Below are 56,970 nucleotides of genomic sequence, written 5' to 3' on the forward strand. Positions count from 1 at the left end.
GACCGGGACCGGGACCGGGACCGGGACCGGGACCGGGACCGGGACCGGGACCGGGACCGGGAACCCTGACGGGAAGGCCATTTCCGCGTGACCCGAGGTGACTCGACAACCCGTAGTACTACCCCTCGTGGTGCGGGAGCTAGGCTTGTTCCCGTGAAGGGTCTGGGCGAGCTGGAACGCAGCATCATGGACATCATCTGGGCGCAGTCATCTCCGGTGACGGCGCGCGAGGTCGGGCGTCTCATCGCCGACCGCGACCTCGCGCCCACCACCGTGATGACCGTCCTCGACCGACTGACCCGCAAGGGCTTCCTCGTGCGCACCCGTTCCGGGCGCGCCTGGCGCTACGAACCGGCGGAGAGCCGCGACGCGTACGTCGCGGAGCTTATGCTTGAGGCGTTGGACATGACCGGAGACCGGTCCGCCGCGCTCACCAGGTTCGCCCAGGCCGTTTCCGGCAGCGAGGCGGAGATCCTGCTCAGAGCCCTTTCGGAGCTGGAGGACGAGTGATAACCGCTGCAGCCCTGGCGATACTCGCCGTGGTCTGCGCGGTCGGAGCCTGGCGGTTCACCCACGCGCGGTGGACCTACCGCGCCCCCCATGTGGCCATCGTCCTGTGGCAGGCGCTCGGGGTGACCTGGGGCCTGGCGGGGACGGGCGCCCTGCTGGCCTACGCCCTGGAGCCCTACCGGCAGGGAGTGCTGCACGGCCTCCTCTCCTTCGTCCGCTCGGCCTTCGACGGCGGCTACGACGCCCCCGGCCCCTACGACGTGCCGAGGATCCTCGCCCTCATCACGGGGCTGACCGCGCTGGCCGTGCTGGTCGTCGTGCTGCTCACCGCGGCCTCCCAGACGCTCCGCGCCCGGCGCCGCCACCGCGTCCTGCTGGCGCTCGTCTCCCATGACGATCCCGGCGTCCCAGGGGTGCGGGTCCTCGACCACCCCGGCGCCACCGCCTACTGCGTGCCCGGCCTGCGTTCCCAGGTCGTCGTCAGCGCCGGCACCCTGAAGCTGCTGTCCCCCGACGAGCTGACCGCGGTGCTCGCCCACGAGAGCGCGCACGTCCGCGAGCGCCACGACCTGGTGCTGCTGCCGTTCGCCGCCCTGCACCGGGCGCTTCCCTGGTCCCGGCTGGTCAGGCGGATACAGAGCGAGGTCGGGCTGCTGGTGGAGATGGCCGCCGACGACGCCGCCCGCCGCTACTGCTCTCCCCGCCGCCTGGCCACGGCCCTGCTGCGCTTCGGCACGGCCGGCAGCGTCCCGGCCCCGCAGGGCACGCTCGGCGCGGCGGGCACCTGCGACGCGGTGATGGCCCGGGTGCAGCGCCTGGTCACCCCGGCTCCGGACCTGCCCCGGCGGATCCGCTACGCCATCGTCGCCTTCTCGGTCACGCTGACCTCCTCGGCCCCGCTGCTCTGGCTCCTCCCGCACTGACCGCGCCGGGCCCCGTTTGCTGGTGTTAGCCACTGTGTTTGCATTTGCAAGCAGTGTGATGCACACTGGAGGCATGGCATTACCGAAGGTCGGTTCGATCGGCGAGTACATCCGGGAGCAGCGCACGCAGGCGAAGATCTCTCTGCGCCAGCTGGCCGCCTCGGCTGGGGTCTCCAACCCCTACCTCAGCCAGATCGAGCGGGGCCTGCGCAAGCCCAGCGCGGAGATCCTCAACCAGATCGCCAAGGGCCTGCAGATCTCCTCCCAGGCACTTTACGTTCAGGCCGGCCTCATCGAGGACCGCGTGCCCGACAGTGACGTGCTGACCGCCATAAGAGCCGATCACAGCATCACCGAGCGGCAACGCCAGGTGCTGATCGACATCTATGAGTCGTTTCGCAAGGAGAACCGGGCGGAGGCGCCGGCCGAGGGAGCGCGTGCCGAGCGGGACGCGCACCCGGCGGCGGAGCCTCCGGGGGGCGCCGCGGACTCCTCGCCCGACGGCACGCCCTCGCCGGAGGACCGCGTGACCACTCCCTCTCCGGGAGGTCCCGCGACCGCCCCCTCGCCGGGGGAGCGCCCGGCCACGCCGGAGAACGGCGGGTCTCCGAAGGCGGCGGCGAAACCCAGGACATCGAACCGGAAAACCAGGAGGACCGATCAATGACGTTCACCACCGAGGTCAAGAAGCTGGCCGACTCCAAGCCGTTCTACGCCGTGGCGGGCGCGGGCGACTTCGCGGTCGAGAAGCTCCGCGAGCTCCCCGACCAGTTGCAGCGGCTCCAGGGTCGCCGCGAGGAGATCCGCGAGGCCGCCAAGGACCTGCCCGACCGGGCCAAGACGTTCGCCGGCAAGGCCGAGGTCTACGCCAAGGACTTCCCGGAGAAGGCCCGCGTCTACGCCGACCAGTTCACCAGCATGGCGACCGGCCTCTACGAGGAGTTCGCCACCCGGGGCCGCAAGGTCGTCTCCCGGACGACCGGCGAGGCCGCGCTGGAGCTGGAGGAGGTCTCCGAGGCCGCCGAGCCGGCGATCGCCGCGTCGGCCACCAACGCCTCGCCCAGGAAGACCACCCGCACCACCAAGCCGAACAACGCCGCGCGCTCCTGACGCCGGCACCGCGCCCGCCCCGCGTCCCCGCCCGCTCCTCGCGGCGGGGACGCGGGGCGGGCGCCTCTGTCCATGCGCCTCTGTTCGCGTGCCGCACGCGCGTTCCGGCGGCACTAGTCTGAGAGACACCAGCGAGGCGAGCGTTTAGGAGAGGCGATGTTTCAGATCCACGGCGTGCTGGACCTGATCTTCTGGGTGCTTTCCATCGCCGCGTTCGCCATGTCGGCCTGGGCCCTCTTCCACGCCGTACGGACGTCGGCGCAGGCGTTCGCGGTCGCCGGCAAGAAGAGCAAGAAGTTCTGGCTGATCGTGCTGGGCCTGGCCGCCCTCTTCTCGTTCGCCTCGGCGGTGGGCTACTTCGGGATCGGCCTCGGCCAGCTCAACATCTTCGCCATCGCCGCGGTGATCGCGGCCGGCATCTACCTCGCCGACGTGAAGCCCGCCGTCGGCGAGGTCGGCCGGGGCGGCAACTCGGGCCCCTACGGCCCCTGGTGACCCGGGTGCGCGTCGCCGGGCTCGCCGGCGACGCGACCGGGGCCCCGCGGCCCCCGGCCGTGCGCCCGCGTCGCCGGCCCCGCCGGCGCGACCCGGGCCCGCGGCCCCTGGTGATCCCTGTCCCCAACCCCTGACCGCTCTTGGCCGTAACCCCCTTGTCCGGCGGGCGGCGTGCCCGGTAGACATTCCGGATGATGTTCGCCGACAAACCCACCCTGCCCGGGGACCGCGTGACGCTCCGCCCCGTCGGGCCCGAGCACGTCGAAGGGCTGTGGGAGCTGGTCAACGATCCGGAGACCCGCCGGCTGACCGGCTCGCACGCGACGCCCAACCACGAGGCGACGAAGCGCTGGTACGCCACCCGCGGTGAGCACGACGACCGGCTGGACCTGGCGATCTGCGCCAACGACCAGGACGGCGCCTACGTCGGGGAGGTCGTCCTCAACGACCTCGACACCGACAACCTCTCCTGCAACCTGCGCATCGCCCTGATCGGGCCCAAGGTGTTCGGCAGGGGATACGGCGGCGAGGCGATCCGGCTGGTGCTCGGCCACGCCTTCACCACCACGCCGCTCCACAGGATCCATCTGGAGGTCTTCGCCTTCAACGAGCGGGCCCTGCACGTGTACGAGAAGGCCGGGTTCGTCCAGGAGGGCGTGCACCGCGACGCCCTGCGCTGGGACGGGGGGTGGCATGACTCGATCGCCATGGCGGCACTCGCCCCTGACTGGCGAGTCAGGGAAGATTGACATACATGTAGTGATTTTTTGGAAACATCTTTTGACACTTCCGAAACAATGCTACGTTCACTGGGAGCGCTCCCACCTGTGCGGAACCTTGGTGTGGAGGAAGTTATGTCGGATCTACCCACACTTGCCCAGGTCGCGGCTGAAGCGGGGGTCTCCCCCGCCACGGCGTCCCGGGTACTCACCGGATCGGTGCGGGTCAGCACGTCGACCCGCAGGCAGGTGCACGACGCGATCTCACGTCTCGGTTACGTACGGCACCGCGCCCCCCGGGGCGGAGCCGGACGCCGGTGCGACCACATGGTGGCCGTGGTGCTCTGCGAACCGGTGCATCGTCTGTTCACCGAGCCGTTCTACGCCAGACTGATCACCGCGGCGGAGGAGGTGCTCACCCGCCACGGCGTCCCCCTCGCGATGATGACGGCCACCGCCGCCACCTCGACCATCGCCACCCCGCCGCTGGTCTCGGGCGGCGTCGACGGCGTCCTCCTCATCGGCGCGAGGGAACGGCACCCGCTCGCGGTCACCCTGGCGGCCTCCGGAGTACCGGTGCGGTGCCTGGGCAAGCCGCCGGAGGGCATCGAACTCCCGCACGTCGACATGGACAACCGCGACGGCGGACGGCAGGCCGCCGAGCACCTGCTGCTCGGCGGGCGCAAGTCCATCGCCGTCATCGCGGGCCCGCCCGGCCTTCCGGCGGCACGGGACCGGCTCGACGGCTTCCTGCAGACACTCGCCCTCGCCGGGATGACCGGGGTGCCGGTGGCCTACGGCGACTTCAGCCACAACTCGGGCGTGCACGGCACACAGTGGCTGCTGCGCCGGATGCCGAATGTGGACGCGGTGTTCGCGGCCTCCGACGTGATGGCCGCCGCGGCCGTCCAGACGCTCCGGCGGGCCGGACGAAGGGTGCCCGACGACGTGGCCGTGATCGGCTTCGACGACGCCCCCATCGCCCGGCGGACCTCTCCCCCGCTGACCACCGTGCGCCAGCCCGTGGAGGAGTTCGCCGCCCTGGCCGCCCGCCTGCTGCTGCTGGCCATGTCGTCGCCGGCCACGGCCGGCGGTGCGGGCAACAACCCGGTCCTGCCCACCGAGCTGGTGGTCCGTGAGTCCGCCTGAGCCCGTCGGACTCCGGGCGGGAGACGTCCTCGCCCGTCGCTACGACCTGGTGGAGCCGATCGCGGCCGGTGGCATGAGCGTCATCTGGCGCGCCTTCGACCGGTCCCTGCAGCGGCAGGTGGCGGTCAAGGTGCTGGACGGCGAGATCGGCTCCGACCGGGGAGACCGGGAGCTGATCCGCCGGGAGGCCCGCGCCACCGCGCGTCTCATCCACCCGGACGCGATCGAGGTGTACGACTACGGCGAGACGGTCACCACCCGGGGCCGTCTCGCCGCCTACGTGGTCATGCGCCTGCTGGAGGGCCGGCCGCTGGCCGACCGGATCGCCGAGGGGCCGCTGCCGTGGCGGGAGGCGGCGGCCATCGCCGCCCGGCTGGCCGCCGTGCTGGCCACCGCCCATGCCCGCGGCATCGTCCACCGCGACGTGACCGCCGAGAACGTGCTGCTGACCGCGGACGGCGCGAAGCTGCTCGACTTCGGCATCGCCGCGTTCATCGGCGAGGACGACGACGACCACACCTCCGACTACGGCACCCCTCCCTACGTCGCGCCGGAACGGCTGACCGGCACGACGGCCGACCCGGCCGGCGACGTGTACGCGCTCGGCGTGCTGCTGTTCGAGATGCTCACCGGCGGCCCGCCGTACCCGGAGCGGACCTGGGAGGAGATCGAGAACGCGAGACGGGAGGGACCCCCGCCGGAGGTCCGGGCGCCGGGCCTGCCGCCCGAGGTCGCCGCGCTCTGCCGGAGCTGCCTGTCGGCCGATCCGGCGAAGCGGCCGAAGGCGCGCGAGGTGGCCGACCGGCTCGCCAGGCTGCCGTCCACGATCCGCACGACGGCGCGGACCGTGATCGTGCGATGGACGCTGGTGGCGGCCGCGGTGCTGCTGGCGGCGGGCGCGCTGACGTGGCACCAGATGTTCGGCCCGGGAAGCCAGCGGCACGGACCGGGCACGGCGCTCGGACCCGCCACCCGGCCCGCCCCGTCCGCGACCCCGCGTCTCGGCGCCTCTCCCACCCCGGGCCGGGCCCGTTCCCCCGACCCCTCCTCCCCTGTCTCTCCAGACCGGTCCGCGGGCTCCCCTGACCAGCCCGCGGACCTTTCCACGCCGTCCGCGGACCCCCCTGACCGGTCCGCGGACGGCGGGGACGGACCCGTCGGCTCCCCCGAGCGATCCTCGGGGGAGCCGCAGCATGCGGACCGGAAGGCCCACGCGCGGCGGTCGCCGCCGGACCGCGGGTCGCTGGAGACCGCCCCCGTGGCGGAGGTGTCGCGACTGCCGGACCTGGAAGGGAGCGTGCGCGGCTTCAACGCGCTGCTCGCCGAGGGGGAGAGCAGGGGCGGCATACGTCCGGACGTGGCGCTGGACCTGCGCCAGGTGCTGGACAACGTCGTCTGCTGCTCCGGTGAGCTCACCGCGGTCCGGGAGAAGATCGACACCCGGTACCGGGAGGGCGCCCTGTCGGACGAGTTCCGCGACGCGCTGAAGGCCCAGCTCCGGTACGTGGCACTGGCGCTGGTCGGCTGACCGGCCGATCGCGCCCCGCCGGTGACCGCCCGGGGCGCGGCTCCGGCCCGTGACGTCCGGCACGGGCGCCGCCACCGGCCGCGCCCCGCCGTACCGGGGGCGCGGACCGGCGCCGCGGGCATCGGGACCGGCCCGCACCGCGTCCCGCGGGGCGCCGCCGGTGAAACTTTCACGGAACCGGAGGGAAGGCGGGAGGCGTACGGGGCCGGGACGGCGCAGGTCACACGGTCCGCGGGGGAGACGGAGCCGGTGGCGGGCGGTTGACGCGCGTCCGCCGGGCGTCCAAGCATGACGACGCGACCGGCCGCACCCTCCACCCTCCCTCGCGGGGATCCCCCCGCGAGCAGATCCGTCCTCGACTCCTCGAAGGGCACCCGATGAGAGTCCTGCGTGTTCGCAGGTGGATGGCGGCGCTGGCGGCGCTCGTCGTCACCTCGGCGCTGGCGGTCGCGTTCGTCTCCTCCCCCGCAGGCGCGGCGGGCGGCACCGGCACCGGCTACCTGCACACCTCCGGCAACAAGATCGTCGACAGTACGGGGGCGACCGTCCGGCTGACCGGCATCAACTGGTTCGGCATGGAGACCGACAACAGGACCTTCCACGGCCTGTGGTCGAGCAACCCGTGGCGGAGCCAGATCGACAAGATGGCCTCGCTCGGCTACAACACCCTGCGTGTGCCGTTCTCCAACGACGCGCTCAAGGCCGGTGCGACGGCCACCGGCATCAACGACTTCGTCAACCCCGACCTGGTCGGGAACAGCCCGCTGCAGATCCTCGACAAGGTCATCGCCTACGCGGGCGGCAAGGGCATGCGGGTCATCCTCGACCGGCACCGCCCGACCTCCGCCGGGCAGTCGGCCCTGTGGTACGTCTCCGCGACGCCGGAGAGCACGTGGATCGACGACTGGAAGACGCTCGCCCGGCGCTACGCGGGCAACACCACGGTGATCGGCGCCGACCTGCACAACGAGCCCCACGCCGAGGGCACCAACCCGGCGGCCACCGGGTCCTGCTGGGGCTGCGGCGACCCCGCGCGCGACTGGCGGCTGGCCGCCGAGCGGGCGGGCAACGCGGTCCTGTCGGTCAACCCCGACTGGCTGATCTTCGTCGAGGGCGTGAGCTGTCCGAGCGGCGGCATGTCCAACATCTGGGACAACGACCCGAGCAACGACGAGGACTGCGGCTGGTGGGGCGGCAACCTGTCCAAGGCCGGGCAGTTCCCGGTACGGCTCAGCGTGCCGAACCGGCTGGTCTACTCGCCGCACGAGTACGCCACGTCCGTCTACCACCAGGCGTGGTTCGACGACCCGTCCTACCCGGCGAACATGCCCGCGATCTGGGACAGGTACTGGGGCTACCTCTACAGGCAGAACATCGCGCCGATCATGATGGGCGAGTTCGGCACCACCCTGCAGTCCCCGATCGACAAGGTCTGGCTCCAGGAGCTGATGAAGTACACCGGGACCGGGGTGAACGGCATGTCGTTCACCTACTGGTCGTGGAACCCCAACTCCGGTGACACCGGGGGCATCCTCAAGGACGACTGGACCACGGTCGACCAGGCCAAGCAGTCCATCCTCCAGCCGTACCTGATCCCGCCGTCGGGCGGGACCCCGGGGCCCTCCCCGTCCGGCGACCCCACCGCCACCCCGACGGCCACCCCCACGGGGAACCCGTCCTCGTGCACCTCGTCGTACAAGCTCGTCAACTCCTGGCAGGGCGGCTTCCAGGGCGAGCTGACCATCAAGAACTCCGGCGGTTCGGCGCTGAACGGCTGGAAGGCCACCTGGACGATGCCCTCGGGCGTGACGCTCGCCAGCGCGTGGAACGCCGTCGTCACGGCCTCCGGCACGACCTGGACGGCGCAGGGCCCCGACTGGGCGCGGAACCTGGGCGCCGGGCAGTCGGTCACCGTCGGCTTCACCGCCAACGGCACGGCGGGCCAGCCGTCCGGCGTCACCTGCTCCGGTTCCTGATCCCTTTCCGGAGACACCGGGCCCCGGGGGCGGCTTCCCGGGGCCCGGTGTCCCGTCCTTCCCCCGGCGACCGGGCCTCCGCGGGCCGGCCGTGTCCCGGGGGGCCGGACGCCCGGCCTTCCGGCTTCCCCGCCTCTCCGGCTCCCGGGCCCCGGTTTCCCCGGCCCTCCGGCTCCCGGCTCTCCGCCCCCTGGTTTCCCCGGCCTCTCCGGCTTTCTCGGCCCCCGGCCCGCGTGCTCCCTCCGAGCCCGCGGGCCGGCTCCGTCCCGGAGGAACGAACCCCGTCGGCCGCCTCGGGCGCATGAAAGTTTCACCCGGCGGGAAATTCCCCGCAGGGATCTCAGCAGCCTGACGGCCCGCGGCGTGAAACACGGGTGTAACCCGGAATCCATCCCATTGACATCCGGACACCCAGCCTCAAAAAATCCCTTTTGGGAGCGCTCCCACCCCCCTTTCCCCCGGCTCCAACCGGTGCGTGACCGCAACCAGCGGTTTTGCGCCGACCCACCCCCTGGAGGACCTTCCCGATGCCTCAATCCCCGCATAGAACGGGAGCGCTCCCACGCTTCCGGAGACGGATCGCCGGGCTGGCGCTGCTCAGCGTGGCGGCCGGGATGACCACCGCGCTGGCCGCCGCGCCCGCGCAGGCGGCCGTCGCCTGTGAGGTCACCTACACCACCAACGACTGGCAGGGCGGCTTCACCGCCAGTATAACGATCAAGAACCTCGGTGACGCGCTGAACGGCTGGACTCTCGGGTTCGCCTTCCCGAACGCCGCGCAGAAGATCCAGCAGGGCTGGAGCGCCACCTGGTCGCAGAGCGGCCAGAACGTCACCGCGAAGAACCTCGACTGGAACGGCGGCCTCGCCACCGGAGCCTCGACCAACATCGGCTTCAACGGCACCTGGTCCGGGTCCAACCCCAAGCCGACCAGCTTCTCGATCAACGGCGCCACCTGCGGCGGTTCCGGCCCCGTCAACCAGGCGCCCACCGCGAAGGTCACCAAGCCGGTCGCGGGCGCCAGCTTCACCGCGCCCGCCACGGTGGACATCACCGCCGACGCGGCCGACTCCGACGGCACGGTCTCCAAGGTCGAGTTCTACAACGGCAACACCCTGCTGGGCACCGACACGACCGCGCCGTACGCCTACAGCTGGACCGGCGTGGCGGCGGGCGACTACTCGATCACCGCGAAGGCGACCGACGACAAGGGCGCCTCCGGCACCTCCGATCCCGTAGGGATCAGCGTGCGGGCCGACAGCGCCCCCGCGGTCGTCCTGAGCCCGGCGACCCTCGCCGTCCCCGAGGGCGGCAGCGCGAACCTGTCGGTCAAGCTCTCCAAGGCCCCGGCCTCGAACGTCACCGTGACGACCACCAGGACCAGCGGCGACACCGACCTGACGGTCGCCTCCGGCGGGACGCTCACCTTCACCCCGGCCAACTGGAACACCGCCCAGACGGTGAAGATCGCCGCAGCCGAGGACGCCGACAAGACCTCCGGCACCGCCGAGTTCACCTCGACCGCCGCCGGCCACACCTCGGCCAAGGCGACCGTCACCGAGGTGGACAACGACACCGCCGGCGGCGACAACGAGTACATCCAGCGCTTCACCACGATGTACAACAAGCTCAAGGACCCGGCCAACGGCTACTTCTCGCCGGAGGGCGTGCCATACCACTCGGTGGAGACCTTCATGGTCGAGGCGCCCGACCACGGGCACGAGACCACCTCCGAGGCCTACAGCTACTACCTGTGGCTGGAGGCCGCCTACGGCAGGGTGACCGGCGACTGGACCAAGTTCAACGCCGCCTGGGCCTCGATGGAGAAGTACATCATCCCCGCCACCGCGGACCAGCCGACCAACTCCTTCTACAACCCGTCCAAGCCCGCCACCTACGCCGGCGAGTGGGACGACATCAAGCAGTACCCGTCCAAGCTGGACAACGGTGTGAGCGTCGGCGTCGACCCGCTCGCGAACGAGCTGAAGAGCGCCTACGGCACCAGCGACATCTACGGCATGCACTGGCTGCTGGACGTCGACAACACCTACGGCTTCGGCCGCTGCGGTGACGGCACCACCAAGCCCGCCTACATCAACACCTACCAGCGCGGCCCGGAGGAGTCGGTCTTCGAGACCATCCCGCAGCCGTCCTGCGACACCTTCAAGCACGGCGGCAAGAACGGCTTCCTCGACCTGTTCACCGGGGACAGCAGCTACGCCAAGCAGTGGAAGTACACCAACGCCCCCGACGCCGACGCCCGCGCCGTCCAGGTCGCCTACTGGGCGCACACCTGGGCCAAGGAGCAGGGCAAGGAGTCGCAGGTCGCCGGCTCGGTCACCAAGGCCGCGAAGATGGGTGACTACCTGCGCTACGCGATGTACGACAAGTACTTCAAGAAGCAGGGCTGCACCAGCACCTCCTGCGCGGCCGGCACCGGCAAGGACAGCTCCGCGTACCTGCTGAGCTGGTACTACGCCTGGGGCGGCGCGCTCGACACCTCCGCCGGCTGGGCCTGGCGGATCGGCTCCAGCCACAACCACTCCGGCTACCAGAACCCGATGGCCGCCTGGGCCCTGTCCAGCGTGGACGCCCTCAAGCCCAAGGGTGCGACCGCCGTACAGGACTGGACCACCAGCACCAAGCGGCAGATGGAGTTCTACCGCTGGCTGCAGTCGACCGAGGGCGCGATCGCCGGTGGCGCCACCAACAGCTGGCAGGGCCACTACGCCGCCCCGCCGTCGACCCTGCCGACCTTCTACGGCATGGCCTACGACTGGCAGCCGGTCTACCACGACCCGCCGTCCAACCAGTGGTTCGGCTTCCAGGCCTGGTCCATGGAGCGCGTCGCGGAGCTGTACTACGCGACCGGCAACGCCGACGCCAAGCTCGTCCTGGACAAGTGGGTCAAGTGGGCGACCGACAACACCACGATCAACGCCGACGGGACCTACCAGATCCCCTCGACCCTGGTGTGGACCGGCCAGCCGGAGACCTGGGACCCGAACAACCCGCGTGACAACACCAAGCTGCACGTCAGCATCCGCGACTACACCTCGGACGTCGGCGTGGCCGGCTCCTACGCCAAGGTGCTGATGTACTACGCGGCCAAGGCGGGCGACACCAAGGCCCAGGGCGTCGCCAAGGCGCTGCTCGACGGCATGTGGAAGAACGACCAGGACGCCAAGGGCGTCTCCACCCCGGAGACCAAGGCCGACTACAGCCGCCTCAACGACCCGGTCTACGTCCCGGCCGGCTGGACCGGCAAGATGCCGAACGGCGACGTGATCGACTCCAACTCCACCTTCATGTCGATCCGGTCCTTCTACAAGAACGACCCGAGCTGGCCGAAGGTGGACGCCTTCCTGAAGGGCACCGGCCCCGCGCCGACCTTCAACTACCACCGGTTCTGGGCCCAGGTCGACGTGGCCGTCGCCCTGGCGGAGTACGGCCGGCTCTTCGGCTGACCTCCCTGAGGGAGCGGGCCGGCGCCCCGGCCGGTCCGCTCCCCGCCCCGACGGAGTACGGCCGGCTCCCGGCCGGCCGTACTCCCCATAGACCTCGGGGCGTGACGGCACCCCTGACCTGCTGTCACGCCCCGAGCACCATCCATCGGCGGACGCGCCGCACCCCTCCCCCGCTCCCCCGCCCGGCCGCGTCCCACCCGACACCGGCCCGCCGTACCCCCGGCGCCGGCCGGCCCGCGGCCCCGTCTCATCCGCAAGCACCGTCTCGTCTCCCGAGAGGCACCCCCCGATGAGGAAACATCTGGCGGCACTCGGCCTGGCGGCCGTGGTCGCCGTCCCGCTGCCCGCCGTGGTCCAGGCGGCGCCGGCGAGCGCCGCCCCGGCGTTCGCCTACGGCGACGCCCTGCAGAAGTCCATCTGGTTCTACGAGGCCCAGCAATCCGGCAAGCTGCCGAGCTGGAACCGCGTCGGCTGGCGCGGCGACTCGGCCCTCAACGACGGCAAGGACGCCGGGCTCGACCTGACCGGCGGCTGGTACGACGCCGGCGACCACGTCAAGTTCGGCCTGCCCATGGCGGCCAGCACGACGATGCTGGCCTGGGGGGCGGTGGAGTACCGCGACGCCTACGACTCCTCCGGGCAGCTCACCCACCTGCTGAACAACCTGAAGTTCGTCAACGACTACTTCATCAAGGCCCACCCGTCGCCGAACGTGCTCTACGGGCAGGTCGGCAACGGCGGCAAGGACCACGCCTGGTGGGGTCCGGCCGAGGCGATGCAGATGGAGCGGCCCGCCTACAAGATCGACGCCTCCTGCGGCGGATCCGACCTCGCCGGGGAGACCGCGGCCGCGATGGCCGCCTCCTCGATGGTCTTCCGCCCGACGAACCCGTCCTACGCCGACACGCTGCTGACGCACGCCAAGCAGCTGTACACCTTCGCCGACACCGTGCGGAAGAAGTACAGCGACTGCATCTCCGACGCCCAGGGCTACTACAACTCCTGGAGCGGCTACAACGACGAGCTGGTCTGGGGCGCCATCTGGCTGTACCGGGCCACCAAGGACGCCTCCTACCTCGCCAAGGCCGAGTCCTACTACGACAACCTCGGTACCGAGCCGCAGTCCACCACCAGGTCGTACAAGTGGACGATCGCCTGGGACGACAAGTCGTACGGCGCCTACGTGCTGCTGAACAAGCTGACCGGCAAGCAGCGCTACCTCGACGACGCCAACCGCTGGCTCGACTACTGGACGGTCGGCGTCAACGGCCAGCGGGTGAAGTACTCGCCGGGCGGCCAGGCCGTACTCGACCGGTGGGGATCGCTGCGCTACGCCGCCAACACCTCGTTCGCGGCGCTGGTCCACGCCGACACGATCACCGACCCGACCCGCAAGGCGCGCTACCACGACTTCGCCAAGCGCCAGATCGACTACGCGCTCGGCGACAACCCGCGCAACTCCTCCTACGTGATCGGTTTCGGCAACAACCCGCCGAAGAACCCGCACCACCGCACCGCGCACGGCTCGTGGACCGACCAGATGACCAACCCGGTCGAGACCCGCCACACCCTGTACGGCGCGCTCGTCGGCGGCCCGCCCGACCCCGACGACGCCTACAGCGACAAGCGCGACGACTACGTGATGAACGAGGTCGCCACCGACTACAACGCCGGCTTCACCAGCGCGCTCGCCCGCCTGTACTCCGAGTACGGCGGAGCCCCGTCGGCCGGCTTCCCCAAGGCCGAGACGCCCGACGGCCCGGAGATGTTCGTGGAGGCCGGGGTGAACGCCTCCGGCACGACGTTCACCGAGATCAAGGCCATCGTCAGGAACCAGTCCGCCTGGCCGGCCCGCGTCCTGGACAACGGCTCGTTCCGCTACTACTTCACCCTCGACGGCGACACCACCGCGAGCCAGGTCACGGTCACCTCGGCCTACAACCAGTGCAAGGCGCCCACCGGGCCGACCCTGCTGTCGGGGAAGACCTACTACGTCACCGTGGACTGCTCGGGCACCTCGATCGCCCCGGCGGGCCAGTCGCAGCACCGGCGCGAGGTGCAGTTCCGCATCGCCAGTACCGGCACGTGGGACCCGTCCAACGACTGGTCGTACAAGAACATCCCGACCACCCCGGGCGCCACCCCGGTCCGCACGTCGAACATCACCCTGTACGCGGGGACGGCCAAGGTGTGGGGCGACCCGCCCGGTGACGAGCCGCCGCCGGTGCCGGACACGACCGCGCCGACCGCGCCGGGCAAGCCCGCCGTCTCCGCCGTCACCTCCTCCGGGGCGGCGCTGACCTGGACCGCCGCGACCGACAACGTCGGCGTCACCGGCTACGACGTCTACTCCGGCACCACCAAACTCGGCTCGGCCACCGGAACCACCCTCACCCTCACCCTCACCGGCCTGACCCCGAACACCGCCTACACCGTCCACGTCGTCGCCCGCGACGCCGCCGGAAACGTCTCCCCGGCGTCCGCCACCACGTCGTTCACCACGACGGCGCCCCCGGCCGGCGGCTGCACCGCCGCCTACAAGGTCACCAGTTCCTGGGGCGGCGGCTTCCAGGCCGACGTGACGGTCAAGAACGAGGGCGCCTCGGCCATCAGCGGCTGGACCCTGAACTGGAAGTTCGCGAACGGCCAGACGATCACCCAGCTCTGGAACGGCTCCCACACCCAGAGCGGGGCGGACGTGACCGTCAGGAACATCTCCTGGAACGGCAACCTGGCGCCCGGCGCCACGGCCGCCTTCGGGTTCACCGGAACCCAGAACGGCACCAACGCGGTCCCCGCGGTCACCTGCACCGCGAACTGACCCCGTGAGCCCGCCGCGCGGTGAGCCCTTCCCGCACCGCGCGGCGGATACGCCCCTGACCGCCGTGCCCCGGTTCTCCCACTCTCGCCGCGGGCGCGGCCCCCGGGCCCCCGGCCGGACGTGACGGACCCCTCCGTCCGGCCGGGCCCCTCTCCCCCGGCCCCTACGACACCCCCCACCCTCGCACGACCTCCGGGTCATCCCGGAAGAGGCAGGTATGAGAACACGACTCGCATTCCTCGTCGCGCTCCTGGCATCGTTCTTCGTCTGGGCGCCCCCCGCCGCCCACGCCGCCACCGGGCTCCACGTGAGCGGCACCAAGATCCTTGAGGGGAACGGCACCCCGTTCGTCATGCGCGGCACCAGCCACGCGCACACCTGGTATCCGGCCCAGACCGGCTCCTTCGCCGGCATCAAGTCCCACGGCGCAAACACCGTCCGCGTGGTGCTGAGCGGCGGGCGCTGGACCCCCAACGCCGCCTCCGACGTGGCCAATGTCGTCTCGCTGTGCAAGCAGAACAAGCTGATCTGCGTGCTGGAGAACCACGACACCACCGGGTACGGCGAGCAGAGCGGCGCCTACACCCTCGACCAGGCCGTCGACTACTGGGTCAGCGTGAAGAGCGCGGTCGCCGGCCAGGAGGACTACGTCGTCATCAACATCGGCAACGAGCCGTTCGGCAACACCGCCACCACCCCCGGCTGGACCCAGGCGACCTCCGCCGCGGTCAAGCGGATGCGGGACGCCGGGTTCCAGCACCTGCTCATGGTCGACGCCCCCAACTGGGGCCAGGACTGGAGCTTCACCATGCGCGACAACGCGGCGACCGTGTTCGCCGCCGACCCGCAGCGCAACACCGTCTTCTCCGTCCACATGTACGGCGTGTTCGACACCGCCTCCGAGGTCACCGACTACATGCAGCGCTTCCAGACGGCGAACCTGCCGTTGGTGATCGGTGAGTTCGGGTTCAACCACTCCGACGGCAACCCCGACGAGGACACGATCATGGCCCAGGCGCAGTCCCGGGGCATGGGCTACCTCGGCTGGTCCTGGAGCGGCAACGGCGGCGGCGTCGAGTATCTCGACCAGGTGAACAACTTCAACTCCGCCAGCCTGACGAGCTGGGGCCAGCGCCTCTTCAACGGGGCCGACGGCATCGCGTCGACCTCCCGCGAGGCCACGATCTACGGCGGCCCCAGCCCCGACCCCGACACCCAGAAGCCCGGCAGGCCCGGCAAGCCCGCGGTCTCCGGGATCACCTCCTCCGGTGCCACGCTGACCTGGACCGCCGCGACCGACAACGTCGGCGTCACCGGCTACGACGTCTACTCCGGCACCACCAAACTCGGCTCGGCCACCGGCACCACCCTCGCCCTGACCGGCCTGACCCCGAGCACCGCCTACACCGTCCACGTCGTCGCCCGCGACGCCGCGGGCAACACCTCCCCGGCGTCCGGAACGGTGGGCTTCACCACCCTGGCCGGCCAGGCGAGCGGCTGCACACCCTCCTACAAGCTGGTCAACTCCTGGCAGGGCGGCTTCCAGGGTGAGATCACGATCAGGTGCACGAGCGCCGTCACCTCCTGGAAGACCACGCTGACCTACCCCTCCGGGGTCGGCGTCACCCAGGTCTGGAGCGCCAGGATGACCGCCGCCGGGTCCGCCTACACCTTCGCCAACGCCGACTGGAACGGCACGATCCCCGCCGGAGGCTCCACGACCTTCGGCTACATCGGCTCCTGGAACGGCACCGGCACCCCGCCCGTGCCCACCTTCTCCTGATGTCCCCCCGCTGAGCCCCGGCGCGGCCGCCACCGCCTCCCGCGGAGACGACCGCGCCGGGCGCGTTCTTCCGGCCTCAGCCCAGGACCGGGTGGTTGCTCCGGAACACCCCGCGCGGGTCACGGGCCCGCTTGACGTCGCGGAGCCGGGCCAGGACGTCGTCCGGGAAGGCCGCCGCCGCCCGCTCCCCGCTCCCGAGATAGGTGAACGGCTTGCGCCCGCTGACGTACCGCCCGAGACGGGCCACGATGGCCTCCCGCCGGTCCGCCACCGCGGGCGCCAGCCCGGGATCCGGCACGACACCGATCAGGCCGAGGATGTACGGCTCGGCGAGGTGGCCGCAGGCGCCGCCGCCCTCGGCCGGGCGGGCCAGCGCCCCGCCCAGGTGGCGGAGCTGCACGACGGACAGCGGGGCGGTGGGCTCGGCCAGCAGCGCCCCGGCCACCGTGTCGTCCAGGGCGGTCAGCAGCTCTCCCCGGGAGAGAGTGGGCGACGGGGCGGTGGGCTCGGCGCAGACGCCGCCCAGCTCGGCCACCGGGAGCGTCCCCCGGCTGTCCATGATCGAACCGTCGATCTTGTCGAGGCGGCGCAGCAGCGCCTGGGCCTCACCCGCCTCACCCAGGAACGTGGTGTCCACGGTCACCACGGACCGGCCCCGCAGGAACTCCGGGAGCTCCGGGAGCGGCGGGAGGTTCAGCAGCTGGAACCACACGGTCAGTTCCTCGGGGGCGTCCCCGGTGATCTCCCGGAAGGCGGCCAGCACCTCGGGGGCCCGCTCGGCCGGCCACATGACGCGCCCGCCGTACAGGGCGGGCGCCGGGTGCAGGTCGAACTCGATGGCGGTGACCAGCGCGAAGTCCCCGCCGCCGCCGCGCAGCGCCCAGAACAGCTCGGCGTCGGAGTCGGCGGTCACCGTGCCCCGGCGGCCCTCGGCGTCGACGACCTCGAAGGCGCGGACGCCGTCGGCGGCGAAGCCGTACCTGCGGCTGAACCAGCTCAGGCCGCCGCCGAGGGTGTAGGCCACCACGTTGGGCGCGGGCGAGCTGCCCGCCAGACCGGTCAGGCCGTACGGGCTCGTCGCCGCCAGCACCTCGCCCCACGCCACGCCCGCCCCGACCCGGGCGGTGCGCCGCTCCGGCCGCACCTCCACGCCGCCGAGCCGCCGGGTACGCAGCAGGATCACCCCGTCCGTGTCACCGGACGCGCCGTGACCGCTCGGCTGGGCGGCCACCGACAGTCCCGCCCGGTGGGCGTGGGCGGCCAGCGCGGCCACATCGTCGGCGTCCTCCGCCTCCACCACGGCCCTGACCCGCTGGTCCACCGAGAGGTTCCACGCCTTCCCGGCCTGTTCGAACCCCTCGTCCCCGGCGACCAGCACCCGTCCTCTGATCGTGCGTCGCAGGTCGTCCCCGAATGTCATGATCTCTCCTCTTCTTTCGCGCCGCCCATCCTCACGGCGGCGACTTGCGGAGGAGCTGGGATCGGTTTGCACGCGGCTTGCGTCCTGGCCCGGCGGACCGGCCGCCCCCGTCTTCCGGACCCGCGGGTCCAGAGGGCCAGGAGCCCAAGGGTCCGGGGGCCGGGTCCGGGGTCCGGGGTCCGGGGTCCGGGGCCGGAGGATGGGGAGCGCGGCGGTCCGGCGTGTGCGGGGACGTCAGTAGACGTCCCGGCCGATCCCGTGCTCGCGGAGCGCGGCGACGAGCCAGCGGGCGAGGCGGACGTGGCCCTCGCGGGTGGGGTGGACCCCGTCGGGCAGCAGCGCGTCATCGCCCCAGCGCCGGTCGATCGGGTCCAGGAAGGGCGCCCGCTCCCCCGCGGCGACGGCCGCGACGGCGTCGCGCACCCCGTAGGCCCACGGAGGCGCCGGGGTCATCCAGATGGGGCCGATCACGGCGATCCTGGTGCCCGGCCAGCGGGCCCGGACCGTCTCCAGCAGGGCCCTGGCCGCCTGACCGGCCTGGTCGCGGAAAACCCCTCGATCGTTGTGCCCGCCGGAGACGATCAGCAGGTCGGGGGCCGGCCGCCAGGAGAGCTCCAGGACGAAGGAGTCGAAGAACGTGCGCCCCACCCTGCCGGGGTTGACGTAGCCCGTCCCGGGCGCCCCGGCGGTGACGAGCTGCCAGCCCAGCTCGCGGGCCGTCTCGGCGGCGTAGGTCTGCCACGGCTTCACCGGTCCGGAGCCGGCGGTGAAGCTGTCGCCGAGGACCATGACCAGCGGGGCCGCCACCCGGCCGGGCCCGGGACCGTTCCCTGACGCCCTCTGTGCCCCCGGTGTCTCCGGCGGTCCGACAGCCTGGTTTTCCCCGAGCGCACATCCCGAAATAAGACAGTAAATCCCGACAAGTAGGGCGAGTATCCATGCTCGGGGTCGTCCAGGCACGGGCCCGCGCATGCCACCTCGGGGGTCTCAGGGCTGCCGACAGGGGCGCCGGCGCGGACGCCGGCGGGAGTGCCGGTCCCGCGGGCGCGGCGGCTCGCGCCGCCCGGCGGGACCGTCATGAGCAGACCGGAATCCTAACCGGGGCCGGGAGCGCCGGTCCGCGGATCGGGGAATTCCCCGGCGCGGGTCCGGCCGCCGGGGCACCGGGCCGCCGGGCTCCGACCGGCGGGTTCCGAGCCGCGGATGCCCGGAGGGACGATCTCCGGAGGGCGACCGCCTCCCGAGCCCCTTCCGTTCACCCACGCCCCACCTGATCTGCCGCTAGGGGTAGATTTTTGAAATATTGCAGGTTGGGCCTTGCCCAAGGGATCCTAAATAGGCAATATCTGGCATTACGGGCCCCCTACCCCAGCCTCGTGTCGTGGTCACCGCCACCCCGTAGTACCGGTAGGGCGGCCCGTCCAACTCCGCCCCGCCGGCGACGCGCCCGTCCGGTCCGCCCACGCCGCTCCCCGGCCCGGCCCGCCGTACGCCCCGCGTTCCGGAGGCCGGTTCAGCCGCGGCGGCCTCCCCCGAAGGGGCTCTCGACCCTTCCCTCGGTCACCAGGCGTTCCATCATCCGCCGCATGGTGTCGGAGTCGTTCAGGTGCGGGAACGGCTCCCCCTCGGGGACGTCGACCTCCAGGAACCGGCACAGCGGCTCCCAGCCCTCGCGGACGTCGAAGACCAGCAGCCGGTCGGCGGGCAGGCTCTCCCGCACCGCGTCCACGTGGCGGTGGAACGCCGCCACGGCGATCTCCTCGCTCGGCAGCCCCTCCCCGAAACCCCAGCGCTCGCCGAAGACGGATCCCCCGATCATGTCCAGGACCGGGCGGAGCCTGGCCATCCCCTCGAACACGGCGACGGCCCCCTCCGGCATGCCCGGCGGCAGCTCCCTGCCGGGTCCGTTGGCGAGCAGGTTGCCCATGCTGTCGTACCAGCGGTGGGGGTCGCGCACGGTCAGGACGACCTTGGCGTCCGGATACGCCTCCGCCTGCTCGCGCCAGAAGAAGCTGGCCGGCCAGTCCTGGGTCGACCGGTAGCCCTCGAACACCCGCTCCCAGTCCATCGGCTCGCCGGAGGCGGCGGGCAGCCACCGGTCGACGTGGTCCGGGTTCGAGAGGATCTCGAACATGTGGTAGCAGGGGCCGAACCCCAGCCGTTCCAGAGCGGCCTTCGTGGAACTGGTCCCGGTGCGCGGGAACCCCGCGCCGATCACCTTCAGCATGCCGTCCCTCGCATTCGACGATCTCCGTACTCGTCCTCCGGCGGCATGCCCGCCGCGTCGTCCGCCCACACCCGCCGGGTCCGCCCTGTCCCGGAACGGCCACCGCGCCGTACGGAGCCGCCGTCGAGCACCCGGTACGGCCGCCGCGCCGTACGAAGCCGTATAAAAGGTCGCCGCCTCAGGGAGAAACCGTACGGTACGGCCGCCCCACCGGCCGAGTACGGCGAAGCCCCGCCCGGCCGGGTGGAAACGCAGTAATGTCCCGCCATGCGCTCCTCATACGGATTCATCGGCGCCGTTTCCCTGACGTCGTCCGCCGCCCTCCTCACCGCGGGGATGACCGGCGCTCCCGCGACGGCGGCCGTGGATCGCGTCGCCTCCGGCGGAGCGCCCGCCGCCGCGGCACTCCTCGCCCCGGGCGATCCCGGCGGCCGGGTCCCCGTCCCCGCCGAGGCGCGCGCCGTGAACACCTCCCGCCCGACCCGGGTCGTGGGCAGGGGGACCCCGGCGAGCTGCACCTCCGAGGCCGTGGTCCGGGCGGTCGCCGCGGGCGGGATCATCACGTTCTCCTGCGGCCCGAAACCGGTGACGATCAGGATGAAGGCGACCGCGAAGGTGGTCAACACCAGCGCCCAGGTCGTCCTCGACGGCGGCGGAAAGGTCACCCTCAGCGGCGAGGGAAGACGGCGGATCCTCTACATGAACACCTGCGACAGGGCCCAGAAGTGGACCACGTCGCACTGCCAGGACCAGGAAACACCGCGACTGACCGTCCAGAACCTGACGTTCGCCGACGGCGACGCCACCGGGCAGCGGACCGACGGCGGAGGCGGCGGCGCGGTGTTCGTGCGCGGCGGCCGGTTCAAGGTCGTCGGCTCCTCCTTCGTCCGCAACCGCTGCGACACCACGGGACCCGACCTCGGCGGCGCGGCCATCAGGGTGCTCGACCAGTCGCGCGACCTGCCGGTCCACGTCGTCGGCAGCACCTTCACCGGCGGCGTGTGCTCCAACGGCGGCGCGCTGAGCAGCATCGGCGTCTCCTGGGTCGTCCTCAACAGCGTCATGAGCGGCAACCGGGCGGTCGGGAAAGGCGCCAACCCCGCGCGCGGCGGCACGCCCGGCGGCGGCAGCGGCGGAGCGATCTACAACGACGGCGACCGGTTCACCACCCGGATCGCGGGCTCGGTCATCCGGGACAACGCCGCCAACGAGGGCGGCGGGGCCGTCTTCTTCGTCAGCAACGACCGCACCGGCACCCTGACCGTCGAGCGGTCCACCCTGCGGGGCAACCGCAGCGCCCGGTTCGAGACCGGGGGCTACCCCGGTGTCTTCTTCCTCGGATCGGGAAAGCCCCGGGTGGTCTCCTCCACGCTCGCCCGATGAGGAACGATGAGGAACGGGGACGGTCCCGGAGGGGGCCGGCGACCGGTCAGCTGACCTGGGAGGCGGGGACGACCCAGGTGTTGCAGTAGCCGATCTTGGCGTACCGCCAGCCCTGGTGGATCCAGGCGGCGAAGTGCTCGCCGCTGCCGTGGTCGCGCAGGCCCGCGCCGTTCTGGTCGTCGCCGCGGCCGTACTCCGACTCCAGCACCTCCTGCCAGCGTGAGCCGGTGATGGCGAGCGGGGTGCGGACGCTGCGGGCGAAGACCCCGGCCAGGCACTGCGCCTGGAGCTCCGACCGGCGGCTGTAGGCGTTCTGGGCGGCCTTGGACCGGTTGGAGACCTCCCACCACCAGGCGCCGCCGATGCCCGCCATGGACTGCACGTGATGGCCGTACTCGTGGGCGAGGACCGTCAGGTAGGGCACGTGGTTCCCGGCCGGGTTCTGCCGGCCGGTCTGCTCGATCACATGGCCCAGGCCGATGTACATGCCCCGGTTGGAGGGGCAGTAGTAGGCGGCGGCGTTCGGGGCGGGGTAGGTGCCGCAGGGGCCGCGGCCCGGGCGGGACCAGTAGACCCGGCGGGGAGCCTGGAACACCGCTCCGGCCTGCGAGAACTTCCCCTCCCACGCCCGGTCCAGGCACGCGGTGACGGCGTTGAGGTAGGCGAGCATCTCCTGCGACCGGGCCGAGGGGCGCGGGGCGCGGCATGACGTGGGGAGCATCACGCCGGTGCCGTACAGGGGGTTGCGCTTGAGGCGGGCGGCGGTGTCGGCCCGCCGCATGGTGCGCAGGTCGACGACCGGGCGACGGGCCGCGACCGGCGCGACACGGGAGCCGGAGGCGGAGCCGAGGTTCAGCCGCTGCGGGGGCCGGAAGCTGGGCGGGGCGACCTCGGCGCCCTCGACCCGCTCGGGGACGGGGCTCTCGGTCGCCACGGGGCCCGACCCGGGGGCGGCCGGGGCCTCGGCGTCGTCCCCGCCCGCCAGACCGGCGACGACCACGACCGCGGTGAAGGCCGTGGCGAGGAGCCCGAGAACGCCGAAGGCCAGGGGGCTCGACCCGCGCGACCGCATGTGACCGCCTTCCCGAAGAATGATCTCCGTCCGGCAATCTAGCGGATATCCCTATATAGACGTTTAAGGACTGAAAAATTGGTTACGGCCCGGCCGCCACGGATGGGCGGTTCTCGATAGGCTCCCGAGCCATGGCGGGATCTCTGATGCACCGAGCGGCGAGGGGCCTGGCCGTGGCCGCCACCCTCGCACTCACCCTGGGCGCCTCTCCGGCCCTCGCGACGGACACGGCGGGCGCGACGGACACGGCCCTTGCGACGGACACGGCCCTTGCGAGGGACGTGGCAGGCGCGGCGACCGTACCGGCCGGGCGGACCGCGCAGGCCGGGCGAGCCGCGGTGACCGCGCCGCTCGCCGCACCCGGACGCGCCCCGCGGGGAACACTGAACGAGCGGAGCGCGCGCGACGGGAAGGTGACGAAGGACGCCGTCGAGCTCCAGCTGCGGCCGGACGGCGTCCTGCACGTCAAGGAGACCCTGGAGTTCCAGGGGACCGGACCGACCCGCAAGCTGGTCACCCGGACCCGCTACGACGACGGCCACGACCGGATCTACCAGATCACCGGCCTGCGGGGCGGCACCCTGCAGGGCGACTCCCTCACCGTCACCGGCCGGAGCCCCGCCACGCTGGAGTACGACGTCAAGGGCGCGGTGACCCCGCTGGGCGACGCCCAGGAGCTGCGCTGGTACGCCGTGGGCGGCTGGCCGGTCCCGGTGGACCTGGCCACGGTGAAGGTGACCGGGCCCGCCCAGTTGCAGAGCCTGTCCTGCTTCGCGGGTGTGCTGACCTCCGCGATCGGCTGCACCGCCGCCTCCCCCGACCACACCGGGACCACCGCGGACTTCGAGCAGCAGGAGCTCGGGGCGAACGAGGTGCTGACCGTCGTCGTCGGCTACCCGGCGGGCGCCACCAGGGGCGCGCCGATCCTGGAGCGCCGCTTCGAGCTGTCCAACGCCTTCACGCTGGACGCCGTCACCGGCGGCGCGCTGGCCGGCCTGCTGGTCCTGCTGCTCGGCGGCATCGGCCTGCTCTACTGGACGCGGGGCCGCGACGCCCGCGTGGTCGGCCACGAGGCCGGCGCGCTCGACGCGGTGCAGAACGGCCACTTCGCCCCGCCGGACGGCGTGCGCCCCGGCCAGATCGGCACGCTCGTGGACGAGCAGGCCGACGTGGTCGACGTGACCGCCACCATCGTGGACCTCGCCGTCCGCGGCTACCTCCGCATCGACGAGCAGCCGCGCCAGACCTACGACGCCCCCGACTGGACGCTCGTGCGGCTGCCGGGCGCCCAGGTCGGCTCGCTCATGCCGTACGAGCGGGCGCTCTACGACGCGATCTTCGACGGCCGCGACGCGGTGCCGCTCTCCCAGCTCCAGGGCACGTTCGCGGCGAACCTCGGCAAGGTCCGCGACGCGCTCTACCGGGACGTGGTCACCCAGGGCTGGTTCGCGCGCCGCCCCGACACCGTCCGCACCCGCTGGACGACCGTCGGCGTGGTGCTCACCTTCGCCGGGGTGCTCGCCACCGTCGCGCTCGCCTGGTTCACCACGTACGGCGTGCTCGGCCTGGCCCTGATCATCGCGGGTGCGGCGCTGGCCGTGGGCGGGCAGTACATGCCGGCCAAGACCGCCAGGGGGTCCGCGGCCCTGGCCCACACCCTCGGCTTCCGGGAGTACCTCGCCCGGGGCGACCTCGGCTCCGAGGTGCCCCCGGCGCAGCGGGTGGAGCTGTTCTCCCGTTACCTGCCGTACGCGGTGATCTTCGACAGCGTGGACCGCTGGGCCCGCGTGGTCTCCTCGGTCACCGGCAACGGGCAGCAGGCCGACAACCTGTACTGGTATCACGGCCCCGCCGAGTGGGACCTGTCGAAGTTCGCCGACTCGATGCGGACGTTCACCACGACGACGTCGGGTGCGATCTCCGCGACCCGGCAGCTCCGCTCCCTGTAGGCCGTTCCCGGGCGGCACCTCTCCCGGGCCACGCCTCTCCCGGAGCGTGCCGGGCGGGCCGTGGACGGCCTCCCGTCAGGAGGACCGCGGACGGCTCCTCCCCAAGAAAGGACAAATCGGGCGTGCGCCTCGCGGGCGGGGGAAGGACCACGGTCCCCCGCCCGTCTCACCGGCGATGGGAGGAGCCGCCATGAGGATCACCGCCCGACCGCACCAGCTTCCGGCCCGCGTCGCCGCCGGGCTCGTCATCCTGGAGTCCGGGCTGTCCATGGCCGCCGCGAACGACGAGCGCGCCCGGCAGACCCACGGCATGGCCGCCGGAACCTACCCGTTCCTCAAGGACCTGGACCCGCAGGAGTTCACCCGCTGGCTCGCCAGGTCGGAGATCGCCCTCGGCGCGGCGCTCCTGCTCCCCGTGGTGCCGTCGGCGCTGGCCGGCGCCGCCCTCGCGGCCTTCGCCGGCGGGCTGATGGGCCTGTACCTGCGGACCCCGGGCCTGCGGCGGCAGGGCAGCCTGCGCCCCACCCCCGAAGGGCTAGGCATCGTCAAGGACGTCTGGCTGCTGGGCATCGGGGCCGGGCTGGTGGCCGAGGAGCTCGGCGAGGGCTGACCGCCCCGGCGGCGCGTGACCACCGGGGCGGTTCGATCCGAGCGGTCAGGGGCGGCGCGGGCGGATCTCCTGATCGCGAGCGGTCAGGGGCGGCGCACCCGGACCTCGCCGACCGGACGGCCGCCGCCGTACAGCACCCCGGCCGCCAGCTCGTCGAGGTCGTCGCCGGAGAAGCCCAGCGCGCGCAGCGCCTCGACCGTGACGGGCGTCCGCGCCCGCTGGCCACCGTCCTCGATCTTGACGGTTCCGGCGCGCCCGTCGCCGAAGGCGAACGCGTCGAACGCCTCGGCGCCCGCCTTGAGCATCAGACCGGGCACCGCGCGCATCAGCCGGGCCTCGGGCCGCCGGGTGCCGGACGTCCACTCGGGGTGGGCGCGGAAGGCGTCGGCGACACGGCGCTCGGGGCTACCGGGCTCGGCCAGCACGAACGCACGGAACGCCCGGGTCACGCCCACCATCGAGACGAAGAACAGGGGGGCGCCGCAGCCGTCCACGCCGGTGGCGGCGACGCGCTCGCCGGTCAGCTCCTCGACCACCTCGCGGATGGCCCGCTGCAGCGGGTGCGCCGGGTCGAGGTAGGTCTCCACGGGCCAGCCGTTGGCGACGCAGGTGGCGAGCATCGCCGAGTGCTTGCCGGAGCAGTTCATGTGAACGCGGGACGGCCCGCCGCCCGACCGCAGCAGCTCGTCGCGGGCGGCGTCGTCCGCGGGCAGGTCCTCCGGGCAGCGCAGTGCGCTCTCGTCCAGGCCGGCCCTGGAGAGGATCTTCCTGGCCCCCTCCACGTGGAACGGCTCCCCGGAGTGGCTGGCGCAGGCCAGCGCGAGCAGCTCGCCCTCCAGGGCGAGGCCGTGGCGCACCATGGCCAGCGCCTGGAGCGGCTTCATCGACGAGCGCGGCGACACCAGGGCGTCGACCGCGCCGTGCACCCTCACCGGGGACCCGCCGGCCTCGACGGCCAGCATCCGCGCCCGGTGGGTGGACTCCACGAACCCCGAACGGACGACTTCGACAACCAACGACTCAGCAGACACCTTTGTCTCCTTTCGCGTGGATTCTAGGGTCACCGGGTGCGCGAGATGATGGGGGGATGCGTGCGGTGGTGCAGCGGGTGAGTTCCGCTTCTGTGACGGTGGACGGCGTGACGACCGGGGCGATCGACGAGCCCGGCCTCCTGGTGCTGGTGGGGGTGACGCACACCGACACCCCGGCCGAGGCCGCGAGGCTCGCCGCCAAGCTGTGGGGCCTGCGGATCCTGTCCGGCGAGAAGTCCTGCTCCGACGTGGGCGCGCCGCTGCTCGTGGTCAGCCAGTTCACCCTGTACGGCGACGCCCGCAAGGGCCGCCGCCCCACGTGGCAGGCCGCCGCGCCCGGCCCGGTGGCCGAGCCGCTGGTGGAGGCGGTGTGCGCCGAACTGCGCGCGCTGGGCGCCCGGGTGGAGACCGGGGTGTTCGGCGCCGACATGAAGGTCGCCCTGGTCAACGACGGGCCCATCACCCTGGTGCTGGACATCTGACCGGGCGGCCCGTCCGGTCGCACCCCCTGTCCGCCATGCCTGATCAATCAGATTTTACCCATAAATCATGGATAGCGTCAGTTTAGGGTTGCTTTTGGGAGATTCCGTCAGCAATCCTGGGTCGCATGCAACCCGGCGCCCCCGTCGACGAACTCGACCGCGCGATCGTCGCGGCCCTCCAGCTGAACGGGCGGGCCCCTTGGAGCCTCGTCGCCCGCCTCGTCGGCGCGAGCGAGTCCACCGTGGTCCGCCGCGCCGCCGTCCTCGGCGAGAGCGGCATGCTCCGCGTCATCGGCGTGGTGGACGTGCTGCGCTGCGGTCTCGGCGTGCCGGTCCTCACCCGGTTCCGCTGCCGGCCCGGCGCCACCTACGACGTCGCCGGCGCGATCGCGGCCCGCCCCGAGGCGAGGTTCGTGGCGGTGGTGTCCGGCGCCGCCGACTGCGTCGCCGAGTTCGTCGTGCCCGACCACGCCGCGCTCGGCCGCGTGCTGGTCGCCGACGTGCCCGGCGGTGACCTGGTCATCGAGAGCGAGACGCACGCGGTCATCCGGACCTTCGTCTCCAACCATGACTGGAACCCCGGCGTCCTCACCCCGGAGGCCGCCGCCGAGCTGCGGGACGCGGCCGAGCTCCCCTTCGAGGACCGGTTCCGGGACGGCCCCCCGGAACGGCTCGACGAGCTGGAGCAGGCGATCGTCCAAGCCCTCGGCCGGGACGGGCGGATGCCGTACAAGGCCCTCGCCGCGGCCGTCGGCAGCAGCGAGTCGACGGCGAAGCGGCGGGTCGAGTCGCTCGTCCGGCGGGGCTGCCTGCGGTTCCGCACGCTCGCCGAGCCCGAGGTGCTCGGCTACGCCGTGGAGTTCATGCTCTGGCTGGAGGTCGAGCCCGGCCGGCTGGAGGCCGCGGGCCAGCAGCTCGCCGCGCACCCCCTGACCCGCTACCTGTCGGCGACCACGGGGCGCTTCAACCTCGCCGCCCAGGTGGCGCTGCGCCACTACGGCGACCTGTTCCGCTACATGACCGACGACGTCGGCTCGCTGCCCGGCCTGCGGGCCGCCGACGTCACCCTCCAGCTCACCACCTTCAAGCGGGCCTGGGTCCCCACCCCCGCCGCCCGACCGGACCGGAAGGAACCGTGACCGCCATGACCGCCCGTGTCCCCGACCCCACCGAAGCCCCCGGGCAGCAGCCCTGGCAGTGGTCCGAGCAGACCTGGCGCGGCCACGTCGACCGGGTGCGCGCCGGGCGTGGTCTCACCCCCGGCTCCTGGCCCGGCGGCGCCCGGGTCGCCGTCGCGCTCTCCTTCGACTCCGACCACGAGACGATCCCGCTGCGCGAGGGCGAGACCCGGCCCGGCAAGCTCTCCCAGGGGGAGTACGGCGCCCGCGCTGGCACGCCCCGCGTCCTGCGCCTGCTGGACCGTCACGGCATCCCGGCGTCGTTCTTCATGCCGGCGGTGTCCGCGCTGCTGCACCCCGGCGAGGTGCGCGACTACGTCGCCGCCGGCCACGAGGTCGCCATGCACGGCTGGATCCACGAGCGCAACATGCTGCTCGACCCGGTCGACGAGCGGGAGCTCGCCTTCCGCGCCGCCGACACGCTGGAGCGGCTCAGCGGCACCCGCCCGGTCGGCATCCGCACCCCCTCGTGGGACTTCTCCGACCATACCCTCGCCATCACCCGGGAGCTCGGCCTGGTCTACGACTCCTCGCTGATGGCCGACGACGAGCCGTACGAGCTGCTGGCCGACGGCGAGCCGACCGGCGTCGTGGAGATCCCGGTCGAGTGGATCAGGGACGACGCGCCGTACCTGATGATGGAGCGCTACGGCGGGCTCCGGCCGTACACCCCGCCGCGGGACGTCGCCGGCATCTGGCGCGACGAGTTCGACGCCGCCTATGCCGAGGGCGGGCTGTTCCAGCTCACCATGCACCCGCACATCATCGGGCACCGCTCCCGGATGGCGGCGCTCTCCGAGCTGCTCGACCACATCGCCGGGCACGACGGCGTCTGGTACGCCACCCACGCCGACGTCGCCCGGTACGTCCTGCGGGAGTCCCCCGTGGACCCCGCCCCCGCTCGCCGGCCGGAGCCCACGTGATGAGCCCCGCCCCCGCCCGCCGTACGGCCGGCCCGAACGGCCCGAACGGCCGAGAGCGCATCGAAGGAACCACCATGAGCGTCGAGACACCCACCGGAGCGCCCGCCACGCGCCTCACTCCGGCACAGCGCAGGGCGATCGTCGCGGGCGCGATCGGCAACACCGTCGAGTGGGTCGACTGGGCCATCTACACCACCTTCGCGTCGGTGTTCTCCCGCCAGTTCTTCCCCTCCGGCAACCCCACCGTGAGCCTGCTGTCCACCCTGGCGGTCTTCGCCGTGGGCTTCCTCATGCGCCCCATCGGCGGCGCGATCCTCGGCGTGTACGGTGACCGGCACGGCCGCAAGAAGGGCATGACGCTGACCATCACGCTGATGGCGGCGGCGTCGTTCGTGATCGCGATCTGCCCCGGCTACGAGGTCATCGGCGTCGCCGCGCCGGTCGTCCTGGTGCTCGCCCGCCTGGTCCAGGGCTTCTCCGCCGGCGGCGAGTTCGGCACCTCGTCGGCCTTCCTCATCGAGTCGGCCGCGAGCGGGCGGCGCGCGTTCGCCGGGTCCTGGCAGCAGGTCTCGGTCGGCGGCGGCGTGCTGATCGCCTCGGCGCTCGGCACCGTCCTCACCTCCTTCCTCGACGAGGCCGCGCTGGGAAGCTGGGGCTGGCGCATCGCCTTCGCCATCGGCGGCCTGCTCGGCCTGATCGGCCTGTGGCTGCGCGTCTCGGTCCCCGAGACCGAGGCGTTCTCCAAGGCCGAGGCGTCCGGCCGGACCCGTGCCAACCCGCTCACCGCGATGTTCCGGGAGCACCCGCGGGCCGCGCTCCGCGTCGTCGGCGTGACCATCGCCGGAACCCTGCTCTACTACATCTGGGTCAGCTACATGCCGACCTACGCCCACGTCGACACCGGCATCCCGCTGAACCAGGCCCTGCTCGCCAACACCATCGCGGTGGTCGTCTTCCTGATCCTGCTGCCGTTCGGCGGCCTGCTCTCCGACCGGATCGGCCGCAAGCCCACGATGACCGCCTTCGCGCTGGGCTTCCTCGTCATCGCCTGGCCCGCCTTCCACTTCCTCGACGGCGGCTTCGGGGCCCTGCTCGTCATCGAGATCGTCGGCATGGTCTTCCTGGTCGGCTACTCCGCCAACTGCGCCGTCGTCATGGCCGAGCAGTTCCCCGCCGAGGTCCGCACCACCGGCATCGGCCTGCCGTACGCCCTGTCCGTCGCGGTCTTCGGGGGCACCGCCCCGTACGTCACCACCTGGCTCAGCTCGAACGGCTACCGCGAGCAGGTGTGGCTCTACGTGGTCGCCGCGGCCCTCATCGGCGTGATCGTCTACACCACCATGCCCGAGACCAGGGGAAAGGAGCTGACCTGATGACCGGGCCACGTCACACGCCCGCCACCGCGGCGACCACCGGGACCGCCGAGGCCGGAGCGACCACCGGGACCGCGGGAGTCTCCCCGGGCGCGCCGTACACGATCGTCGGCGGCGGGGCCATCGGCGGGAGCGTCGCCTTCCACCTCGCCCGGGGAGGGCACGACGTGCTGCTCGTCGACGCCGATCCCTCACATGTCGCCGCGGTCCGCCGCGACGGGCTGGTGCTCCGGGGGGCGGCGGGCGACGAGACCGCGCGGGTCCGCGCCGCGACCCCCGAGGAGGTGGACGGCCCGCTGCGGCACGTCCTGCTGTGCGTCAAGGCCCAGGCCACCGGAGGCGCGGCCGGCTGGATCGCGCCCCGGCTCGCCCCCGGCGGCTTCGTCGTCTCGGTGCAGAACGGGCTCAACGAGCGGCTCATCGCCGAGCACGTCGGGGCGGACCGCGTCGTGGGCGCGTTCGTCAACCTCTTCGCCGACGTGGTGGAGCCGGGCGTCATCCGTGACGGCGGACCCGGCGCCTTCGTGGTCGGCGAACTGTCGGGCGAGTCGAGCCCCCGGGTCGACCGGGTCGTCTCCGACCTCGCCGGGCTGGGCGCCAAGGCCACCGGGAACATCAACGGCTACCTGTGGTCCAAGCTGGGCTTCGGGATCATGCTGACCGCGACCGCGCTGGCCGACGCGCCGATGGCCGGCCTGATCGACCGGCACCGCCCGCTGATGTACGCCCTGGTGGCCGAGGTGTTCGCGGTCGCCGAGCGGCTGGGCCACCGGCTGGAGCCGTTCGACGCGTTCGATCCCGGGGCGTACCTGCCCGGCGCGCCGGAGGACGCCCGCGAGGCGGCGACCGACCGGCTCACCGCCTGGCTGCGCACCCAGCCCAAGGACCGCAGCGGGATCTGGCGCGACATCGCCGTACGGCGCCGCCCCGTCGAGGTGCACGACCACTACGGGGCCGTCTTCGCCGAGGCGGACGCGGCCGGGGTCGCCACCCCGCTGACCCGCGGTGTGCTCGCCCGCCTCGCCGACGTCGAGGCCGGGCGCGTCCCGATGAGCGAGGACCACCTGCGCGACCTGGAGGCCACCCGATGAGCGCGGGAGACTTCACGGACATGAGCGGCTCGGGAGACGTGGACGCGGAGGGCGTGAGCGACGTGCGGGACACGAAGGACACGGCAAGCGCGGGGGACACGGGAAGCGCGACGGACGCGCGGGCGCTGCACGCCTGGATCTCCGGGCACCGCGCCGACCTGCTCGCCGACCTGTCGGAGTACGTCTCGCTGGAGACCCCCAGCAACGACAGGGCGCTGCTCGACGCGGGCCTCGCGTGGCTCGACGGCTACCTGGCCGAACGGCTGGGCGCCCCCGCGGCCACCCGGCGCATCGACGGCGGCCCGTACGGCGACATCCGGGTGAACGACTACCCGGGCCGGGGGACCGCGCCGATCCTGCTGCTCGCCCACTACGACACGGTATGGCCGGCCGGCACCCTCGCCGCCTGGCCGTTCGCCGTCGAGGGGGACCGGGCGAGCGGCCCCGGCGTCTTCGACATGAAGGCGGGGCTGGTCCAGCTCGTCTGGGCGCTGCGCGCGCTGGACGCCGCCGGGCTCCCCCGGCCGCCGCTGCGGCTGCTGCTCAACGGCGACGAGGAGATCGGCAGCCCCGCCTCCCGGCCGCTGATCGAGGAGGCGGCCGGCGACGCCGCCGCGGCGCTGGTGTTCGAGGCGAGCGTGGACGGGGCGCTGAAGACCGAACGCAAGGGCGTCGGCATCTTCCGCCTGGAGTTCACCGGGGTCGAGGCGCACGCCGGCCTCGAACCGGCCAAGGGCGCCAGTGCGATCGACGAGCTGGCGCGGGCCGTACGGCTGCTGCACGACCTCACCGATCTCGACGCCGGGACGACCGTCAACGTCGGCGTCGTCTCGGGCGGCACGGGCTCCAACGTCGTCGCCGGGGCCGCCCGCGCCGAGGTGGACGTCCGCGTCGCCAGCCAGGGTGAGGCGGCCCGGGTGGACGCCGCCCTCGCCGCCCTGCGCCCGCACGACCCCCGCGCCTCGATCGAGATCACCGGCGGGTGGAACCGCCCCGTCATGGAGCGGAGCGAGGGCACCGCCCGGCTGTTCGGGCAGGCCCGGGATGTGGCCGCCCGGCTCGGCCTCGATCTGGGCGAGCGGTCGGTCGGCGGGGCCAGCGACGGCAACTTCGCCGCCGCGCTCGGCCTGCCGGTCCTCGACGGGCTCGGCGCGGTCGGCGCCGGCGCGCACGCCCGGCACGAGCACATCAGCATGGACGGCATGGTGGAGCGCGCCGCCCTGACCGCCGCGCTTCTGCACACCCTGGCCTTCTGACCCGCGGCGGCCGTCTTCCGGCGGCCGGAACCTTTCCGGGGACCCGGGCCTCTCCGGGGACCCGGGCCGGCGAGCGGCCCGGCCCCTTCGCCGAGGGCCGGGCTCGCCTCTCAGGGCCCGCCGCCGGAGGGCGGGGTCGTGTCAGCGGATGCGGCGGCGCAGGGAGGGGTCGATGGTGACGTTGCGGCCGGCGTCCGGCGGCACGACGATCTCCTGAGCCGCGGCCACCCCCCCGGCCTGGAGCGTGGCGTCCACCGGCACGGTCCGCTTGACCACGGCCAGCGCGACCGGGCCGAGCTCGTGGTGCCGGGCGGCGCTGCCGACGAAGCCGACCTCCGCGCCGTCGCAGGTCACCGGGTCACCGTGCCGGGGCAGGGTGTCCACGCTGCCGTCCAGGTGCAGGAAGACCAGGCGGCGCGGCGGGTGGCCGAGGTTGTGCACCCGGGCCACGGTCTCCTGACCCCGGTAGCAGCCCTTGCTCAGGTGCAGCGCCGGGCCGATCCATCCCACCTCGTGCGGGATCGTCTTGTGGTCGGTCTCGAAGCCCAGGCGGGGGCGGTGCCCCTCGATCCGCAGCGCCTCGTAGGCCCACAGCCCGGCCAGGGCCATGCCGCCCAGCCGGTCGGCCAGCAGCGCCCGCGGCAGCAGCACGTCGCCTCCGATGACGACGGACCCCTCGGGCGGGGCGACCGTCGTCCCCTCGGCGACGGAGACGACCGCGTAGTCACCGGTCACGTCGGCGATCTCGACCCGGAGCATGAACCGCATCTTCTCCAGGAACGCGACCAGCCCGGCCGACGTGCCCGGCTCGACGTGCGCCCACACGGCCTCGCCGTCGTCGACGAGCGTCAGGTGGTGCTCCACGCGGCCCTGGGCGTCCAGGAACAGCGTCTGGGTCGGCACGCCGGGCGCCAGGCCGTCGAGCTTCTGCGACGTCAGGTCGTTGAGCCAGCTCAGCCGGTCGGGCCCGGAGATCCGTACGACCTCCCGGTTGCTCCGGTCGACCATCGCCTCGCCCGCGAGGAACGCGCGCTGCTCGGCGAACGGGTCGCCGTAGTGTCCGGCGACGTCGGCGTCGGGGGCCTCGGCCGCGACCGCGCCGGGAGTGTCCAGCAGAGGGCTTCGCATGGTCCCAAGCCTACGAGCCCTCAGCGGCACTTACGGCAACGCCCGAACACCGTCAGGTGGTGGACGTTGACCGCGAACCCCAGCTCCTCGTCGAACCTGGTCACGAGGTCGCGCACCAGCTCGGGCTCGACCTCGTCGATCTCACCGCACTCGTGGCAGACCAGGTGCACGTGGTCGGCGTCGGCGGCCAGGTGGTAGGTCGGGGCGCCGTGCCCGAGGTGGGTGTGGGTGACCAGGCCGAGCTGTTCGAGCAGTTCGAGGGTGCGGTAGACGGTCGAGATGTTCACCCCGCGCGCGGTCTCCCGCACCTTGGCGCAGATCTCCTCGGGGGTGGCGTGCCCGGCGGCCTTGATGGCCTCCAGCACCAGCTGGCGCTGGGGGGTGACCCGGTAACCGTGCGCCCGTAGTTGCTCGTGCCACGACGTCTCGGACATGCCCAGAGTCTAGGAGCAACCCCGGCGGACCGGGGCCGCACACTCCAGGAGAGGAGGCGGCGACCCGGATCGGGATGGGCGGCGGCCGGAACGGTCGCCGGCGCGGGGAGGCGGCCCGGGATCCGCCGGAACCGCTCCGGCGTGCCGGCCTTCTCGCGCGGACGGGGGGCCGCCTGGTTAGTTAGGTGAGGCTATGTTAACTTTTACGGCAAGTAGCGGAGCCGTGGCCGGGCTCTCCTCCGACGACTCTGAGGAGCATGCTGTGCTCGCCGTCATGAACATCGCTGCGCGCGATCCGGGCCCCGCAGGCGGATCGCCTGCCACGCCGTAACGCCATTTCGCGCTCATCACCCTCGGAGTTGGAGCAACAGTGTTCGCCAGCTATCTCATCGGCCTGCGTGAAGGGCTCGAGGCGACGCTCGTCGTCTCGGTCCTGGTCGCCTTCCTGGTCAAGAGCGACCGCAGGGACAAGCTCCCGCACGTCTGGGTCGGCGTGCTCACCGCCGTGGCTCTTTCGGTCGGCTTCGGAGCGGTCCTGACCTTCACCGCCGCGCAGCTCGGTTTCCAGCAGCGGGAGCTGTTCGAGGCGATCACCTCGCTGCTCGCCGTCGTGTTCGTCACCTGGATGATCTTCTGGATGCGACGGGCCGCCCGCGCCCTGTCCGGCGAACTACGCGGCAAGCTCTCCGAAGCGCTGGCGCTGGGCTCCCTGGCCGTCGTCATCATGGCGTTCCTGGCCGTGGCGCGCGAAGGGCTGGAGACGGCGCTGCTGTTCTTCGCCTCCGTGCAGGGCGCCACCGCCTCCTCCCAGCCGCTGATCGGCATCGCCCTCGGCCTGCTCACCGCGGTCGCGCTCGGCTACGGCCTGTACAGGTCCGCGGTGCGCGTCAACCTCACCCGCTTCTTCACCTGGACAGGCCTCCTGCTCATCCTGGTGGCGGGCGGAATCTTCAAGTACGGCGTGCACGATCTGCAGGAGGCCGGCGTCCTGCCCGGCCTGAACACCTACGCCTTCGACATCAGCGCCATCCTGCCCGCCGACTCGTGGTACGGCGCGCTGCTGTCGGGAATGCTCAACATCACCCCGCAGCCCAGCGTCCTGGAGACCATCGCCTGGGCCGCCTACGTGATCCCCTCCCTTTACTTCTTCCTGCGTCCTTCACGCACGCAGCTCGCTCCCGCGCACGCGGCCTGAACAGGAGCATCATGTCCGCCATCATCCGTCTCGCCGTCGGCGCCCTGGCCTTGGCCGCGCTCACCGCCTGTGCGGCCGAGACCCCTGCCACCGGCGGCCCCGGCGCGGCGGCCAAGCCCGCGAAGGTCACGGTCGCCGCCAGCGACACCGAGTGCAAGGTCGCCGTCTCCGAGGTCGCCGCCGGCGCCAGCACGTTCTCCATCACCAACGGCGGCAGCAAGGTCACCGAGTTCTACGTCTACGCACCGGGCGACCGGGTGATGGCCGAGGTGGAGAACATCGTGCCGGGCCTGACCCGTGAGCTGATCGCCGAGCTGCCGGCGGGCAGCTACGAGACGGTGTGCAAGCCCGGCATGACCGGCAAGGGCATCCGCAACCCGCTGAAGGTCACCGGCGAGCACAAGCCGCTGAACGCGGACGCCAAGCTCGCCGAGGCGACCGCCGGCTACAAGCGGTACGTCAAGAGCCAGAGCGACACACTGCTGGTCAAGACGCAGGAGTTCGTGGACGCGGTGAAGGCCGGCCGGATCGACAAGGCCAAGGAGCTGTTCCCGGTGGCGCGCACCTACTGGGAGCGCATCGAGCCGGTCGCGGAGATCTTCGGCGACCTCGACCCGGCCATCGACGCCCGCGAGGCGGACCTGGCCGAGGGTGAGGAGTGGACCGGCTTCCACAAGATCGAGAAGGATCTGTGGATCACCAAGGACATCAGCAAGGACGGCCCGGTCGCCGACAAGCTGATCGCCGACGTCAAGACCATCGTGGAGAAGGCCAACGCCGCGGAGCTGACCCCGCTCAACCTGGCCAACGGCGCCAAGGAACTGCTCGACGAGGTCGCCACAGGCAAGATCACCGGCGAGGAGGACATCTGGTCGCACACCGACCTGTGGGACTTCGCCGCCAACCTGGCCGGTTCCGAGGCGGCGGTGCAGTCGCTGCGTCCCGTTCTGGAGGAGCGCTCCCCCGACCTGGTCAAGACCCTGGACGAGAAGTTCGCCGCCGCCGAGGCCGAACTGGGCAAGCACCAGAAGGGGAACGGCTGGAGGCTGCACAACGAGCTGTCCAAGGAGGAGCTGAAGAGCCTGTCGGATGTGATCAACGCGCTGGCCGAGCCGATCAGCAAGATCGCGCCTGTCGTGGCCGGGTAGGCGCCGCCATGAACCAGCGCATGAGCCGGAGAGCGGTGCTGGGCCTGGGCGCGGCCGGCGTGGCGGCGGCAGGGACCACCGCCGTCGCCGCCCGCTCGCTCAGGACCGACCCACCGGTCGCACATGTCTCATCCGCCTCCGACCCGTTCCCCTTCTACGGCGAGCACCAGGCGGGCATCGTCACTCCGGCCCAGGACCGGCTGCACTTCGTCGCCTTCGACGTCACCACCGACAAGAAGGCCGAACTCGTCGACCTGCTGCAGGAGTGGACGGCCGCCGCCGCCCGCCTCACCCAGGGCAAGGAGGCCGGGGCGTTCGGCGCCGTCGGGGGACCGGCCGAGGGCGCGCCCGACGACACCGGAGAGGCGCTCGGCCTGCCCGCCTCCGGACTCACGCTGACGGTCGGCTTCGGCTCCACGCTGTTCGACGACCGCTTCGGGCTGGCCGACCGCCGGCCCGCCGCCCTGGCCGACCTGCCGAAGTTCTCCGGTGAGCATCTGATCCCCGAGATCTCCGGCGGTGACATCTGCGTGCAGGCCTGCGCGCACGACCCCCAGGTCGCGGTGCACGCCATCCGGAACCTGGCGCGCATCGGGTTCGGGCGGGTGTCGGTGCGCTGGTCCCAGCTCGGCTTCGGCCGTACCTCCTCCACCTCGCGCGCCCAGGCCACCCCGCGCAACCTGATGGGGTTCAAGGACGGCACCAACAACATGAAGCTGGAGGACACCGCGCTGGTACGCGACCAGCTCTGGGCCACCGCGACGGACGGGCCCGGCTGGATGGCGGGCGGCAGCTATCTGGTCACCCGCAAGATTCGCATGATGATCGAGACCTGGGACCGCGCCCCCCTGCGGGAGCAGGAGGACATCTTCGGCCGCGACAAGGGCGAGGGCGCGCCGGTCGGCAGGAAGCAGGAGTTCGACCCGGTGGACCTCACCGCGATGAAACCCGACGCGCACGTACGGCTCGCCCACCCCTCGGCGCACGGCAACGCGCATCTGCTGAGACGCGGTTACAACTACGTCGACGGCTCCGACGGGCTGGGGCGGCTGGACGCCGGGCTGTTCTTCATCGCCTACCAGCGCGACCCGCGCAAGCAGTTCGTGCCGATCCAGACGAGTCTCGCCAAGGCCGACTCTCTCAACGAGTACATCAAGCACGTCTCCAGCGGCCTGTTCGCCTGCCCGCCCGGGGTCCGGGACGCCGGCGACTACTGGGGCCGGGAGCTGTTCGGGTAGCCGGGCGGGACGGATGGAAAAACGTTTGCCTCGCGCTGACCCGGCCGCATAGCTTTGGGGCACGCAGAAAGGAGGTGGTCCAGACAATGGTTGACAGTTCTAGGGCTAGCGAGGTGGCTGTCCGCTAGGACGCCGCGACTCCGGACTCTGTCCGGACGTCTCGCGACGTTCGGCGAATCCATGGCAATCACCGGAACCCCGGGCCGCCGGAGGGCGGGACACGAAGATCCCGTCTTTGGTCCATCCGGCCCCGCCGCGAGCGGCGGGAGCAGGCCCGGGGTTCTTTTCCTCCCCTCCGGCGCGAAGCCGGTCCTATCCTGCCTCCGGCACGAAGTCGGCCACCTTCTTGAGCTCGGCGGAGATGTGCGACTGGAGCGGCTGCCCCTCGGCCGCCATGTCGTAGGCCCACATCAGGTTGCCGTTGACCAGGCCGTACAGGCGGTGGCCCGCGGTGTACTCCTTGGCGGTGGCGGTGCGGGCGACCACGTCGGTCTGCAGTTCGATCTTGTGGAAGACGACCTCGCCGACGTAGATCTCCACGATCCCGGTGGGGTGCGTCAGGCACACCTCCAGCTGGCGGTCGGGAAGCTGCCGCCAGTAGCCGGTCTCGGTGGCCAGCTCGCGGACCCGCTCGCCCGCGTCGTTCAGGAGCCAGGTGCGGCTGGTGTAGGTCAGGAACGGCTTGCCGTTGTGACCGAAGACGATCTCCTGACCGAAGTTGAAGCTCTCGATCGTCGGATATCCGCCCACTCCGGCGCCCTCCCACCGGCCCAGGAGGAAGGCGATCGGCTCAAGGCCGGGATGCAGCTCGGGAACGTCCATGCACACGAGCCTAAGGCCGCCCCGACACGGCTCGCGCCCCCGGTTCCCCCCGTGCCGGGCCGCGCGTCGAGACCGCCCCGGTACGGCCCGTGCCCCCGGTTCCCGCCCGCATTAGGCTGCCTACCATGGCACGTTCACTGGTGATAAAGGTGACCGCCGGCGCGGACGCCCCCGAGCGCTGCAACCAGGCGTTCACGGTGGCCGCGGCGGCGCTGGCGAGCGGGGTCCCCGTCTCGCTGTGGCTGACCGGCGAGGCGTCGTGGTTCGCCCTGCCCGGCCGGGCCAAGGAGTTCGCGCTGCCGCACGCGGCGCAGCTCGGCGACCTGCTCGACGCCGTCCTCGCCGGGGGCCGGGTGACGCTGTGCACCCAGTGCGCGGCCCGGCGGGACATGACGGCGGACGACCTGATCGACGGCGTGCGCATCGCGGGCGCCCCCACCTTCGTCGAGGAGGTCCTCGCCGAGGGTGTCCAGGCGCTGGTCTACTGACCGGGCTCGACCGGATCCTGCCGGTTCCACCCGGGGAAGCCGCCGGTCATGACGTCATGCCCGTCAGAGGCGGGGTTCGGCACCTATGCCGGGCCACACCCGACGTGCCGGGCTGACCCCGCCGCCGGAGGCGGGCCGCCGGTACGACCGGCCCGTCTCCGGCGGCGGGCCGTCAGGCCTGCTGGGGCAGGACCGCGGTCAGCCGCTCCTGACGGAGCCGGTCGTACCACGAGTCGTCGATCGGCGGGAGCTGCGCGCCGACCGCCCAGGTGAGCAGGAGGTCGGCCAGGCCCGGGTTGCGGGCGAGCGCCGGACCGTGGAGGTAGGTGCCGACGGCCTTCCCGGCATAGCAGCCCTCGGTGCCGTCGCCGTTGCCGACGCCGACCGCCGTACGCGCCAGCGGGCGGACACCCGGTCCCAGCCGGGTGACGCCCATGTGGTTCTCGAAGCCGGTGAGCATCGGGATGCCGAGCGCGGGGTCGGCATCCCCGGCCAGCTCGCCGACCGCCCGGCCGGTGCCCCGGCCGCTGGAGATGTCCAGCAGGCCGATGCCCTGGACCGGCTGCCCCTCCTCGCCGCCGAACGTGCTGCCCATGATCTGGTAGCCCGCGCAGACCGCCAGCAGCGCCGCGCCGCGCGCCATGGCACGGTGCAGGCCGCCGTCGCGGCGCAGCCGTTCGGCCGCCAGGATCTGCGGCCGGTCCTCGCCGCCGCCGATGAGGTAGATGTCGCCGCTGTCCGGCACCGGGTCCGCCGAGCGGACGTGGATGGTCTGGACCGGGATGCCGCGGCGCTGGGCACGCTGCTCCAGGACCAGGACGTTGCCCTGGTCGCCGTAGGTGCTCAGCAGGTCGGGGTAGATCCAGACGAGCCGCAGGACGCTGTCAGACTGCACGGTCGAACTCCGCTCGGATCTGCTGGAAGGCGGTGTAGTTGGCGATCACGTCGACCTTGCCCGGCGGCTGCGCGGCGAGCGCCTGCTCGAAGGACGCCACGAGTTGGAACGGCACGTTCGCCACGTCCAGCCGGAGCGCGAGGTCGAGCATCCGCTCCCCGGTCACGAAGACCGGCCTGCCGCGCAGGACGCGGTAGTCGACGTCCCACAGCCAGGAGGTGTCGCGGCCGTCCGGCCCCTGGGCGTTCACCGAGAGGATGACCGGCAGCGAGCGGTCGAGCACGTCGAACGCCTCCAGCCACCCGGCGGGGTTCTTGGCCAGCAGCAGCCGGGCGCGGCGGCCGTCGCGCTCCACCGTGGTGTAGCGGCCGGCGACGGACCTGACCTCGCGCAGCCGGGGCAGCGCCGCCTGGACCGGCAGGCCGAACGCCTCGGCGACGGCCAGGGCGATCGCGGCGTTCGCCCGGTTGGCACGGCCGGGAAGCTGGAGGTCCAGGACCCAGCGCTGCCCGCGCGGGTCGATCACCGCATCGTCGTCGAGGAACCAGGAGGGCTGGGGCCGCCGGAAGGAGCACTCACGGCAGGCCCAGTCGTCCTCGGCCGGGCGCGGGACCATCGCCAGGGGGGCCGCGCCGGCGACGTGGCCGCCCGGCGGGGTGTAGTCGACGCCCTTGCGGTCGAGCGGGCCGCCGCACTCGGGACAGCACCAGGAGTCCTCCTTCCAGGGCTGTCCCGCCGCCACCCAGGTCACCCGGGCGGCGGTGGATGCTCCCCAGGCGACCAGCGGGTCGTCGGCGTTGGCGATCACATGGGTGTTCTTTCCGGCCAGGGCCCGCCGCCACTTCTGGGCGAGCAGCCAGATCTCGCCCGCCCGGTCCATCTGGTCGCGGCTGAGGTTCATCAGGGCGATCACGCCCGCGCCGGTGGCGTCGATCACCGCGGGGAGGTACTTCTCGTCGACCTCCAGCACGCCGTACGGAGCGTCCTTGGCCGACGCCAGCGCCGACACGTGCCCGGCGGGCATGTTGGCGCCGAAGGCGTTGGTGGCGACGTCGCCGAGCTCCTGGAGGGCGGAGGTGATCAGGCGGGTCGTGGTGGTCTTGCCGTTGGTCGCACTCACCAGGGCGAGCCTGCGGTCCCGGGCGAGCTGGCTCAGCAGGCCGGGCTCCAGCGCCAGGCCGATCCGGCCGCCGATCACCGAGCCGTCGCCGCGGCCGGTGGCCCTGGACAGGGTCGCGGCCGTCCGTCCGAGAGCGCTCGCGAGCTGAGCCCGCAGCGGAAGCTGTGTCATCGCCTCTCCTCGCCAAGCGGCCCCGTCGCGGGAGGACTCGGCATCCGGGGCTGGTCCGCCGAATCGTTCATGCCGCGATCCTAGCCGGGGTTCGGCATGGTCACGGTCCGGCAACGCCCGCGAAAGGGCCGATCACGAAGGTCGCACCGTCCGTCCCGTTCGTACGGCACGTCCGCTTCGCCTCCTCCCGGCCGGGACGCGATCCGGACCGCCCGAACCACCCGGACCGCCCGGACGTCCGGGCCGCCGGACCCTTCGGGCACCCGGACGCGCCTCGTCCGCGGGACCCCGTACGGCGCGCGGCGGTCAGTCGGTGAAGGCGAGCTCGACGTCCTCCGGCGCGGCGGCGTCGAACGGCAGCACGAACCGGCGCGGCCACGACAGCACGGTCTCCAGCCACCCCGCGCCCATCGTCTGGGCGACGTGCCGGAGCCGGTCGGCGGGATCGACGCCGATCGTCACCGTCTGGATGTCCCGCTCCACGCTCTCGCGCTCGTCGTCGCCGAGGATGACCCGCCAGGCCAGCGCCCGGTTGCGGTCGGCCTCCATGGACAGCGGGTGGTGGCGCAGCGCCCTGGCCCGGTGCCCGAGCAGCTCGGCGCCGCCCGGCGGAGGCGTGACCAGCGGGTAGTCCAGGGCAGGGGCGGGCGAGCGCGGGTCGGGCGCGGGCCGGTCGTGCGGGAACAGCCGGTCCACCTCGTGCAGCCAGCGGACCTGCGGGATGACCCACTCGGGGCCGGGCCGCTCCGTGCCCTCCCGTTCCGGGCCGAGCAGCCGGGTCGCGGTGGCGGCCACCCGCTCGGTCAGCCTCGCCGGGTCGGCGACGGTCCGCAGCGACCACGCCCTGGGGGCCACGGCGCGCTCCACCGCCGTGGCCAGCAGGCACTCGCGGCGCCGCAGCGGCAGCTCCGCCCACAGGTCCGCGAGGGCCCGCGGCACCCCCGGCAGCGGCCGGTCGGCGCAGAAGGCCAGCACCAGCGTGTCGGCCCAGATGCGCAGCCAGGCCCACTCGGGGGCGTCGGCGAGCAGGTCGGCCTCACGCAGCTCCACGAGCGTGCAGGCCCGGCCGGTCCGGCACTCCTGGCCGCAGGCCGCCGAGCGGCGGCCGTTGATCGGCGGCGTGTGACCCAGAACGCCGGGGACGGCCCGCTCGCGCTCCTCCCCCAGCGGAACCCTGATCCGCAGCGGCCGGTCCATCCCGTCGGCGAAGACCGCCGCGACCCCCGGCTGGAGGGAGACGACCTGCCGCGACTGCTCCTCGCTGAGGTTCATCGCGGCCCCGACGAGCTGCCGGTCGTCCTCGGCCGGCAGGCGGTGCACCACCTTCAGCGCGGTGTTCTTCACCACGTCGGAGACCAGCTTGGTGGGGATCTGCTCGGCCACCACGATGCCCTCGCCGTACGCGCGGATCTCGGCGAGCATGCCGGCCAGCAGCTCGACGGCGTGGGTGCTGGCCCGCCCGGCGCCGCGGTCGCGCAGCAGCCGGTGCGCCTCCTCGATCACGATGACGTGCCGCAGGCCGCTGCTCCGCTCGGTCCTGGCCCGCATCCGCAGGTGCTCCACGATCCGGATGATCAGCGTGCCCATCAGGAACGCCTTGTCCTCGTCGTTGGCGACGTCCTCGATGGCCAGCACCACGTTGCGCCGGAGCAGGTCGCCGATGTCGGCGGGGTGGCCGCCCTCGAAGAACCGGCCCGCCGAGCCGACCCGCAGCGACCGCAGCCGCAGCGAGATGAAACCCTCGACGTCGGCCTGGACCTCCCGGCCGTAGCCGATCTCCTGGATGACGTCCATGGCGTGCTGCTGGAGCTGCGCGAGGGTCGGCACGGCCGGCCGTACGGCGGCGCCGGGCGCGGCCCAGCCGGTCACCACGTCCCAGCCGTTGGCCTCGTAGACGCGCTGCAGGGCCAGCGACATGATCTGCGGGAACGGCTCCTCGGCGTCGAAGGCCGCCATGAACAGCGCCCGCACCATGTCGATGTGCGCCTGGACCGGATAACCCGGCTCGGGCGCGAGCGGGTTGACGCTGAACGGCACCGCCTCGGGGGCCGACGGGTTGATCACCGTCACCGGGGCGAGGTGCTCGACCCGGCCGCCCATCGCGGCGTACTCGGACTTGGCGGGCTCGATCGCCAGCCACGGGATGCCCGCTCCGGTGAGCTGCTCCAGCAGGTGCCGTACGGTCTGCGACTTGCCGGAGCCGGTGGCTCCGGTGACGAAGGCGTGCCGGTTGAGGGTGGCGAGCGGCACCCGGAACGAGCCGACCGCGCGGTTCTGGCCGTCCAGGATCGCCCCCAGCTCGACGGTCCCGGCCCCGGGGGCGACCTCCGCCTCGCTGGTGACGTCGAAGAAGCCCGCGTCGAGCACCCGGACCCCCGGCACCTCCCGGCGCGGCAGCCCGGCGAGCGCGGCCAGCGCCCCCGCGGTCGCGGCGAACGGCGCGGCGCTGCCGTCGGCCGGGTCCTGGAGGGTCACCGACAGCGCCTCGGCGAAGCCGTACACCGGGCCGGACAGGGCGCTGCGCAGCCGGTAGGGGTGGTGGCTCATCTCGGCCGAACCGACCAGGACCGGTGCGATCTGCCGCAGCTCCTCGGGACCCGCGGCCCCGGCCAGCACCCGCACGCTCCACAGCCCGGCCTCGCGGAAGGCGTCCAGCTCCTGCATGCGCCGCTCGGCGCGCTCGGCGTCGTAGCGGGAGCGCTCGGAGGCGTCGCCGTACTGGCGCAGCACGTTGAGCTGGGTGCGCAGGTGCGCCACCTCGGCGTCCAGCAGGTCGGTCCGCTCGGCCACCACCAGCCAGGCGAACGGCCGCGACATGAGCGTGACCAGCGTGGACTCGAACAGCGTGGGCCGCCTGACCTCGTCGGCGTCCGGCTCGCGGCGCCCGCCGAGCGGCGGGGCCTGCCGGCCGGGGCAGGCGGTCCAGGCGAGGTCGGCCAGGTCGCGCAGCCACTCGTCGCCGATCCGCACGCCCCTGGCCCCGGAGGGGAACAGCAGCGGCTCCGAGACGGCCGGGACCGGATCGGCCTCGGCCGTCCTGTCGGCCGACCGGCGCGGCGGACGCGGCGGGGTCAGCGGCCCGGCGTTGGTGACGAGCTCCAGCGGGGCGCCGGAGCCGCGCGACAGCCAGCCGACCACGAACGGCCGGTCGCGCTGGGCGGCCGACAGCACGGCCGGCAGGACCGTGACGAAGTCCCACTCCGCCGACGAGCTGCGGGAGGGCGCGGTGATCGCCTGGATCCGGTACCAGGGGCCGGTCAGGCCGCCGGCGGGAAGGGACACGCTTGGCTGCATCTGTTGGTCTCCACCCGGGGGACCCGGCTCTACGCCGGGGTGTTGACGCGTCACGGGCGGTCCCGCCGTACCGGCCGGTGCGGGCCGGGAGTCGGACCACCCCGGCTACCAGCGTCGAACCTCCACGGGGGAGGACACCCGCTCACTGACCATCCCCTTACCGGAAAAGAACGCTTCATTGACGCGCACACGGGCCGGACCGGACCGGTCACCGGCGGAGGACCGGTCACCGGCGGACGCTCCGGGCGGGCAGGGCCGGTCACCGGCGCGTACGCGGGCCGCGCCGGATCGGTCGTCAGCGCGTACGCGGGCCGCGCCGGGCCGGTCATCAGCGCGTACGCCAGTCGAGGCGGGCCGGCGGGGGGCCCAGGTTGGGCGGCGCGTCCACGAACGGCCCCGGCTCGGGAGGCTCCGGCTCCTCCTCCTTGCGGCCCCGCTCCAGCACGGCCTCCTTGATCTCCTCGAACTCCCCCAGCGTCGTCTTGGGGAAGGTGAGGATCGCGGGGTTGGCGTCGGCGAGACGGACCCGGCGGCCCTGGGCGGTGGCGTCGGTCACTATCACCGAGGTGGTGGGGAGCTGCTGCAGCTCGTGCGGCTCGACGAGGAACTCCCTGGAGCGGTGCAGCACCCGTTCGGTCTCGCCCATCGCCTCGGTCGCGCGGCGGCCCCACTCGGTGGAGGAGGTGATGTCCTCCTTCAGGTCGGGACGGCCGGCGTCGCGGTCGTCGCCGTCGTCGGTGTGGCCGATGGTGGAGACGTATCCGCCGTCCATCCCGGCCCCGGCGGCGCTGATCGTCTCGGTGAGCTGGGCAAGCTCCAGGCGGTGCTCGGTGCCGACGTGCTCGCTGGCGACCCGGGCGTCCTCCGCGTTGCCCAGCCGCATGAACGTCACCGCCGCGTGCCCCCGGCCGAGCCGCTCCCGCACGGTCGGGGTGAGCGACCGGTAGGTGAGCACCAGCCCGGTCCTGGACGTCTCGCAGGCGTCCATCAGCCGGTCCAGGACGTCGCCGCGGAGCTTGTCCGCGCCCGCGACGACGATCGTGTGGTACCAGGGCCGCTCGGAGGCGGGCGACTGGCGCAGGATGTGGGTGAGGGCCGTCGCCACGTACGTCCCGAGGACCCGGTTTCCGAACACGCCCGCCTGCCGGTCCATCGACACCACCCGCAGCCGCGCGGGCGGCAGCCGTACGGCCTCGGAGCCGAGCGTCTCCAGCTTGCGCAGCTGCGACTCCAGCGCCCAGGCCCGCTCGATGACCACCCGGTCGCTGACGCCCCGGCCGAACAGCGTGCCGATGCGCTCCAGCTGGGTGGCGGTGATCAGGCCGAGCCTGAGGTCCTCGCGGGGGTCGCCGACCTGGGCCAGCGCCCGCAGCGCGGCGGTGACCTGGTTGATCGTGGCGTTCTCGCCGAGGACCTCCAGGACCCGCTCCAGGATCGCGTTGTCGAACGACAGGTCGCGGGTGGTGCGGTGCTCCTCGCTGACGCTCACCACGTGCGCCAGCACGTCGGCGAACGCCTCGGGCGCGAGCGTCGCGCCGAGGTCGAGCCGGGGCAGGTCCACCGGCAGCACCCACACCAGCGGGTCGTCGCCGCCGCGGCGGGCCAGCTCGATCAGGTCCTTGGCGATCGCGCCCTCCGACAGGTCGAGGACCGTCAGGTGGCCTCCGCTGTAGAGGCGGGTCGCGCCGAGCAGGGTGACCAACGCCGACCAGCCGGTCAGCGTGCCCCCGGCGACGTCGATCCGGTCGAGCTCGTCCGGCACGGTCACGGCGTACCAGGTGAGCTGCCGGTCGTGGCGCTCCTTCTTCTCGGCCCACTCGCGGTATCGGGCGGCGTGCTCCTCCTGTGCGCGGTACAGGCTCCTGTCGCGTTCCCGGCGCAGCCGGTCGCCGGCCTCCTCGTGCTCGCGGATGCGGTGGCGGACCGCCCTGCCGCCCTGGTGGATGGAGTAGCTGCAGAACACCGCCACCCCGCAGGTCGCGACCAGCCCGGCGGCCGCGAACGACCAGCTCAGCAGGTGGCTGATGCCGAGGACGAGGATGAGCGCGGCGAGCACGCCCATGAACGCGCGGAAGGTCCGCATCGGCCGGTTCAGCAGGTCCTCGTTGAGCCGCTCCCGGCGCGCCCACTCGGGGTCGATCTTCGGCGCCTCGGCCGCGACGGTCTCGTCGGCGGGAGAGGGACGTCTGGGCGCGGGCCCCGGGTCGGGGTGGAGCAGGGCATACTGCCAGCCCAGGTAGATCCGGTCCGCCTGGAGCTGCGCGTGCTCGGGATGCACGTCCGCCACGGAACCTCCGCCATAGGGCCCTCGCCGCCTCGGTGACAGCGTAGGAGCTGGATCTCCGTTCCGGGCGGCGTTCCCACCAATCTGCTGTATTTTCCGTTGGTTATCCAGTGCTCGTGGGACTTGCGAGGCGAATGACATGAAGATCAGCGGTTACGATCATGTGCCATGACGTCTCCCCCCGGCGGCGCGGCGGCCCGAAGGCGCCGCCCGGTCGCGGTGCCGATCGCCGTGCTCGTCGCGGCCGCCGGCCTGGGGATCACCGCGGCCCTCGGCGGGCTCGGCGAGGCGCCCGACGACCCGCCCAGGCGTCTGGGCCCCGGCGCCGTCCTCGACCAGGGGGAGTTCACCACGAGGTTCGTGGAGTCCCGCACCACCGTCCGGCCCGGCCGGTACGGCGGGCCGGACAAGCGCTACCTGGAGGTCGTGTTCCGGGTGACCAACAAGGGGGACGAGACCACCGGCGTGGGAGCGCCGGGACAGGGCGGGAAACCCGGCTACCTCTTCGCCGGATCCCTGCTGAGGATGACCCCGGAGATCGAAAACGACTTAGGCCCCGACGTGTTCGTCGAGGGTGACGGCGTGCCCGGCAGGCAGCTGCACCCGGGGATGGAGTCCACCGTCGTGGTCCGGTACGAGCTGCCGGAAGGACGGCGCGCGCCCGAGCGGGTGCTGCTCGACGTCGGCGCCTTCGAGCACCCCGAGGGGTTCACCCAGGACATCGGCTGGCTTCTGGTGAAGAAGGACGACGACGGGCCCCCGGCCGTCGCCGCACAGGTCACCCTGCCGGTCCGGAAGGCGGCCGGGTGATGACCACACCGGCGCCCGGACACGGCGGAGCGGACGGGTTCGGCGGCCCCGGACCCGGCGATCCTCACGGCCCCGGACCCGCCGTCCCCGGAGGGCCTGGCGGTGCGGACGGGTTCGGCGGGGCGTCGACGTCTCAGGGACCCTCTGGGCGCTCCGGCGCGCGGGCCCGGCGCAGCGGCTCCGCGACCCCGGGCCGGTGGCGCAGGCTGGGCGGTCTGCTCGCCGGGGCGGTCCTCGCCGTGGCGGCGGTCGCCGCCCAGTCGTTCGCCTTCTCCCGCGACGACTACAGCGGCCCCCTCACCTGGACCGGTGGTCCCGGGGAGACGGTCACCGCCTCCCGGATCTCGGTGCGGGTGGAGGGGGTCCACGCCGCCAGGGCGATCGAGACCGGCGCCTCCCCCGGCACTTCGTCCAGCACGTCGTCCGGCTCCTCGTCGTCCGGCTCGTCGTCCGGCGCGAAGCAGCGGGCGACCACCAAGGGGATCTTCCTCGTCGTCGACCTGGCCGCGACGTCCGTCCGCGTCCCGCAGCGGATCGCCCCGCCGGCCCTCCTGACGGAGAGCGGGCGCCGGTACTCCGCCACCGACAAGGTGAACGGCGACCTGACCATCACGAGCCCCTTCATCCAGTGGGGCTGGTGGACCAGGCGGGCCGCGGTCTTCGAGGTCCCGCCCGCCGAACTGGCCGGAGCCAGGATCGTGGTGCACCCGCAGGAGGGGAACGGGGCGCTGGTCGAGCCCTCCGCCCCCGAGGTGGAGATCGACCTCGGGCTGGACGAGGCCGCCGCGGCGCGCCTGGTCTCCACGGCGAAGGACGTCTACACGCCGGCGGGCAAGCCGTGACGGCGCCTCCCGGCGGCCGGAGCCCCGGCGACTGGTTCACCCCGCGCCCCCAGGACGCCCCTCCCTCCGGCCCCGGGCCCGTGAAGCCCATGGCTCCTCCTCACGGCACCCGGCCCGCGGCGGCTCCCCACCCGGGAGCAACCCCCGGGCCCGGCGCCGGCGGGGCGCCCTGGCTGTCCGGTGGGCGCCGGGCCTTCCCCGACCGCCAGGTCTGGCCCCCCGTCGTCCCGGACGAGCCGCAGGGCGCCTCCACGCAGCCGTTCCCCGCGGTCAGGTCGGCCCCGCTGCCCCGGTCCGTGCCGCCCCCCGGCCCGCTGGAGGTCCCCGGAACCGCGGCTGAGGCCCCTGCGGACCTCCCCGGGTCCCCGGCGCCCGCCCGGCGTCCGGCCCGCACCGCGCTCCGGGTCACCGCGGCGGTCCTGACACTGGCCGTGGCCGTGGCCGTCCCGACGTGGAACGGGTACCTGACCTACAAGGACGCACGTCCGGACGACCATGTCCACACGTTCGCGGCCGGCCGGACCGCCACGTTCCGGCACGTCTCCTGGCAGGTGGCCGTGACGGAGTCGGACGGCCTGCCCGGCGACCGCCCGCTGGAGCCGGACCGGCGGTGGCTGAGGATCAGAGTCACCCGGACCGCCCTGGACCCCGAGGGCGTGATCCGGCGCGGCACCCCCGACATCGAGGTGCGCCACCCCGACGGCCGGTCGTGGGCGGCGCAGATCGCCAAGGACGACGTGCCCCTTGAGGCCGCCGAGCACCGGATCGGCACGCCGTACCACTACGACGTGCTCAGCCTGGTGCCCAGGGCTCTCGCCCGCGAGGTGTCCGTGTGCGTGCGCCCGAGCGCCGTCCGGACGATCGAGAACGAGTCCTTCGAGGACTCGATGAAGCGCGCCGCGCGGGAGAACGAGCTGAACGACAACGTCCTCTGCTTCAGGCGCTGACGTCCTCGCCCGTCCCTTGTCCGGCCGCGCCCGTCCCCCGTGGGCGGCCGGCGTGGACCGGCCGGCGGCCGGCGGTCTCCCGGCCGCCGGAGGACCTCAGTCGCCGACGGTCCGGCCGCTCTCCCTGGCGCGGGTGGCGGCGATGTCGAACGTCGCCGCCAGCAGGCAGACCGTCAGCGTGTCGACGACGAGGTCGCGCAGGACCGACGCGGCGGACCCCCACGCCACCCAGCTGAAGGGCTCCGGGTTGCCGATCAGCATCTTGACGCCCTGGGTGGTGTAGTCGGCGCCCACCCGGACGAGCACGTAGCACAGGCAGAACATGCCGAACAGCGCGGCGCCCCCTCGGGCGGCGAGGCGGAAGGCGTTCACCGGCGGCACCCAGCGCTCCTGGAACCCGGTCGTCATCCGCGTCGCGACGGACCGGGTGAGGGAGTGGGTCCGCTCCATCCGGTCGGCCACGGCGTCCAGCCGGGTCCCCCGCACGACCGACCTCGTGTCCTCGGCGAACGCGCCGTAAACGAGCGCCGCGACCGTCAGCCAGGTCAGCGGCTCGATCAGCGCGTCCACGACGTACGGCCAGACCTCCCCGATCCACGCCGCGGCCTCCTTCCAGCCCGGGACGCTCTCCTCCAACTGCTTGACCTGGTCGCCGAGCGCGTCGACGACCACCCGGTGGGACACCCAGTCGGACCGGGCCTCGACGAAGGCGAGCACCGCGTTGATGCCGTAGAAGGCGAACGCCAGCTCGAAGAAGGTGGTCAGCACGCCGCTGCCCTTCACCCTGCCCTGCGCGTGCCACCAGCCGAAGAGTCCCCTGAGCAGGTAGGCGACCACGGCGATGACGATGGAGAGCCGGACGTCGAGGCCGATGAGGCCGGTCCCGGTGGTGGACTCCTCACCGATGAGCGGCCGGAGCAGCAGGTCCTCACCCGCGTTGCGGGTGCGGTCGAGGGCGACGAACTCCCTGGCGTCCTCGGCGTGGAAACTCCAGGCCAGGTAGATGGTGGCGAAGACCAGCGTGGCCCGGTTGAGCGCGCCGAACAGGCTCTCGTCCGCCTCGTCGCCGGCCCGCCGTACCCGGATCTCCCGGAGCGCGCCGCGCACCGAGTGCAGCATGCCCACCATGACCACGAGCTCGTTCAGCACGATCAACGTGAAGATCAGCATCGTGACGACGAGGCGCACCTGCCGGTGGTCGCCGTGGGAGACGTCGGTGCCCGCCCACATCAGGCCGGCGCGGATCGCCCTCCCCGCCGAGAACCACAGCACCAGCGACACGGCGCGGGACCCGAAGATCCGCAGCATGTGGAGGGGGAGCGAGTACGCCGTGGGCGCGGCCGGGGCCCGGACGGCGGCCCGCGACGGCGGCGGAGCTGACGTCTGGGACATGACAGGCGTTCCGGGCACCTGACGAATCGTAGCGATCGGCGGCGGCCGGCGCGCCGGCCGTACCGGATCCGCGGGCCCGCCACCGGAGCCCGGATCCGGCCGCGCGCCGGAGCCGGAGTCCGAATCCGGCGCGCGCCGGAGCCGGAGTCCGCCGGGCGTTCGTTCCCGTCGGGAGACGCGGAAGGGCCGGCGCCCCCTGTGGGGACGCCGGCCCTCAGAGCCGCGAGGCGGACCGGACGGGCCGGCCGCCGGGACGGGCCCGGGTCCAGGCGGTCAGACCGCCACGCTGAGCTGGGTCACCTCGCCCAGGCGGGCCTGGGCGGGGACGTCCTTGGTGACGCCGCCGCCCGCGATGATGCGGACGGTCCAGTCACCGGGAGCGGCGAAGAAGCGGAAGACGCCCTCCTCGGACACCACGACCTCGCCGGTGAACTCGCCGGAGTGGTCCAGCAGGCGCGCGTAAGCGGTGCCGGCGCCGGAGACCACCCCCTGGATGACGGCCTGGGTCGAGAGGTCGATCCCGGCCGGAAGAGCAACAGTCTGCTCCGGAGCAGCGCATCCGTCAGTCATTATCGGGCCTCTCCCAGTTCGATCGGCACGCCCACGAGCGAGCCGTACTCGGTCCACGAACCGTCGTAGTTCTTGACGTCGGCCTGGTCGAGCAGCTCGTGCAGCACGAACCACGTGTGGGCCGAACGCTCTCCGATGCGGCAGTACGCGATGGTGTTCTTGCCGAAGTCGACGCCGGCGGCCTCGTAGAGGGCCTTCAGCTCCTCGTCGGACTTGAAGGTGCCGTCGTCGTTTGCCGCCTTCGACCACGGGATGTTGCGCGCGGTCGGCACGTGGCCGGCGCGCTGCGCCTGCTCCTGCGGAAGGTGGGCGGGGGCGAGCAGCTTGCCGGTGAACTCGTCGGGCGAGCGCACGTCGACCAGGTTGAGCTTGCCGATCGCGGCGACGACGTCGTCACGGAAGGCGCGGATCGAGCTGTCCTGCTCCTGGGCGCGGTACTGGGTCGCCGGACGCTCCCGGACGTCCCTGACCAGCTCGCGCGACTCCAGCTCCCACTTCTTGCGGCCGCCGTCGAGGAGCTTGACGTCCCCGTGGCCGTAGAGCTTGAAGTACCAGTAGGCGTAGGACGCGAACCAGTTGTTGTTGCCGCCGTAGAGGACGACGGTGTCGTCGTTGGAGATCCCCCGGGCGGACAGCAGGGCCTCGAAGCCCTCGCGGTCGACGAAGTCGCGGCGGACCGGGTCCTGGAGGTCGGTCCTCCAGTCGATCCGCACGGCGCCCCGGATGTGACCCTTCTCGTAAGCGCTGGTGTCCTCGTCGACCTCGACGAGGACGACACCGGGCGTGTCGAGGTTGGCCTCGACCCAGTCTGCGTCCACCAGTGCGGCGGAACGGCTCATGGCAATCCTCCGGAATTATCTTGCGGGCAGTGATCGGCGGATGATCAAAAACATCTCGCAGCCGAGGCAGAAGCCGAAGGCGGCGTTGAGAAAGGCGGCGAAGAGGGCCGCGGCGGTGGCGCCGAGGGCCAGCGGCGTGATTCCTGTGATGTATCCGACCAGGGCCGCCAGGGCGAAGACGAGGCCGACCCCCTGCGCGAAGCGCGGCGGGGCGGCGTCCTCCAGCTCACTGGGTGGGCTCTTCACTATCCCTTTGAAGACCATCCCGTACGGCGACGCTCCGAACAGGCCCAGCCCGAAGACCACGGTCTGGACGGCGAGCAACCACGTGCTCCCCGTGACCAGGACGATCGCGAGAACGACGGTCGTCACGGACGCGGAGAAACGGAGTGCTCTGGGATCGGCGTGCATCGCTCGATGCTCCCCAAGGGTGTGCGGATCGGCGCGGCGCGAAGCCGCTTGAGATCGCCCTCAGGAAACGCGACAGAGCGCGGTGGTCACGCGGCAGAAGTCGACCGGGCGCCGCTTCGTCAGCAGCTCTGTCGTCAGGATCATACGAACGACATTACCCCGACGTCCCGCCCTCTGTCACATCCCCGTCCAATTCGTGAGACATCCTTGTTCGGCACACGGGCGGCCCGTGGCTCGGGGGCCCGCGGCCGGGAGGGCGCCGAACCGCAGGTCAGCGGCCCGGAAGCCGCGGTCCGGAGAGCCCGGAACCGCAGGTCCGAGGCTCGGGGACCCGCGGCCCGGAGAGCCCCGAGCCCCGGACACAGGCTCGGGAGACCCGCGGTTCAGTCGCCGACGGCGAGTCCCAGCGCCCCGATGACGTCGGCCTTCCTGGGCTGGCCGGAGGCGCGTCTCACCACGCGGCCCGACCCGTCGAGGACCAGCACGGTGGGCGTGCGCAGGATGTTCAGCGTACGGACGAGGTCGAGCCGCGCCTCGGCGTCGATCTCCACGTGCGCCACGCCGGGCACCATCCCGGCGACCTCGGCGAGGATCCGGCGGGTCGCCCGGCAGGGCTGGCAGAAGGCACTGGAGAACTGCACGAGGGTCGCCCGCTCCCCCAGCTCCGCCGCGAGCTGCCTGGACGTCAGGCGTTCCATCCCGCCTCTCCCCCTGCCTCCCACGTCGCGCGGCGTCGCGCGCCGCCGCAGCGCCACCCCGGTCAGTGTCGCCAGGGCGAGCGTGACGAGCAGCACCGCCAGTCCGGTCACGGTGCCGACAACGCGCCGCCGCCGACGGTCATTCCCGCCCGCCCCGGCGAACCCCGGGCGTGGGCGGCCGACGGACGGAGGGGACCGCCGACCGCCCACGGGGGTCACCTGAAAGCCGCCGCGTGGTCCGCGGCCCACCGTGCGAAGGTGCGGGCCGGGCGGCCGGTGAGGCGCCGGACGACGGCGGCCCGTTCCTCGTCGACGGGCGCGGGATCACGCGCGGACTCCGCCCACATCCCGAACAGCCAATCGACGATCTCCGCCGGGTAACCGTCCCGGATCCACACCTCCCGGGCCTCGGCCGGATCCTGCTCCTCGAACCGGACCTTTCGGCCGATGGCCGCACCGATCGCGCGCACCTGCTCGCGTGTGGTGAGCGCCTCGGGCCCGGCGAAGGTGTACGTCATGCCCGCATGGCCGTCCTCGGCCAGGACCGTGGCGGCCACCGCTGCGACATCGGCCTCATGGGTGGGTTGGGTCACCGCGTCGCCGTACGGCCGGCGCACCACCCGTTCCGTGCGCACGGACGGCGCCCAGTCCAGCCAGTTGCCCGCGAACTCCCCGGGTCGCAGGTGCGTCCACTCCAGCCCGGACTCCTCCACAGCCCGCTCGACGACCCGGTAGCCGTCCGCGAACGCGTCGTTGTCGGCCTCCGCTCCGGACAGGACCACGATCCGCCGCACACCGGCCCGTCTCGCCACCCCGACGACCTCGGACACCGTGTGGGGCACGGGGAAGAGGTACATCCGCTCGACGCCCTCCAGGGCGGCCCACAGCGACTCGGGCCGCTCCAGGTCACCGGCCACCACCTCGGCCCCCTCGGGCAGGCCCGCCTCCGCGGGTCTGCGGGTGAGGGCGCGAACGGTCTGCCCCGCCTTCAGCAGTTCGCCGACGATCCCGCGCCCCACGAAGCCGGTCGCCCCGGTCACCAAAATCGTCATGCCGCCTCCTCCGTACGCGCCGGCGGGCGGAAGTCCGCCGCGTGGTCGAGGGCCCACCGCGTGAAGGAGCGCGGAGAGCGTCCGGTGATCCGGTGGAAGGCGGTGCTCGGCGGGAGCAGTTCCGGTCCCTCGACCGCGGCGGCCAGCAGCCCGATCAGCCAGTCGGCCGTCTCCTCCGGGCAGCCGTCGTGGATCCACTGCTCGCGGGCCTCCTCCGGGGTCAGCTCCTCGAAGCGGATCTCCTCCCCGATCGCCGCGCCGATGGCCCTCACCTGCTCGGCCTGTGAGACCTTCGCCGGACCGGTGATCGTGTACGCGGCGCCGACGTGGGAGTCGCCCACCAGCGCCGCGACCGCCACCTCGGCGACGTCGGCCTCGTGGACCAGCGGGTATCCGGCGGCGCCGTACGGCTCGCGCACCGCCTGCCCGGCGCGGATCCGCTCCGCCCACCGCAGGGCGTTCACCGCCAGCAGTCCCGGTCTCACATGGGTCCACTCGGCGCCGGTGGCCTCCACCATCAGCTCCAGCCCTCTGTGGGCCTGTCGTTCCTCCGCGAGGTGACGTCGGAGCGGGCTGAGTGTCCGGTCGCCCGGCTCGTCGCCGGGGGCGAACCCGGCGGCCGCGGCGGAGTGCACCACGAACCGGTGGACGCCGGCCCTCACCGCCTGCTCAACGAACCCGGCCCCGTCTCCGGCCCCGGCGGCGACGTAGGCGAAGGGGAACAGGTGGACGCGCTCGACTCCGTCCAGAGCGTCCGCCCAGGTCTCGGGCCGCTCGAAGTCCCCGTACACCGCCTCGACGCCATCCGCGAGGCGTGCGGCCCGCGGATCGCGGGTCATGGCCCGCACCCGTTGGCCGGCTCCCACCAGCCGATCCACCACATGGCGACCGATGTTCCCGGTCGCGCCTGTCACTAGAATCGTCACGTTGCTCCTTCGGTCACCTGGAGGGCGCAATGGGACCGCCGTCGCGTCCTGGCCTGTTCGCGACGGCGGTCGTTTCCGGGATGCTAGGTCGGCTCCCGGACGGCCGCATATGGACCGTTCCACAACCACGCCGTGAGGGCCCCGGCGAACATGTCATCGGCCGCGCCGGACCCCGCGTCGGCTCACGGGGGAGTCAGGACCCGACGCGGGCGAAGGACGGTCAGCGGGGGGTGAGGCGGATCAGCACCCTGCCGCCGGCGACGATCTCGAACCGCTCGACGTCCTCGGGCCGGAGCGTCGTGGTCCCGGTGACCTTGCTCCCGGCCGCGACACCGGGGCTGCCGTGGACGGCCCGGCCGACGGTCCACTCGGCGGCCGTCCGGCGGACGCCGTCCGTGCCGACCGTCACCAGGCGGCAGCGGGTCCCGCCGGGCACCCCGGTCAGCGTGACCGTGACCGTGCTCGGCGCTCCGCCCCGCTCCGCGCCGGCCGACGCGCCCGATCCCGCGCTCGGCCCGGCGCTCGGCTCCGCGCCCGCCGTCACCATGACCGTGGCGCGGGCGGAGCCGCCGCGACCTGCGAACTCGCGGCCCTGAGGGGCTTCCAGCAGGATCCTGACCTCGTCATCGGGGCTCCCGGACGGCGCGGACCTCTGGGGGGCCGAGGAGCGGTCCGGGGCGGCCTTCCTGTCCCGGAAGAAGCCGTTGCTCTCCGAGGCGGCCGGCCGGGACTGCGAGGCCGCCGGAGCCGCGGCCGGATGGTCCGCGGCGGGCTGCCCGGCGGCCGTCCACACCGCCCCGCCGATCCCGGCGACCACGATCGAGGCCGCCACGGCCAGCAGCGCCCGGGACGTCCTGCGTTTCCTGGCCCGCTCGTCGTGCAGCCGCTCGCTGAGCAGCCGGTCGAGCACCGCCCGGGGCGGGCTGACCGCCTGCGCCACGTCCTCCTCGGCGACCCTGCCGAGCAGGGTCGCCACCCCGCCCAGCTCCTCGGCCTCCGCACGGCAGGCGGCGCACTCGGCGAGGTGCGCCTCCACGAGCACTCGTTCCTCGGGCTCCAGCACGCCCAGCGCGTAGACGCCGAGCGACATCCGGACCTCGTCACACGTCATCATCATGGCGCGAGCCCCCGCTCCTCCAGCGCCAGCTTCAGCGCCCGAAGCGCGTAGTACGTGCGCGACTTCACCGTTCCGGCCGGCACGCCCAGCGTCTCGGCCGCCTCCTTGACCGACTTCCCCCGGTAGTAGACCTCGGCCAGCACCTCGCGGTGCTCGGGCCGCAGCGTGGCCACCGCCTCGGCGACGGCCCATGACTCGACGGCCCGCTCCAGCTCGTCGTCGGCGGGCAGTACGGCGAGCGCCTCGTCCCCCGTCTCCGGGGGACGCGCCTTGCGCGCCCGATGCTGGTCGACGACGAGGTTGCGGGCCACCGTGAACAGCCACGCCCGGATGGGACGGTCGCTGAGCGCGTCGGGGTGCCGCCAGGCCCGCAGAAGCGTTTCCTGCACGACATCCTCCGCTCTCCCCGGATCACCCGTCAGCCGCAGGACGTAGCCGTAAAGTGGCCCGCCGTGTTCGTCGAAGAGCGCCCTGACGAGCTGCTCGTCGGCGGTTCCGGCTCGGCTCACACCACCATGACGTACGGCGGGGCGGATCGGTTCGGACACCTCTCCAGTCGACCACGGAGAACGGCCGGCTCCGGACACGCCGGCCCGTCCCGCGCGACGGTTCCCCCACGGCGACCCCAGGCGGCGTCCCCAGGCGGCGGACTTATGGAGAGGGCGGCGGCCTC

General features: G+C 72.8%; 49 protein-coding genes. 28 read left to right on the forward strand and 21 right to left on the reverse strand.

All coding sequences use genetic code 11. The features are described from left to right. The first annotated feature begins 153 nt into the window (after positions 1–153). From AB0D67_RS25555 to AB0D67_RS25610, 12 genes are all read left to right on the forward strand, one after another. Positions 154–510 carry a BlaI/MecI/CopY family transcriptional regulator gene (locus AB0D67_RS25555; RefSeq protein WP_179819823.1) on the forward strand — a complete coding sequence of 119 codons (357 nt, stop codon included), beginning with the start codon at positions 154–156 and terminating at the stop codon, positions 508–510. Beyond that, the gene (locus AB0D67_RS25560; protein ID WP_362940704.1) at positions 507–1,433 is read left to right on the forward strand and encodes a M56 family metallopeptidase; all 927 of its coding nucleotides are present in this window, start codon (positions 507–509) and stop codon (positions 1,431–1,433) included. Before AB0D67_RS25555 ends, AB0D67_RS25560 begins: the two co-directional genes overlap by 4 nt. Before the next feature lie 73 nt (positions 1,434–1,506). Then, a complete protein-coding gene (locus AB0D67_RS25565) occupies positions 1,507–2,100 on the forward strand; it encodes a helix-turn-helix domain-containing protein (RefSeq protein ID WP_362940707.1) in 594 nt (197 codons plus the stop codon). Continuing rightward, entirely contained in the window at positions 2,097–2,543 is a 447-nt protein-coding gene (locus tag AB0D67_RS25570) for a hypothetical protein (protein WP_362940710.1), read from the forward strand. Before AB0D67_RS25565 ends, AB0D67_RS25570 begins: the two co-directional genes overlap by 4 nt. Positions 2,544–2,699: 156 nt before the next feature. Continuing rightward, positions 2,700–3,038 (forward strand): DUF2516 family protein, encoded by a 339-nt coding sequence (locus AB0D67_RS25575; protein WP_362940713.1) that lies wholly within the window; start codon positions 2,700–2,702, stop codon positions 3,036–3,038. Positions 3,039–3,229: 191 nt separating this feature from the next. Further along, entirely contained in the window at positions 3,230–3,787 is a 558-nt protein-coding gene (locus tag AB0D67_RS25580; protein ID WP_362940716.1) for a GNAT family protein, read from the forward strand. A 105-nt stretch (positions 3,788–3,892) separates the two neighbouring features. Next, a complete protein-coding gene (locus AB0D67_RS25585) occupies positions 3,893–4,906 on the forward strand; it encodes a LacI family DNA-binding transcriptional regulator (RefSeq protein ID WP_362940719.1) in 1,014 nt (337 codons plus the stop codon). After that, positions 4,893–6,434, forward strand: a complete 1,542-nt coding sequence (locus AB0D67_RS25590; RefSeq protein WP_362940722.1) for a protein kinase — start codon at positions 4,893–4,895, stop codon at positions 6,432–6,434. The genes AB0D67_RS25585 and AB0D67_RS25590 overlap by 14 nt, the downstream gene beginning before the upstream one ends. A gap of 377 nt (positions 6,435–6,811) precedes the next feature. Next, positions 6,812–8,410 carry a cellulase family glycosylhydrolase gene (locus tag AB0D67_RS25595; protein ID WP_362940725.1) on the forward strand — a complete coding sequence of 533 codons (1,599 nt, stop codon included), beginning with the start codon at positions 6,812–6,814 and terminating at the stop codon, positions 8,408–8,410. A gap of 527 nt (positions 8,411–8,937) precedes the next feature. Further along, the gene (locus AB0D67_RS25600) at positions 8,938–11,877 is read left to right on the forward strand and encodes a glycoside hydrolase family 48 protein (protein ID WP_362940728.1); all 2,940 of its coding nucleotides are present in this window, start codon (positions 8,938–8,940) and stop codon (positions 11,875–11,877) included. Between the two features lie 289 nt (positions 11,878–12,166). Further along, the gene (locus tag AB0D67_RS25605; protein WP_362940731.1) at positions 12,167–14,698 is read left to right on the forward strand and encodes a glycoside hydrolase family 9 protein; all 2,532 of its coding nucleotides are present in this window, start codon (positions 12,167–12,169) and stop codon (positions 14,696–14,698) included. Between the two features lie 217 nt (positions 14,699–14,915). Beyond that, entirely contained in the window at positions 14,916–16,481 is a 1,566-nt protein-coding gene (locus AB0D67_RS25610) for a cellulase family glycosylhydrolase (RefSeq protein WP_362940734.1), read from the forward strand. A 76-nt stretch (positions 16,482–16,557) separates the two neighbouring features. Here the strand turns inward: AB0D67_RS25610 and AB0D67_RS25615 are convergent, their stop codons facing one another. The 3 genes from AB0D67_RS25615 to AB0D67_RS25625 form a co-directional block, all read right to left on the reverse strand. Further along, positions 16,558–17,901: an FAD-binding protein gene (locus AB0D67_RS25615; protein ID WP_362940737.1), complete on the reverse strand. Its 1,344-nt coding sequence runs from the start codon at positions 17,899–17,901 to the stop codon at positions 16,558–16,560. A gap of 234 nt (positions 17,902–18,135) precedes the next feature. Continuing rightward, complete coding sequence (locus AB0D67_RS25620) at positions 18,136–18,708, reverse strand: SGNH/GDSL hydrolase family protein (protein ID WP_362940740.1); 573 nt, start codon at positions 18,706–18,708, stop codon at positions 18,136–18,138. Positions 18,709–19,414: 706 nt separating this feature from the next. After that, positions 19,415–20,128 (reverse strand): sulfotransferase family protein, encoded by a 714-nt coding sequence (locus AB0D67_RS25625; RefSeq protein WP_362940743.1) that lies wholly within the window; start codon positions 20,126–20,128, stop codon positions 19,415–19,417. 267 nt (positions 20,129–20,395) lie between these two features. On the opposite strand from AB0D67_RS25625, the gene AB0D67_RS25630 reads away from it, so the two are divergent. Next, positions 20,396–21,511 (forward strand): hypothetical protein, encoded by a 1,116-nt coding sequence (locus AB0D67_RS25630; protein ID WP_362940746.1) that lies wholly within the window; start codon positions 20,396–20,398, stop codon positions 21,509–21,511. A gap of 46 nt (positions 21,512–21,557) precedes the next feature. Here AB0D67_RS25630 and AB0D67_RS25635 read toward each other — a convergent pair whose 3' ends face one another. Next, the gene (locus tag AB0D67_RS25635; RefSeq protein WP_362940749.1) at positions 21,558–22,583 is read right to left on the reverse strand and encodes a neutral zinc metallopeptidase; all 1,026 of its coding nucleotides are present in this window, start codon (positions 22,581–22,583) and stop codon (positions 21,558–21,560) included. Between the two features lie 131 nt (positions 22,584–22,714). Here AB0D67_RS25635 and AB0D67_RS25640 point away from each other — a divergent pair, with 131 nt between their 5' ends. Beyond that, on the forward strand, positions 22,715–24,532 hold the full coding sequence (locus tag AB0D67_RS25640) for a DUF2207 domain-containing protein (protein ID WP_362940752.1): 1,818 nt from the start codon (positions 22,715–22,717) through the stop codon (positions 24,530–24,532). A gap of 190 nt (positions 24,533–24,722) precedes the next feature. Then, a complete protein-coding gene (locus AB0D67_RS25645; RefSeq protein WP_362940755.1) occupies positions 24,723–25,142 on the forward strand; it encodes a hypothetical protein in 420 nt (139 codons plus the stop codon). A gap of 83 nt (positions 25,143–25,225) precedes the next feature. Here AB0D67_RS25645 and AB0D67_RS25650 read toward each other — a convergent pair whose 3' ends face one another. Beyond that, entirely contained in the window at positions 25,226–26,173 is a 948-nt protein-coding gene (locus tag AB0D67_RS25650; RefSeq protein WP_362940758.1) for an asparaginase, read from the reverse strand. 56 nt (positions 26,174–26,229) lie between these two features. Between AB0D67_RS25650 and dtd the strand changes: the two genes are divergently transcribed. The 6 genes from dtd to AB0D67_RS25680 all read left to right on the forward strand — a co-directional run bounded on the left by dtd (position 26,230) and on the right by AB0D67_RS25680 (position 32,476). Next, positions 26,230–26,655: a D-aminoacyl-tRNA deacylase gene (dtd, locus tag AB0D67_RS25655; RefSeq protein WP_362940761.1), complete on the forward strand. Its 426-nt coding sequence runs from the start codon at positions 26,230–26,232 to the stop codon at positions 26,653–26,655. Between the two features lie 125 nt (positions 26,656–26,780). Then, entirely contained in the window at positions 26,781–27,794 is a 1,014-nt protein-coding gene (locus AB0D67_RS25660; RefSeq protein ID WP_362940764.1) for an Lrp/AsnC family transcriptional regulator, read from the forward strand. A 5-nt stretch (positions 27,795–27,799) separates the two neighbouring features. Beyond that, positions 27,800–28,756, forward strand: coding sequence for a polysaccharide deacetylase (locus AB0D67_RS25665; RefSeq protein ID WP_362940766.1), 957 nt, complete (start codon positions 27,800–27,802; stop codon positions 28,754–28,756). A gap of 74 nt (positions 28,757–28,830) precedes the next feature. Next, positions 28,831–30,129 carry an MFS transporter gene (locus AB0D67_RS25670; RefSeq protein ID WP_362940768.1) on the forward strand — a complete coding sequence of 433 codons (1,299 nt, stop codon included), beginning with the start codon at positions 28,831–28,833 and terminating at the stop codon, positions 30,127–30,129. Next, on the forward strand, positions 30,129–31,220 hold the full coding sequence (locus tag AB0D67_RS25675; protein ID WP_362940771.1) for a 2-dehydropantoate 2-reductase: 1,092 nt from the start codon (positions 30,129–30,131) through the stop codon (positions 31,218–31,220). The genes AB0D67_RS25670 and AB0D67_RS25675 overlap by 1 nt, the downstream gene beginning before the upstream one ends. Beyond that, the gene (locus AB0D67_RS25680) at positions 31,217–32,476 is read left to right on the forward strand and encodes a M20 family metallopeptidase (protein ID WP_362940774.1); all 1,260 of its coding nucleotides are present in this window, start codon (positions 31,217–31,219) and stop codon (positions 32,474–32,476) included. Before AB0D67_RS25675 ends, AB0D67_RS25680 begins: the two co-directional genes overlap by 4 nt. Positions 32,477–32,617: 141 nt before the next feature. Here the strand turns inward: AB0D67_RS25680 and AB0D67_RS25685 are convergent, their stop codons facing one another. Further along, positions 32,618–33,604 (reverse strand): glycine cleavage T C-terminal barrel domain-containing protein, encoded by a 987-nt coding sequence (locus AB0D67_RS25685; RefSeq protein WP_362940777.1) that lies wholly within the window; start codon positions 33,602–33,604, stop codon positions 32,618–32,620. Positions 33,605–33,624: 20 nt separating this feature from the next. Next, on the reverse strand, positions 33,625–34,038 hold the full coding sequence (locus tag AB0D67_RS25690) for a Fur family transcriptional regulator (protein WP_362940780.1): 414 nt from the start codon (positions 34,036–34,038) through the stop codon (positions 33,625–33,627). Positions 34,039–34,408: 370 nt separating this feature from the next. Here AB0D67_RS25690 and efeU point away from each other — a divergent pair, with 370 nt between their 5' ends. The 3 genes from efeU to efeB are packed head-to-tail and all read left to right on the forward strand — an operon-like array spanning position 34,409 to position 37,619. Next, positions 34,409–35,233, forward strand: coding sequence for an iron uptake transporter permease EfeU (gene efeU, locus AB0D67_RS25695; RefSeq protein WP_362940783.1), 825 nt, complete (start codon positions 34,409–34,411; stop codon positions 35,231–35,233). A gap of 11 nt (positions 35,234–35,244) precedes the next feature. Further along, complete coding sequence (gene efeO / locus AB0D67_RS25700) at positions 35,245–36,381, forward strand: iron uptake system protein EfeO (RefSeq protein WP_362940786.1); 1,137 nt, start codon at positions 35,245–35,247, stop codon at positions 36,379–36,381. Positions 36,382–36,401: 20 nt separating this feature from the next. Next, positions 36,402–37,619: an iron uptake transporter deferrochelatase/peroxidase subunit gene (efeB, locus tag AB0D67_RS25705; RefSeq protein ID WP_362940789.1), complete on the forward strand. Its 1,218-nt coding sequence runs from the start codon at positions 36,402–36,404 to the stop codon at positions 37,617–37,619. 312 nt (positions 37,620–37,931) lie between these two features. On the opposite strand, the gene AB0D67_RS25710 is transcribed toward efeB, so the two are convergent. Then, positions 37,932–38,441: an FABP family protein gene (locus tag AB0D67_RS25710; protein ID WP_362940792.1), complete on the reverse strand. Its 510-nt coding sequence runs from the start codon at positions 38,439–38,441 to the stop codon at positions 37,932–37,934. A gap of 125 nt (positions 38,442–38,566) precedes the next feature. On the opposite strand from AB0D67_RS25710, the gene AB0D67_RS25715 reads away from it, so the two are divergent. Continuing rightward, the gene (locus AB0D67_RS25715; RefSeq protein WP_362940795.1) at positions 38,567–38,929 is read left to right on the forward strand and encodes a DsrE family protein; all 363 of its coding nucleotides are present in this window, start codon (positions 38,567–38,569) and stop codon (positions 38,927–38,929) included. Between the two features lie 172 nt (positions 38,930–39,101). Here AB0D67_RS25715 and AB0D67_RS25720 read toward each other — a convergent pair whose 3' ends face one another. From AB0D67_RS25720 to AB0D67_RS25735, 4 genes are all read right to left on the reverse strand, one after another. Next, the gene (locus AB0D67_RS25720; RefSeq protein WP_362940798.1) at positions 39,102–39,824 is read right to left on the reverse strand and encodes a glutamine amidotransferase; all 723 of its coding nucleotides are present in this window, start codon (positions 39,822–39,824) and stop codon (positions 39,102–39,104) included. Then, complete coding sequence (locus AB0D67_RS25725; RefSeq protein WP_362940801.1) at positions 39,814–41,115, reverse strand: MurT ligase domain-containing protein; 1,302 nt, start codon at positions 41,113–41,115, stop codon at positions 39,814–39,816. Before AB0D67_RS25725 ends, AB0D67_RS25720 begins: the two co-directional genes overlap by 11 nt. A 306-nt stretch (positions 41,116–41,421) precedes the next feature. Continuing rightward, complete coding sequence (locus AB0D67_RS25730) at positions 41,422–44,409, reverse strand: ATP-binding protein (RefSeq protein ID WP_362940804.1); 2,988 nt, start codon at positions 44,407–44,409, stop codon at positions 41,422–41,424. Between the two features lie 328 nt (positions 44,410–44,737). Continuing rightward, a complete protein-coding gene (locus tag AB0D67_RS25735; protein ID WP_362940807.1) occupies positions 44,738–46,696 on the reverse strand; it encodes a hypothetical protein in 1,959 nt (652 codons plus the stop codon). A gap of 165 nt (positions 46,697–46,861) precedes the next feature. Here AB0D67_RS25735 and AB0D67_RS25740 point away from each other — a divergent pair, with 165 nt between their 5' ends. The 3 genes from AB0D67_RS25740 (at position 46,862) to AB0D67_RS25750 (ending at position 49,292) form a co-directional block, all read left to right on the forward strand. Then, positions 46,862–47,503: a hypothetical protein gene (locus AB0D67_RS25740; RefSeq protein WP_362940810.1), complete on the forward strand. Its 642-nt coding sequence runs from the start codon at positions 46,862–46,864 to the stop codon at positions 47,501–47,503. Continuing rightward, complete coding sequence (locus AB0D67_RS25745) at positions 47,503–48,345, forward strand: hypothetical protein (protein ID WP_362940813.1); 843 nt, start codon at positions 47,503–47,505, stop codon at positions 48,343–48,345. The genes AB0D67_RS25740 and AB0D67_RS25745 overlap by 1 nt, the downstream gene beginning before the upstream one ends. Positions 48,346–48,434: 89 nt before the next feature. After that, entirely contained in the window at positions 48,435–49,292 is an 858-nt protein-coding gene (locus AB0D67_RS25750) for a hypothetical protein (protein ID WP_362940816.1), read from the forward strand. Between the two features lie 96 nt (positions 49,293–49,388). On the opposite strand, the gene AB0D67_RS25755 is transcribed toward AB0D67_RS25750, so the two are convergent. From AB0D67_RS25755 to AB0D67_RS25795, 9 genes are all read right to left on the reverse strand, one after another. Then, positions 49,389–50,684, reverse strand: a complete 1,296-nt coding sequence (locus AB0D67_RS25755) for a hypothetical protein (RefSeq protein WP_362940819.1) — start codon at positions 50,682–50,684, stop codon at positions 49,389–49,391. 273 nt (positions 50,685–50,957) lie between these two features. After that, complete coding sequence (locus AB0D67_RS25760; protein ID WP_362940822.1) at positions 50,958–51,254, reverse strand: DUF1416 domain-containing protein; 297 nt, start codon at positions 51,252–51,254, stop codon at positions 50,958–50,960. Then, a complete protein-coding gene (locus tag AB0D67_RS25765; RefSeq protein WP_362940825.1) occupies positions 51,254–52,093 on the reverse strand; it encodes a sulfurtransferase in 840 nt (279 codons plus the stop codon). Before AB0D67_RS25765 ends, AB0D67_RS25760 begins: the two co-directional genes overlap by 1 nt. A 15-nt stretch (positions 52,094–52,108) precedes the next feature. Next, complete coding sequence (locus AB0D67_RS25770; RefSeq protein ID WP_362940828.1) at positions 52,109–52,504, reverse strand: DUF4395 domain-containing protein; 396 nt, start codon at positions 52,502–52,504, stop codon at positions 52,109–52,111. A gap of 383 nt (positions 52,505–52,887) precedes the next feature. Next, positions 52,888–53,202 carry a thioredoxin family protein gene (locus tag AB0D67_RS25775; RefSeq protein WP_362940904.1) on the reverse strand — a complete coding sequence of 105 codons (315 nt, stop codon included), beginning with the start codon at positions 53,200–53,202 and terminating at the stop codon, positions 52,888–52,890. A gap of 215 nt (positions 53,203–53,417) precedes the next feature. Further along, the gene (locus tag AB0D67_RS25780) at positions 53,418–54,254 is read right to left on the reverse strand and encodes an NAD(P)H-binding protein (protein ID WP_362940831.1); all 837 of its coding nucleotides are present in this window, start codon (positions 54,252–54,254) and stop codon (positions 53,418–53,420) included. Beyond that, the gene (locus AB0D67_RS25785; RefSeq protein ID WP_362940834.1) at positions 54,251–55,180 is read right to left on the reverse strand and encodes an NAD(P)H-binding protein; all 930 of its coding nucleotides are present in this window, start codon (positions 55,178–55,180) and stop codon (positions 54,251–54,253) included. Before AB0D67_RS25785 ends, AB0D67_RS25780 begins: the two co-directional genes overlap by 4 nt. Before the next feature lie 220 nt (positions 55,181–55,400). Next, on the reverse strand, positions 55,401–56,297 hold the full coding sequence (locus AB0D67_RS25790; protein ID WP_362940837.1) for a zf-HC2 domain-containing protein: 897 nt from the start codon (positions 56,295–56,297) through the stop codon (positions 55,401–55,403). After that, a complete protein-coding gene (locus AB0D67_RS25795) occupies positions 56,294–56,806 on the reverse strand; it encodes a sigma-70 family RNA polymerase sigma factor (protein WP_362940840.1) in 513 nt (170 codons plus the stop codon). The genes AB0D67_RS25790 and AB0D67_RS25795 overlap by 4 nt, the downstream gene beginning before the upstream one ends. Positions 56,807–56,970 lie beyond the last annotated feature (164 nt).

This window comes from Streptosporangium sp. NPDC048047, from assembly GCF_040653115.1.
GTDB lineage: Bacteria > Actinomycetota > Actinomycetes > Streptosporangiales > Streptosporangiaceae > Streptosporangium.

What these genes read in the sequence shown, in the direction of transcription:
- AB0D67_RS25760 (WP_362940822.1), bottom strand. Translation starts at nt 51,254, where the DNA reads ATGACTGACGGATGCGCTGCTCCGGAGCAGACTGTTGCTCTTCCGGCC.
- AB0D67_RS25625 (WP_362940743.1), bottom strand. Translation starts at nt 20,128, where the DNA reads ATGCTGAAGGTGATCGGCGCGGGGTTCCCGCGCACCGGGACCAGTTCC.
- AB0D67_RS25775 (WP_362940904.1), bottom strand. Translation starts at nt 53,202, where the DNA reads ATGGAACGCCTGACGTCCAGGCAGCTCGCGGCGGAGCTGGGGGAGCGG.
- AB0D67_RS25670 (WP_362940768.1), top strand. Translation starts at nt 28,831, where the DNA reads ATGAGCGTCGAGACACCCACCGGAGCGCCCGCCACGCGCCTCACTCCG.
- AB0D67_RS25745 (WP_362940813.1), top strand. Translation starts at nt 47,503, where the DNA reads ATGACCACACCGGCGCCCGGACACGGCGGAGCGGACGGGTTCGGCGGC.
- AB0D67_RS25640 (WP_362940752.1), top strand. Translation starts at nt 22,715, where the DNA reads ATGGCGGGATCTCTGATGCACCGAGCGGCGAGGGGCCTGGCCGTGGCC.
- efeB (WP_362940789.1), top strand. Translation starts at nt 36,402, where the DNA reads ATGAGCCGGAGAGCGGTGCTGGGCCTGGGCGCGGCCGGCGTGGCGGCG.
- AB0D67_RS25755 (WP_362940819.1), bottom strand. Translation starts at nt 50,684, where the DNA reads ATGTCCCAGACGTCAGCTCCGCCGCCGTCGCGGGCCGCCGTCCGGGCC.
- AB0D67_RS25790 (WP_362940837.1), bottom strand. Translation starts at nt 56,297, where the DNA reads ATGATGATGACGTGTGACGAGGTCCGGATGTCGCTCGGCGTCTACGCG.
- AB0D67_RS25660 (WP_362940764.1), top strand. Translation starts at nt 26,781, where the DNA reads ATGCAACCCGGCGCCCCCGTCGACGAACTCGACCGCGCGATCGTCGCG.
- AB0D67_RS25675 (WP_362940771.1), top strand. Translation starts at nt 30,129, where the DNA reads ATGACCGGGCCACGTCACACGCCCGCCACCGCGGCGACCACCGGGACC.
- AB0D67_RS25580 (WP_362940716.1), top strand. Translation starts at nt 3,230, where the DNA reads ATGATGTTCGCCGACAAACCCACCCTGCCCGGGGACCGCGTGACGCTC.
- AB0D67_RS25665 (WP_362940766.1), top strand. Translation starts at nt 27,800, where the DNA reads ATGACCGCCCGTGTCCCCGACCCCACCGAAGCCCCCGGGCAGCAGCCC.
- AB0D67_RS25605 (WP_362940731.1), top strand. Translation starts at nt 12,167, where the DNA reads ATGAGGAAACATCTGGCGGCACTCGGCCTGGCGGCCGTGGTCGCCGTC.
- AB0D67_RS25750 (WP_362940816.1), top strand. Translation starts at nt 48,435, where the DNA reads ATGGCTCCTCCTCACGGCACCCGGCCCGCGGCGGCTCCCCACCCGGGA.
- AB0D67_RS25645 (WP_362940755.1), top strand. Translation starts at nt 24,723, where the DNA reads ATGAGGATCACCGCCCGACCGCACCAGCTTCCGGCCCGCGTCGCCGCC.
- AB0D67_RS25635 (WP_362940749.1), bottom strand. Translation starts at nt 22,583, where the DNA reads ATGCGGTCGCGCGGGTCGAGCCCCCTGGCCTTCGGCGTTCTCGGGCTC.
- AB0D67_RS25595 (WP_362940725.1), top strand. Translation starts at nt 6,812, where the DNA reads ATGAGAGTCCTGCGTGTTCGCAGGTGGATGGCGGCGCTGGCGGCGCTC.
- dtd (WP_362940761.1), top strand. Translation starts at nt 26,230, where the DNA reads ATGCGTGCGGTGGTGCAGCGGGTGAGTTCCGCTTCTGTGACGGTGGAC.
- AB0D67_RS25610 (WP_362940734.1), top strand. Translation starts at nt 14,916, where the DNA reads ATGAGAACACGACTCGCATTCCTCGTCGCGCTCCTGGCATCGTTCTTC.
- AB0D67_RS25730 (WP_362940804.1), bottom strand. Translation starts at nt 44,409, where the DNA reads ATGCAGCCAAGCGTGTCCCTTCCCGCCGGCGGCCTGACCGGCCCCTGG.
- AB0D67_RS25765 (WP_362940825.1), bottom strand. Translation starts at nt 52,093, where the DNA reads ATGAGCCGTTCCGCCGCACTGGTGGACGCAGACTGGGTCGAGGCCAAC.
- AB0D67_RS25600 (WP_362940728.1), top strand. Translation starts at nt 8,938, where the DNA reads ATGCCTCAATCCCCGCATAGAACGGGAGCGCTCCCACGCTTCCGGAGA.
- AB0D67_RS25725 (WP_362940801.1), bottom strand. Translation starts at nt 41,115, where the DNA reads ATGACACAGCTTCCGCTGCGGGCTCAGCTCGCGAGCGCTCTCGGACGG.
- AB0D67_RS25570 (WP_362940710.1), top strand. Translation starts at nt 2,097, where the DNA reads ATGACGTTCACCACCGAGGTCAAGAAGCTGGCCGACTCCAAGCCGTTC.
- AB0D67_RS25630 (WP_362940746.1), top strand. Translation starts at nt 20,396, where the DNA reads ATGCGCTCCTCATACGGATTCATCGGCGCCGTTTCCCTGACGTCGTCC.
- AB0D67_RS25585 (WP_362940719.1), top strand. Translation starts at nt 3,893, where the DNA reads ATGTCGGATCTACCCACACTTGCCCAGGTCGCGGCTGAAGCGGGGGTC.
- AB0D67_RS25715 (WP_362940795.1), top strand. Translation starts at nt 38,567, where the DNA reads ATGGCACGTTCACTGGTGATAAAGGTGACCGCCGGCGCGGACGCCCCC.
- AB0D67_RS25690 (WP_362940780.1), bottom strand. Translation starts at nt 34,038, where the DNA reads ATGTCCGAGACGTCGTGGCACGAGCAACTACGGGCGCACGGTTACCGG.
- AB0D67_RS25565 (WP_362940707.1), top strand. Translation starts at nt 1,507, where the DNA reads ATGGCATTACCGAAGGTCGGTTCGATCGGCGAGTACATCCGGGAGCAG.
- AB0D67_RS25575 (WP_362940713.1), top strand. Translation starts at nt 2,700, where the DNA reads ATGTTTCAGATCCACGGCGTGCTGGACCTGATCTTCTGGGTGCTTTCC.
- AB0D67_RS25680 (WP_362940774.1), top strand. Translation starts at nt 31,217, where the DNA reads ATGAGCGCGGGAGACTTCACGGACATGAGCGGCTCGGGAGACGTGGAC.
- AB0D67_RS25780 (WP_362940831.1), bottom strand. Translation starts at nt 54,254, where the DNA reads ATGACGATTTTGGTGACCGGGGCGACCGGCTTCGTGGGGCGCGGGATC.
- AB0D67_RS25615 (WP_362940737.1), bottom strand. Translation starts at nt 17,901, where the DNA reads ATGACATTCGGGGACGACCTGCGACGCACGATCAGAGGACGGGTGCTG.
- AB0D67_RS25740 (WP_362940810.1), top strand. Translation starts at nt 46,862, where the DNA reads ATGACGTCTCCCCCCGGCGGCGCGGCGGCCCGAAGGCGCCGCCCGGTC.
- efeO (WP_362940786.1), top strand. Translation starts at nt 35,245, where the DNA reads ATGTCCGCCATCATCCGTCTCGCCGTCGGCGCCCTGGCCTTGGCCGCG.
- AB0D67_RS25770 (WP_362940828.1), bottom strand. Translation starts at nt 52,504, where the DNA reads ATGCACGCCGATCCCAGAGCACTCCGTTTCTCCGCGTCCGTGACGACC.
- AB0D67_RS25685 (WP_362940777.1), bottom strand. Translation starts at nt 33,604, where the DNA reads ATGCGAAGCCCTCTGCTGGACACTCCCGGCGCGGTCGCGGCCGAGGCC.
- AB0D67_RS25710 (WP_362940792.1), bottom strand. Translation starts at nt 38,441, where the DNA reads ATGGACGTTCCCGAGCTGCATCCCGGCCTTGAGCCGATCGCCTTCCTC.